This window comes from Dictyobacter alpinus (assembly GCF_003967575.1).
Taxonomy (GTDB): domain Bacteria; phylum Chloroflexota; class Ktedonobacteria; order Ktedonobacterales; family Ktedonobacteraceae; genus Dictyobacter; species Dictyobacter alpinus.
Genome location: NZ_BIFT01000002.1, coordinates 1037485 through 1095155, shown reverse-complemented (window position 1 = coordinate 1095155; position 57671 = coordinate 1037485). Strand labels below are relative to the sequence as shown.

Genomic DNA, 57671 nt, shown 5'->3' with positions numbered 1-57671 from the left:
GTGCGTCCAATCCATATTCCTTCGGTCTGGTCAAGTGTTGGTAAGGTCATGTGATTCCTCATTTCTGTTGAAGCTGTTTTATTTGAATGCTTCTATCTTTCCAGCTCTATGTGCTGGCCTTTCTCTGGCACAGTATGCCTATGGAGTTTACCAGAAGAGATAGGAACGAAAATTTGCATATGGTGCGCTTTGTGCTAGAAAGATTGATCTTTAGAAGTACACAGAGGGACATCACTTTTTTAGGAGGACGTGCTTTATCAAAATGTATGATATCTATATTGATACAAAATCACAAGATGAGAGAGCATACATGTGTATTTCTTTAAGGTATAGTAATTATACACGATTTATTTGATAAATACAAAGTATAGAGATGCAAAAGAAGAAATGCTTGAAAAAAGCATAATCTTTTGATTATGTGGCTCTCCGTCCTTCGGGGAAGGTGGTGGGGGAGGATTGCGAGGACACCCCGCTTTCCCCCTCAAAGACATAGAGCCGATTATGTCACTTCAATTTTCCATGTTTTCGCGAATGTCCATCAGGAGTAGTTGTGTAATGCCTTCCTGGTAGGCGCGCTGTTTTCTCTCTTGCATGATTGTTGTTAATGGTGTAAAGATTTCAGGGAGTGTCTGGAGGGCTGCAATGTCGCTGGCGTCAAGCTCTGCTGCTTGCATATGGAGGGCGCTGATATAGGAGGCTGGATCAAAGCGCCAGAGATAGCTGCGTCCAGGATAGCGTGTGAGGATATGGGAAGCGATGCGTAATCCTTGAAGATCGAAATCGCCACTATAATACAGGTTTGTGTCTGGTGAGGAAGCAGTAAGGAGACTGAGCAGGCGTATAACCGCGATACTGGGCCAGCCAGAGGTACAGATCAAGGTTGGGACCGGTGGGCTGTGATCCGCGAACAAGCTCACATTGGTGGGTGCTAAACTCTCTACAATCTCTTCAAATACCTGTGGATTTTCAAACAGATAAATCTTTTTCGTGGTTGCGTGCAGCCTTCTCCAATCGAGTAGCTGATGGAGGGAGAGGGTCAGGAGACGTTTACCTGCATATTGGACCAGGGCATCCGCATGCCCTGTATGATCCTCTGCATAGGCCAGATTGAAGACAGTGACAGTGGATGAAATGGTGTCTAATAGTAAGCCCGCTTCATAATAGACAAGCAGGCGTTGCTGTTGTTGCTCCGAAATTTCTCTTCCCATACGATGAGTGGTAAGATCATCATTTTCTAAGCTTGCATCAGCACGGTTGGACGCCTCACTTCTCTGTGTCAGATCCAGTAATGCCCGAAAAAAGATCCGTCCGGCGGCTGTATTGCTATCAAAATAATGGGGATTTCCGGTGATACGTTGCGCAAACAGAGCCAACCGCTCGACGTTTGGGGGTACTGGAAGATGATTGAGGGCCTGCGCAATTGTGCGTACCTGAATAAGGAGCCCTTCCTGCACGACTGCTGTTTCGTTTTTATAGCGCCTGAAAAGTTCATCTCGACCATATACACCCTGGAATAGCCAGGCATATCCACGGGACGCCACTGGAAGGGTAGCTCCAATCGCTGATAGGCTGTCATAGAACTGTTGCTGGGAATGCGCCTGTTGCTCGCGTTGCTGTGGGCGTGTGGTATGTGAGCGGCTGGGAAAAAGGGATATCAATAGCGTGGGGAGGTCGCAGGCAAATCCACTTTCGTCAAGTGCTTGCTGAAAATCGCGCAGACGGATAGTGAACGTGCCATCGCTCGGCAACTTCTTCTTGAGAAACCTGGCTATCTCTCGCTGCTCATCATTGCTACAGTCGCGTAGCACAATCTGGCCTGCAATACGTCCTTGTGTTATGTACTTCGTATATAACGCTTCAACAAGACGAGACCAGACAGGTTGTGCGAAGAAAGCCACGGCTTTTTGTACGAATGGATTGTCCGAGTTTTGTGGCTGCTGCTTCATGACTTACTGATCTCATCCAGCGATGTATCGGTACTCCAGAAGGAAGCAAATCCTGTGGCTAACTCTTGTTCTTTCTGACAGAACATGGTGTATTTGACACAGGCTGGTATCTCAGTTGCTTCGCCCGTCACACGAGGTCCGGTCATGATCCATTGGAAGTTTTGTGAGCCAAGGAACTTAAGTAATTTCCTGGTATTCTCGACACTTACCTTGTCGAATGCTTCATCTAGTGCGATCAAGCGTGGAGCGCCTTTGCCGGCGCTCTCATAGAGTGCCGAGAGCGCCGCGAAGAACGGCACATACAGAGTGACATATTGTTCTGCGCCACTGCCTTTTTTGAAGAAGCGGTTGGTCAGGTGTTGTTGTGAGCCATCATTCCTGGTGATATAGATCTCAAATTGAAACCAGGTACGATAATCAAAAATTTGCGCCAGCGCTTCCGCAAACGTGGCTTCAGTGGTCACATGTTTTTGTGCCTGTAATGCATTGATCTCCTGGCGGAAAGCATACACCAGGGCATCAATCTCCTCTTGCTTAAACGTTTGTGCCTGTCGACGCAAAAGATCATGATAATGGGCCAGTGCATTGCCTGGCTGGTCGCGTTCTTGCGCTTTATAGACCCACTTCAAATGATAATATTCTCCTACCAGAGGACTCTGGCCGAGGACTGCATTCATTCTTTCAACCCATTTTTCTGCATCGGTGATATGTTTGCCGACCGTGTCAGCCATCTCTTCTAGCAGAAAGTTTTGGAACAGCTCTCGCTCTCTGACCGCCAGCAACTGGTCCTGGTAACGTATCTCTTCACCCAGCCGGCTAAGTAGCTCATAGGCATTGGCCTGATCTGCATTGGCAAAGCGAATGATACCCTGGTCATCGACCTGAGGACTATATTCATGGAGCCGATTAATAACTTCACTATAGACCCGGTATAGCTCGCTCTGAACCGTATGCTCATGTTTCTGTAGCTCGTTTCTACGAGCCAGATAGACCTCTTCCTGTGATCCTAGTGGCTCGATAAGAAACTCCTGGGCTGCCTCGAAACCAGTGGTTGCCTCTATTTGTTGGTCTGTATGGGCCAGCATCTCGACCGGATATGCATGGAGCAGATAGAGGAAGTGTTCATATGCATCATTACAGCGTTGCTGGTTAATTGTGCGCACTTCCTGTGCTTTGGTGTATTCCGCGCTGCTATTTTCCAGATTACTTTCGGCCCGGGTGCGCTGTTCGCGTAGCTTTTGTAGTTCGTCTGGCAGTTCGCTATGGCGAGTTTGGAGCTCATGAAGCTGTGAGAGCAAGCCATCCAGGCCCCCCTGCTCGGTTTCGCGTAACATCCTCTCCAGCATCTCTAACTCGGCTTTGGATTGGGTAAGGACCTGTTCAGCCTTGCGTCTGGCGACTTCGGCCCGCATCTCGGCGTTTTTCACCTGGCCAAGTTGCTGCGCGGCCCGCTTATAGCCCTGCCATGTCGCAATCAGTCGTTCGCCATAGCTGTTCAGCGTTTTGTGTTCACTGGCCAGTTTGTTGGTCGCCTCATAGGCTCTTTCAACCTTGTCCGCCTCATAGGCAAAGACAAACACCTCGGCTGTCTCGCGCTGCAAGCGTGTCTTGAGGGTCGTTATCTGTTGACGAATATCCTGAGATTCATTGTGTACTTGTTGATAGCGAGCCTCAGCTTTTTGCAGCGCAACCAGGATACCCTGGAGGGTTGTGGCATGAAATTCAATCTTACTTTCTTTGAAAATAGTTCCTAACTGCTCATGTAAATCTGCCTGGCGCAGCTGTTGTTGTTCTAATACTTCAATCTGACTGCTGATCTTTTGCAGTTCGTTCTCAAATACTTCAACCTGCTGAGCAAGTAATAATTGTTGGGTTTGCTGTTCACGTAGACGTGTTGCCTTGCCAATACAACGGGCCGAACCGGCGCCCGCTATTCCTGTGAGCAGACCATGGCGCCAGGAAACGGATTGTTCGGAGGATGGATTCTGGGCCAACGCTGGATAGATATGCTGTTCAAGGAGAGACAGTAACGGACCAATGATCTCTTGCCAGTTATTGTTACGTGTGGCCGGGTCTTCTTGCAGCGCTGGATCAAGTTGTAGCAGTCTGGTTGTTGTGTGTGCTGAATTTTGCTGTTGATCATGTGTGATGCGCTGAATATCCAGGTAACAATCGCTGAGGCCTTCGGCGGCCAGGATAGCATCTGCGGCTGTGGCATCATCGGTGGGTACAACCAGTGCATCCAGGAGTCCCGCGTCCTCAAGCAGATATTCAATACTTCCGGCCTGTGCTGATTGGCTATCAATTGCTGCTGTGAAGTCGATCAGCATATAGAGCGGGAACGCAGTAATATTCTGTGCAGCCAGAGACGCCCGCGCTTTTTGACGATGTTCTGAACGATATGGGGTATACTCTGGTTCCTGCAACTTCAGCTCATAGGCTATACGTGCCTGTCTGAGTTCCTGGTTCTTTTCACCCTGGCGTTGCCGTGTCGTGTCAAGTTCCTGTTGAATCTGCCGTCGCGATTTTTTTAGTGCCTCGATAATTGATGTAATAATGCTCTCATATTCGCGCAACACTTCACCTAGCCGATCAACCATTTCCTGTGGTGGCAGGGCCGCATTCCAATCTTCAGCGGCTCTTTCATGGAGCTGAGTAAAATGTTGATCGTACGCACTATCCTCGAGGAGACCATCGAGCCTATCGGCCAGTTCCTGTTGCACCGCGACCAAGGTGTCGCGCTCAGCATCGAACTGTCTGTTCGCCTGATCGAGCGTATCATATGCCTGTGATTCTTGCTGTTGTGCCGCTTGTAGTCTGGTTTGTGTCTGCTCTATCGTACGATGCAGTTGTCGCAATCTCCCCAACCAGTCCAGGCGTTCTTGAAGTGAAACAGCGAGCAGGGACGAGATATGCGTCTGGATGTCAGGAGTTGATGCTTCCAGCGAGAAACTCTTTAATTGATTGATTGTTGCACTCAACTGTTCGCTTGCTAACTGCCAGTGTGCTTCTTGATCTGCCATGGTACGCATGGTGACCAATAATTGCTCCGTCTGCTGCTGCATTCGAGCAAACGCTGTGCCCTGGGTTTTGATATCTTGCTCGACCTGTTCTCTATTGGTTGTTGCATCGGTAAGGATCAGACCTTTCTCCTCAAAATCTTTGGTATAGGCAATGGTCTGTTCCTGTAAATGACCAAGTTGTTGCGCCGCCTGTAGACCTTCACTACCCTCTAACGCCGAGATTTTTCCAGCTACCTCGACCTGTGTGCGCTCTAAGTCGTGGAGTTGTCTCTGATAACGCTCCAACTCATTTTCGGCGCGTGTAATATTGCGTTTAAGCCGTGTCACATCATTATTGGCCGCGTTTGCGAGCAACTGCGTATGCACATACTCACAGGCTGCAATGCGGGTTCTGGCTACGGCCACCACCTGTTGCGCCAGGTGGAGTTTTTCAACGGCGTTATAGGCTTTCTTACGCTGCTCAATTTCCTCCTGTAAGGATTCCATTAATTCCAGGGTTGTCGCTGCATGTTGAACGAGATCGGCAGGTATCGACGGGAGTGATTGATCAAGGAACGTACGCACGGATTCCAATGAGAGGACGCTATTGAGATTGGGTTGGCGTAAGTACAGGAGTTGTCTGATCAGACGCCGGAAATCGTTGACGCTGGCAAAGTTGAATAGATATTGAGAGACCTTCTGTTCATATTCATGCTGTGATTCAAAGACCTGTCCATGTTCGGCCAGGGTCTTCTTAAATGTCTTGAGGTCACAGGCGCGCTGGCTATCTTTGCCTGTGATGATGGTAGGAATATCATATTCCAGTCGCTTGCCATCGGTAATTATGAAGCGCAGGGCGCTGATCGGATTGGCGTTGTTTCTATTGCCGTGGAAGGCGATACCAATGGTCAGAAAATTGGCCTGCTGGTACTCGCCACGTTCCCAAAGGGCCCGTAGCTCTGACGCAAAGGGTGGTTGAGTCATGTCGCACCATTCAAATTCCAGGCCAATATAGGTGGTGCGTGAATCGCGTGTAAAGGGTGTATTTGATTCGTTGCTGCCCAGAATATAATAGTCGATGCGCTTCTCACGTTTGCCAAAGGTATCAATACGCTCAGGATGGTAGTCGCCGTCAAGGGCAAGGGTAATCGCGGCGGTGAGCACCGTAGATTTACCCGAGCGATTATCGCCAGCCAGGAAGAGTCGTCCATGTGGGATCTCAAATTCTTGATGGTCATAAAGCCAGAAATTGGTTAAAATAATACGTCTGAGCCGATAGCCAGGTGGGCCGCCAGCAACCTGTTGGAGCAGTTCAGTCTGGGTATGTGCTGCTGAAGTACCTGACTCATCCCATAACGTTGGTGCCTCGATGCGATAGGTCATTGTTGCTCCTTCTGTGCGTGCTGGCCATTCCCTGTTTCATACTGATCAATAGACTCAAGCGATAATTGTGGGGCCGGCGTTGTTTTGCGGCTGCGTGTGCGTGTGCTCTTACGCACCTCCGGCGGTTCTTGCGTGTAACTGACATTATATCTTGCCGCCGTTGGCATGATCAACATATTTCCTTCTTCATCTGGACCACGCAGGAGCCCTAACTGGCGCATCCGCTGGTACATTTCTGTCAGTAATTCTTTTGCCTCGATATTCTGGATGGTGGCACCCCAATAGTTGCCGAAACGTTGACGCAGATCACTGAAGAGCGGATTAATATCCCAGTGTGTTACATGTAGGCAACCATACGCGTCCGGTGTCCAGTTATGCTGTTCAACCTGATTGCGAAACAGGCTACAGAGAAGCAAGATCATCTGATCATAGGCTCCATTGACGGTAAGGCCGGGTCCGGCGCCGATTGAGAGACTACCCCCGCGCACAATACAGGCATAGTCACTATTGAGTTCTAAGAGCCATCCCAGCGCATCGGCCAATTCATTACTGACCTGTTCGGAGTTGGTCTTGAGTGCGTGAAAAGCGTCTGGATCATCATAGCGAAAGAGGGCAGGACCCAGCAAGAGGGTGCGCCAGGCACGAAAGAGTGGAGGGATCGCCTGTGCCAATGCTGGTACGCGACCAGCCGTCGTCAGTTGACGGTTCTCCCTGAGGAGTTCTGTAATGGCCGCTACCCGTTCTTCATGAAGTGCCTCGACCAATGAATGGGTGATCGGCGTAAACTCATAGAGCGCTTCATTTTCCGCTTGCTCGCTATCTTCCAACCATTTCTTCACCTCGCCCTCCAGTATGCGCAATCCTCCCAGGTTCGTTAGATAGTCAAGGGCACGCCACATACTATAGCGATCCTGCTGATTACGAAAATCCAGCGCCGTTCCTTCTACTGTCTCGGACTGTTTCTGGAGCTCGTCTGCCAGTTGGGATAGAAGAAACTGCTGATTTCTGCCACCACCAGCGAGATAGCGTTTTTCTGCGAACCACAGGAGCCAGGTTAAGCACACAAAATCACGCGCCTTTTTTAGTTTATCATCCAGGAAGACCGGTGTCACCGTATGGAGATGACGTTCAAGGCGAAAGAAGGTCGCACCACGCTGGATACGCCAGCCAGTATGCTGTTCATGCCATTGTTCCAGGAAAGCAATATGTGTCCTTACCAGGCGAAAAATCTCAACATTTGCCTGGAGTGAGACCACTACATTGTCTAAAAGCGCGGCATGTGCTCTGGACACATTGCGGGCGGTATACGAGGGTAAGGAAGCACTGGCGAAGTTGTGTGAACTGTCTTCATCTTCCCAGAGCGGATAATCTTGCTCTTCAAACATACTCTGTGGATTTTCCATAACATCATCCCGATCCTCTCCAGATATTAAGATAGGCGACTGGCCGGTAACTGGCGTCGCAAGCGATAACGAGGGACAAGCAGGACGCCATCTTGCGAATGTAGCGAAATATAGGCTTGCTCATCGCGGTTAAGCAGGGTTACCAGTGAACCGTCCGGTAACGAATACTCTAGTGCTGGACTACACAGGCAACCGTCGATCACCTCCGTAATGGCGGCCCTTTCCTCAGGGGCTATTGTCTTGATCGTACCCAGATCAAGGAGCTCCGTCTGGAAGATATGAGCAAAGCGCTGTTGCTGAAGCTTATTTTGCGTATCATGTGTCAATTTCAGGTGATAGAGCGCCTCTGTATTAGAGCGCATTGGCTGCTCCGCAACACGTTCAACGTTCCCCTTGTAGATTGGACGCAACGAACGAGTTACCGCTGCTGTTTCATTCCATGGCTTGCGTTCATTGCGTCTATCGGTCACTTCAGGAGAACCAGTCAATCCTTCAGGAAGATGGATTGGTGTACTACTGGCGAAGGCGCTCGCATACAATTGTTGCGCTACCTGCAGGTCGTCAGTCTGCATAAACTGGCCGGCCAGGCCATGGAGCATCGTCACATAATCAGTATGAGGGCGCATCGATGAAGCCAGGGCATGGGCCCGTTGAACGACTTTTTCCACCGCATCTCGGGCCGCTTTAAGAAACATGGCCACATTGCTCTCGCGGATAAACCATTCTTCAAAGGCTTCAATCTGTTGCTGCACATCTTCTCGCCATCTGTCAGGATTCTCCGCCAGACTCTGTATTGGTGGAGGCGTTGAGGTGATAATCGCCAGAAGACGTTCTTTTTTCTCTGTATCTACCCATGTCAGGAGCAAGCTACGCACTGCATTACTATGTTGCACGAGCTGTTGGGCAAAGCTCTGAATATAATTGACAACAATATTCTTATAGGACAGGTAAGAGGCCATATTCACAGCCTGTTGGGCGCTTTGATTCATACTACCCAGATATTGTGCCGCATCGTTCACGACTTTTTCCCAGGCCGTAAATGCCTGTCGCCACTGCTCTGCAATCTCCTGACGGCGTTCAGGTGTATAAGAACTTTGATCATCATTCAACCAGCGGTCAACGGTCTGCAGTGCCTGCCAGAGCAAAGGTAGATCGCCCTGATATAAACCACCTTCACTGGCACCCACATGGGCATGGCTGGCCAGAAATCCTTCAATCTCCAATGCCTCGGGGCTGGCCTGATAGCGTAAAATCGGTGAGCGAAAATCCGCAATCGTCGTCACCCGGCTCGTATCATAGAGCGTGGTGAGATTTCCCCATTTCACCAGACGATCAAGATCCCCTTTGCATGCATCCAGATGATACTCCATCTTTGTATCATCCCGAACCGCCTCCACGACATCCTCAGCGGTAAGCTGGTAACGATATTTACGGCTACTCTGAAAAAAGGTGCGCATGATGGAGCGGTACCAATCTGTCCGGTCTGAGATTGGCGTGAGGTAGTTGAAGAGCAGAATTGTACCAAATGGCTGAAACGTTGTCACGGATGCAGCTACATTACCTTGGTGCGGGTTAGCACTCTCCACATACTCCTCCCGGGTAAGAAGAGCTTCATGGGCATCTAACGAGGTCAATAAAATCTTCCTTTGTAGCTCAAACTCAACGATATATAAAGAGTAGCCAAAGATACGTCTGGGCTCGATTATGTACAGTATTATAGCATATCGAAGAAGAATAGTCTTTTTGCGTACTGTAACCACAGGGCTTTTTCATGTTCTCCTAGAGATCGCAGGGAGATCACTAGCAAGCGATCAGATGGACATTATTTCAGGTGTGGTGTATGGTGCGCGGCTGCAGTCGCGCACCATACACCACACCCCCAACCCGGCGACGCAGGCGCAAAAAAGGAATATGAAAAAGCCCTGCTGTAAACAGGTGAATTGAGCTTAAACAAAGGTGTTCAAATTGAGTCCGACTGAAAAAATTTGTAGCCCGGAAAAATATTCAGAGTCAACTACTTAATACAATCTTACCTCTGCCGATTAACTAATATTGGGAACTGAAGTAGAGCTAACTGGAATACGAATTCTTTTTCAATTCCTGGATCTGCTTATAACTCATTTCCTCTATGAAGAATAGTCATAGAAATTGCTTTACATCTCATGTAGAAGAAAGAGGAAAATTTCAATGAACCAGACCAATGAAAAAAATCAGAAATCGAAGTTTCTGTCAATTGGGAAAAATCAGACTGCTATTGCTGCCTTGATCCTTGGTGGTGCACTGGCTATTGGCGTCCCTGGTCCAATTACCCATGCCCATGGACAGCCAAATCGCCATAATAATAGAACCACTATCCACAATAATAATAATAATAATAATAGCAATGCCAATGCTAATATTGATGATGAGAATGGCCACAACGGTAATCATTCCGATAGTGGTTGGAGTGGCTGGAATGGTGGAAGTGGCTTATGGGAACTGGGCCGTATTCGTCAGATTAATGTTAACAATAATACCAGCTGTGAGGGTCGTGATGGTAACGACGATAACAGCGATGACAACTGTGATGATAATGGTGATAACAATGGGGGCGGTTGGAATAGCGGCTGGAACGGCCTGTTTAATAATGACAATAATGGTGGTCACCAGCGCAGCCAGATCAACATCAACAATAACCGTACCCATGAGCGGGAGAATAATGATAACGAAGGTGATAGCTCTGATAGTGGCAGTGGTAGCGGTAGCGACCATCACCACAACCAGAACCGCCATCGCATTCGCGTAAACAATAATAACAATAATAACAATGGCAATGCTAACGCTAATGTCGAGGACGATAATAATCACCACAACAACGATAACTAAGCTGTGTTCTTTCAGGGCTTCGATAGTATTGCATGGAACGTTCCTATAAAACGCGACACTATTGAAGCCCTGAGTATGTCTGGCACAGAGAACCATTCACCAATTCGTGAAATATTCCTCATTCCTGATATCGTCGTCAGGAATGAGGAGAAGGATGTAGCTATGGCTGTAATTCCGGACAAATATAAAGATATCCTGAAGTCAAAGTCTGGTGCTCATGTGGCCACAATTGGACCACAGGGTGAGCCACAGAGTTCACCAGTCTGGTTCGAGTGGGATGGCCAACATATTCTCTTTAGCCTGACCAAAAAGCGCCAGAAACATCACAATCTGAAGCGTGATCCACGGATTGCACTGTCAATTACTGACCCTAAGCAGTTGGAACGCTATCTTGAGATTCGCGGTTCCGTTGAGCGTATTGATGAGGACCCTAAGCTGGATTTCATTAATTCTATGTCCAAGAAATATCTTGGCATAGATAAATATCCTTACCATCAGCCTGGCGATGAGCGTGTGGTGGTCGTCGTGAAGCCAGAGCATGCCACATATCAAGGGTAACATGCACTTGCTGGTAGCTGTCATTTTTTTCTGATGGCCAATGAACCTCTGCGCAATTGATTCTAGTATGCTTGCTGAAAGCGCTGTTTTGGACTTACAATAGAAGCAACCTTTTTTAAAGGACGAGTATTAACTTGCTCGTCCTTTTTCGACGCGTTTCTCCATGCAGAACGCAGAGAGGATGCCGTGACCAGACTCCGTGCAGCGCTTCTTACTCCTTTGACTGGCTCGTTGTCGCCATTTGGACAGGCCTGTGCCACTGGACTCACCCTGTGGGCTGAACATGCTGCACAGTTACCACCGCCATGGACGGGTGTAGATCTTGCAGTCTACGATATGGGACGTGACATCAATGCCAGTATGTATACAGTGCTTGCGACTGCTCCTGATGTCTTATTTGGTCCCTATGGGAGTAACACGATGCTTGCGACTGCGCGTGCTACCAGTCGTGTGATCTGGAATCATAGTGGCGCTACCTCTAAAATATCTCGTCCCGTGTTTCCGCACATCATCAATGTTCTCTCGCCCGCTTCAAGCTATTTTTCGACTGTTTTGCAAGCCATACGTGCCTCTGATCCTCAGGTAAGCACGATTTCTCTTCTGTATGCCAATACTGGTTTTGCTCGCGATGTTGCCAATGGAGCGATACGCGCTGCCATGGCCCTCAATTTTAAGCTGCACCTTGTATCCTTCGAGAGCTCCCAGGCAGCACCTGTCGCACCTTTAGTGCCCTCCGCGGATATTTTGTTGGTGGTGGGAAACTTTGCGGATGAACTGGCTGTGGCGCCAATTTTATTGCGACGCCTATGGCGGGCCGCCGCATTTGTTGGCGCGGGAGTTGAGGACGTACTTGCTCCACTTGGGGAACAGCGTGAAGGACTGCTTGGACCTGCGCAATGGCTAGCACGTGTGGCTCCAGAACCTGATGAGGGCCCCGATGCCACATGGTTTGTACACCACTATAAGGCCATGGCAGGTGTTGAACCACCGTATCCTGCGGCACAAGCATTTGCCGCAGGACTCCTCTATGCGCGTTGTCTGCGGGATAGCAATCATCATGATGATGTGACCCAACTGGCTGCCGCTAATCAACTTATGTGTAATACTCTCTATGGAGCCTTCAAGATTGATCCAGCCAGTGGTTTACAGATTGGTCATCAAGTGCTCGTCGTCCAATGGCAGCAGGGGGTGCGCCGGGTTGTATGGCCACCTGAACAAGCCGAGCGCCCGTTGATCTGATTATTGCCGCTTATTTGCATGTGCACCCCCTGAATGTGATACAGTTTAGATCTAATGTACTGTTCAGACGCCCCTATGCTCAGTTTGAAGGCGTAGTGGCTACCTGGCTTTTCAACAAAACGTAATTTACCTGATAGGAGATAAATGTATGAATGATTGGCAGAAACGCAACCAGCAGGTGATTGAAGACTTTCGTGCACATGCTGGCCATGTAGAAGGATGGTCTCCACTGGTCTTGATCACAATGAAAGGTGCAAAAACCGGACAGGAGCGTATTGTTCCATTGATGCGTGTGCAGGATGGCGATCGGGTACTGGCCGTTGCTTCTAAAGGGGGCAGTCCAAAGCATCCTGAATGGTATAACAATCTGGTGGCCAATCCTGACGTCACCGTTGAAAATGGTCACGATACATATCCTGCTACCGCCAGAATATTGACGGGTACTGAGCGTGAGAAAGCTTTTGAACTGGCGGCGAAAGTATTCCCGCCTTATGCCGAGTATCAGCAGAAAACATCACGTGAAATTCCTGTTTTCGCTATTGAGCGGACTGCTAAATAATAGCGCATAGTGTCTTGTTTTGGGGGAAGACCGGTACAGGTATCTGCCTTCCCCCAATGTTATTTAGCGCTATGTTCCTCCTCAAAAGAGTGGGTATGTGGAAAAATTGCACATGGCGTTATTTAAGCTAATATATACGTTGACACTTGCTTTGTCCGATTCAATAAACCCTTTGTGCTCTAATAGTTTTGCATGTGGTGTGGAATTGTGCGCAATGCGCACAATTCCACACCACATGCAAAAGAAGCATGCGCCCTTCAGGGCGCGAGTGCGGTTGACTGTACTCTCCACGCTGAGAGTGAGGAATCGGGCACTATTTCATATACTTATGATGTAAAGAAAATGTGCTTACAGATTCATAATGATGTGCTTGCATTGTTTTAAACCTGCGGGCCTTTTCTCCAATGCTTGTTGTGGCTTTGCTCTTTTTAGAGAAAATTGCGCGCTGTTTGACTAGACAGAAGTGACCTTTCTTAGCTATAATACAAGAACGATACATAAAAAAGGGAAATGTATCACATACTACCTGAATCTGAAGACCCCAAGCTAAGCGTAAATCGTATTATACTAGCATTTGCTTATGGCGTTGTCGAAGAAACTCAGACATAAAAATAGTCGATAGTGTCTCGATAATTTGCTAGTAAATCACTCATGTAGTAATGCAAGTAAAGCGTTCAGGGTAGTGAAGTATAAAATTGTTAGATGTAAATGTAGCTAACGTATGCAATTTCTGGAGGATTACGATGAACTCTGTTACAACAAACACCTTAACGAAAACCCTCAATGCCCTGGGTCCATTATACACACTCCGTTTTCTACTTGCTCTAACCGGAAAAGACGCAGCCCCGCTTTTTTGGGCATAACGATGATACCCGAATCGCAACCGCATATGTCTAAATTTGACACTATCGAAGGAGCCCAACGCTTTCTTCGAGAGATGCTGGAGGATCTGCTACATGCAGATCCTCTTTATGCTGATGCACGCGTGGCATTAAGCCAGCCAGGCAAACTTCTCTGTCTTCAGGTTGAAACGCATAATGGTTTATGGCCTTTACTGGTCTGGTTTATTGCACGTGTGTATGCGCCGACCTTTGATGTTCAAACTGTTGGCCGTGGGGCACTGGCCATGGAGTGTCTGGTCTGCTCGTTTGATTTATATGATGATATTGAGGATGAGGAGACTACCTCCATTGTGGCTGAACTTGGCCATAAACGTGTGACCATGGCCGCAACCGCCTTGTGGTCGCTGGGACAGAGCCTCCTGCTTTCCCTGCATACTCATATGGCTGATGAACTGTTTCTATCAATGTTTACTGGCAGTTTACTGAAAATCCAGCACAGTATTGAAGGACAACATCTGGATATCCTTGCCAGTCGTCTGCCATGGACAAAGATGAGTGAGGAACAGATTCTTGAGATTTCACGCAAGAAATCTGGTTCACTTGCCAGTCTGGCGTGTCTGTTGGGGTCCACCCTTGGTGGGGCAGGGGTTGCTGAAATCGAGCTCTGGAGTGAGTTAGGATTGCGACTTGGAGCTGCCAAGCAGATTCACAATGACTGTTTTGATATGGATGAAGATTGGCAGCAAGGGAAAAAGACCCTGCCTATTCTACTCTCAGTTCTGCTTTCATCCGCTCCTGAATCTTCTGAGAATACAGTCGATGCAGAGGGAGACGATGTGTCGATTGAAGCACCTGCCGTCCTGGCATCGCTTTACGGACGCTGGGGCGCTTTGCTTCGTTATAATGAAGAGATGGAAGGTATTAAAGGGCTCTTCCAGCGTATTGAAGCGCTTGAAGCGCGTCCTTTTTTTCCTCTTCTTGCTCTTTTGATCGGTCTTGATCAAATTACTGATGTTTCTGAAGGCGAGTGAGTAGAAAGAATCTTTGTATGGTTGTGGGAAGAACTGCAAAGAGAATAGTTATAGCGCTTGGCTTTGTTGTTAATATGGGACTATTCCTTCTCAACTTGTCTTTTTTTATGTCACAGATGTCATCATCTTCCTGGGTCCTGTGGTTGCGCCTTGGGTTATCTGAGTTTACTGCCTTAAGTTTCCTGGCCGTTGGCTCGCTCGTCTGGTATTATGCGAACAATCGTCTGGTGGCTGTTCTGCTCTTTGGTTTCTGCTTTAGTCTGATGGGCGTGTTTACCGTCGAGATGGGGGCGGCGCTCGATATTTTCCTTTTTAGTCTGATCACATCTCTTCTATCTATACTTGCGGCCAGTTTCCTTGCCTCCATGTTGCTGGTTTTTCCTGATCGCGAAAAGAATGCAGCTTTTGCGCTGCGCTATCTACGTATTGTGGTTGGCATTAGCATCGTTGGTGGCCTCGCCATTGTCTATTATTATCTCGCAGGTTTGCCGGCCATTTTTCGTATTGTTTACGCTGGATCGATGTTTTGTTTGCTAAGTCTGTGTATCTTTCGCATTGTAATCATGTATATGCAAGCACCGTCGGATCAGCGCCAACGCTACTTGATTCTCTTTGGCGGAACGATTTTGCCGATTGCCTTGACCTTGATTGTCACCATTGTTCCAGTCCTATTTGGTTTAAAAGGTGTTCCAGGAGAAGTATCGAGTGTAGGCTTTGTGCTTATCCCACTCTCACTAGCCTATGTGATTCTGCGTTACCAGATTTTGATCATGGACTCTTATTTGTTTCAGCAGATCAGTCGATTGACCTGGATGTTCACCCTTGTTTCGCTGATGTACCTCATTCTTGTGCTGACACAGATCTGGCCCGAGCTTATCTCGTTTTCATCTTTCGCGCCGCTCACTTTCCTGTACTGTCTGTGTGGTATTGCCATGCGGCCAGTTGCCAATATCCTTACCGAGCGTATTTTCTATCCCAGACAACAGTACGTATCTAAGCACCTTGGCAGTGATTCATCCTGGGGCGAGCTATTTGAAGTTGAGGAGGTGTCGCAGGTCATTATGCATGAACTGGCAAGAAAGCTGGAAACGTTACAGATCGTGCTCTTTATTCTGGACGAAAAGCAGGGCCGTTATGTCGTTTCTCCTGCCCAGTTGTCGGATCATCAGCGTTATCTATTAGATATTCTCCATCGGCAAGTTGTTGATATAGAGCAGGCAATTCCCATTGAGCATAAGATTATACGTGCATTTCAACAAAAGCAAACGCCACAATTTCTCTCACAAATGTTGAGCCAGGAACAAAATCCACCATTGAGTCACTATCTTTCCTCACCCCATGATCCGCAAGAAATTTTGCTGGCACCTTTTGTTGTCTATCAAAAGATGCTGGGTCTGCTGGTACTTGGGAGTCGGGATCAACCATATGCAGGCACTGACTTCGAGATGATTATGGGGCTGTTGCAAACCTATGCCGCGCAACTCCATATCGCATTACATATGAAAAAATCGAATCAGCTCAATAGCCTGCTCAATCAATTATATAGTGTCACCTCTTCCCTGGCATTATCCTCAACTGATCAGGCAAGTGCCTCGATGAATATGGCGGTCGATGAAATTCTCGACCTCTATGCCAGTATCGCCGCGCAAGCGATTGCCGGGCGTGCTGAGATCTGGCTTATGGATCAGGATCACCAGTATTTATCCCGACAGGCACAGGCAGGTATTGGCCTGGGAATTCCCGTTGATCGCCTGCCTATGTCTGATGTGGATTGGATGCCACTCTACACATCCCCATCGCTCAAAGAAGCGCAACCCGTGTTGTCAGCCTTACCAGAGACTATTTCTCCCCATTCGTTTGTGCGCCTGCCCCTGACACGACGCCAGAAAAGTCAGCGCTTTGGGATTTTGTTTTTATTTTATACGTTCCCCTATATCATCTCCCCGCAAGAGGAGCGTATCTTTGCCGTTTATGCTAACCAATGTGCGGCCGCGGTTGAACTGGCAGAGCATATGCAAGAGATTCAGAGCATGTATGCCAGACAACATATGCTTGGTGAGTTGAAAGATCGCTTCTTAGCTATGGCTGGCTATGAACTCATCGCGCCATTACAGCAAATGCAACGCTATATAGATCTATTAGCCGATCCCGCTTTGAGCATGGAGCAACGTTCCAGCCTGCTCGCCAATAGCCTGGCCGCCTCTGACCTCTTTCTATGGAAGATCGAACAACTCTTAGATGCCGCACGCGACCGTTCCGCGCTGGTTATGCAGCCTATTTTACTAGCACCCTGTGTCGAACAGATTGTCAAGCGCTATCTGCAAGCCTATCCTGAAGCCGTTCCACCCCACATTGAAATTACTGCCAACGCAACCATCCTGGTCGATGAACTTCGTTTTTCGCATATTCTTTCGCGTTTGCTCATCGACATGTTTTCTCCCCAATGGTCGATCACACTCTCCTCCTATCCAAAGGAAGCGGAACAAAAGCTGGAACTGGTACTCCATTTTCATCCTGGCGAATACTCCTCCCATTTTCCTTTGTTTGAGAAGCTTTTAGACGAAATGGAATGTACATTTCAAGTACAGATCTCCCATGGTATCGCTATTATGCAGATTCCTCTAGCGGGAGCGTATACAAAAAAACGCCACATCAGCTAACAGGGCTTTTTCATGTTCGCAGGGAGATCACTAGCAAGCGATCAGATGTACATTATTTCAGGTGTGGAGTGTGTGGCGCGCGGCTGCAGCCGCGCGCCACACCCCGACCCGGCGCCTCAGGCGCCAAAAAGGAATATGAAAAGTCCCGATCAGCTGAATGCATTGTTCTTTTTGTGATTGATTGTCTGTTATACTATATGATCGTGCGTTGAGCGTTTGTAAGCTTTGAGCAAGAAGAAAGTTGGTTGAAATGAATAACGGCTATGAGCTAGCGTATCTCGATAACGAAACTGCTATACGCGCAAACCAGATTGCTGGTGAGAGTGGAGCGGTACGGGATATGAATGGGCTTGGATCAGCGATGGTTGCCCCACGGAACGCTGCCCTTTATCAACAGTCCAATATTGTGGAACAGGCGGCTATTCTTATCCAAAGGATTGCCCTCAATCATCCTTTTTTTGATGGCAATAAACGTGCGGCTTTTATTCTGGGAAGTACCTTGCTGATGCGCAATGGCTACCAACTGGCCTATCAAAATGAGCACGAGGAAATGGAACTGGCCTATACAATTGAGTCTATGATCGCCGAAAAAAAATTTGAAAATCTGGTACAATGGATTGAAAAGCATCTTATTGCCTCTGAAGATAAAGAAAGCTCTGATATAGAACAGGTTATGCAGTTCATTGCTAAAAGTCATCCACGAATTATTAAATATCTTGGTGAGAATTAAAGCAAGAAACTACAAAGAGCGGATATGTCAATAAGGAGATCCTGTGGATAAGCAGCCAGATCTGTCAATGCATGTGAATGCTTCTGCTGAGAGAACGGTAGCTACGACGCTACCGTCACAAAAACCGCTATCGCGCCAGAAAAAAGATGTCGATTACGTTTTCCTTGAATTAACTAGAAGCATTTGTCCCACTTGTCGCCGTGTTATTGATGCGCATATTCTGTTGCGTGACCAGAAAGTGTATATGCGTAAGCGCTGTCCTGACCATGGCGTGTTTGAAGGACTGGTCTATGGTGATGCACAGGCCTATGTTTCATCCACCCGGTTTAACAAGCCCGGTACCGTCCCCCTGGCCTATTCCACTGACATAGTGCATGGTTGCCCTCATGATTGTGGACTCTGTCCAGATCACCAGCAGCATGCCTGCCTGGGTATTATCGAGGTGAATAGTGCCTGTAACATGGATTGTCCATTGTGCTTTGCCAATGCTGGCGCAGGCTTTAACCTGACCTTAGAGGAGGTAGAAGGTATCCTCGATCATCTGGTGGAGACCGAAGGAAATCCTGAGGTTGTCCAGTTCTCGGGCGGCGAGCCTTCAATTCATCCGCAGATTATTGACATGATCAAGGCTGCGAAAGCGCGTAATATCCGACATGTAATGCTGAATACAAATGGGAAACGTATCGCGGATGATGATGAATTTCTGCGTCAATTAGGTGAGCTGCGCCCCTCAATCTACTTTCAGTTTGATGGTTTTGAAGCTGAGACCTATCGACAACTCCGTGGTGAGCCAGATATCTTACCACAGAAGTTACGGGCATTGGACCGTCTGGCAGAGATTGGAGCGCATGTGGTGCTGGTGCCGGCGGTCGATCGCCTGATCAACCTGCATGAAGTTGGCGCGATTGTCTCCTTTGGGCTGCAACATCCAGCGGTACGTGGCATCAACTTTCAGCCAGCGTTCCAATCTGGTCGCCATGGAGAGCATGATCCGATGCAACGCCTGACGATTCCAGACATCTTGCAAGCGTTGCAAGAACAAACCGGCGACATGTTGACCGTCTCGGACTTTGTCCCCGTTCCTTGCTGTTTCCCTACCTGTAACTCGGTTACCTATATCCTCAATGACGGCGATACCGTTCTGCCTATGACTCGTCTCCTCAATGTAGAAGATTATCTGGACTACATTACCAATCGTGCCGTGCCCGATATCTCAGAAGATATCAAGCAAGCACTGGAAGGACTCTGGTCCTCGTCTGCGGTGGCTGGCTCGGATAAAGCTGCGCAGCAATTCGCGCTGTCATGTGCCGCCTGTGGCTTGCCCGATGGATTGGATGTGACTGCCTTTGCCAAGAATATCTTTATGGTGATGCTACAGGATTTCATGGATCCCTGGACCTTTAATCAGAAGAACCTGATGAAGTGTTGTAAAGAGATTCTCTTGCCCGATGGGAAGCAGATTCCTTTCTGTGCTTACAATAATGTTGGCTATCGTGAGCAGGCACGCACGCAATTACAGGCGCGTGAACGCCAGCGCAATCAGGCCAGACGTGCCGGTGTGCCTTTTGAGCCGGAGCCACTGACCTTCTCTTTTGCACCTGAGGCTCAGAGCAATGTGATCCAGGTCACTCCAATGACCAAAGGATCTGCGCATGAATAGTAAGCCTGAGACCGTGACCGGCAATGATGATCAGGATCTGAAGTCCTGTTGCGCAAACGTCTATCAGAGCGATCTGGCCAGATTTTTGCTGGGAGACTCCTTTCATCCAGGTGGCATCGCGCTCACTGAATATCTTGGCACGCTCCTGCAACTTGGACCAGATAAGCAGTTGTTGGATGTGGCTGCTGGACAAGGCACAAGTGCTATCCATCTGGCACAGCGCTTTGGCTGTAATGTCCTGGGAATCGAGTATAGTGCGGTCTCAGTGGAGCGTGCTAACGAGGCGGCACAGGCCAGTGACGTAGCCCATCTTGTGACCTTTAAACAAGGTGATGCAGAACATTTACCTGTGTCTGCGGAGAGCTATGATGCGTTAATTTGTGAGTGCGCCTTTTGTACCTTTCCTAATAAAGCACTGGCCGCAACGGAGTTCCTACGCGTCTTGAAGCCGGGTGGAATGGTAGGATTAAGCGATCTCACGCGCAAGACAGCCGAAGTGCCAGCGGACTTACAGGGTCTGCTGGCCTGGATCGCTTGTATCGCGGATGCTCAGCCGCTTGAACGTTATGTACAGTATCTGGTAACGGCCGGATTCAGCATGCAAACGCTCGAGCAACATGATCAAGCGCTATCAGACATGGTGAGAGAGATCCACGGAAAATTGCTGGGCGCCGAACTCCTGGTAAAACTGAATAAGCTTCAATTACCTGGCACGATTGATTTTGGACAGGCTAAAACAATGGCCAGGGCGGCAGCGACCGCCATCAAGGCGCAACAGTTCGGCTATGCAGTGATGACGGCCTCAAAGGTGTAAGGCTATTTTTATTCTGGATGCGTGATAGTGTTCGTTGTCGTCGTATGTGCTTGCATATTCACAACGACCTGGGCTATCGGTGCGGCGATCAGCAAGCAAATAGTGATACAGAGTAACGGTGTCCCCAGAATGCTGGTAAATGTTACCAGGGAAGGCGGGGCCAGCAAAACAAGGAAATAAAGGCATTGTGCCAATCCTGCATACTTTCCTGGCCATGTTGAGCCGAAGCGCAGGGGATGGGCAAAGGCCAGATAGCTTAATAAGGCGGCTACCAAAGGAAGCAAGAAGCGTAGCAGCATGACTATCCCAACCCAGAGTGGTAAGATCCCATTTTGAAGAAAGATGATTATCAGGGATAAAGAGAGGCAGAAATCTGTCTCGGCGTCAGCGATCTGGCCCAGTCTGCTCTGTGTTTTTGTGCGCCGGGCAATTGAGCCGTCGAGGATATCCGTCGCGATAGCAAAAAGGAAAATCGCCAGCGCCAATCCTGATGTGACCACTAAGCCGCCAATCAGTCTGCCAACCAGATAGGATGCTGCCAATCCACGTAGCCAGGTGAGGTTATTGGCTATCCCGAGCGTGGGAAATAGCGTATTGTTGTGTATAGAGCGATTAAGGCCAAGATGCCAGAACAGGTCGCACTGTTGCCAGACTACGCAGAAGATAAGTCCTGGCAGTAAGCGCAGCGTATCGGGCAGACCTATACATAGACTGTTGGCGATCAAGATGGCCAGGGCCAGGAATGTTATGAAGGCAGTTGTACGTAGCCAGGAACGTTTGAGTGTTGAATTCTCAGTAGCGGTCTGGCAAGCCATGAGCCATGAACGCCATAAGAAAATTCCCCAGGCACGCGCCCTGAAGCGATCCTGGCGTAGTGTGAGTAATAGATCTACCACAAATGGTGAAGTCATATTCTCAGGCATAAAAAACGTTTCTGTATAGCATGGTAAGCTGGAAAACAGCTTTATTTTCTCTTGTTATTTTCGCACAATCGAGATGCGAACGCCATTTATGGTAGAATTTATCCATAGTCATCATATAAAGGGAGACCTATCTTGGAAACACATGAGTCCGATGTCGCACAAGCAGCGCTGCCAGAACTGCCTGCTCCGCAAGGAATTGGTATGGCGGTTGCCTTTGACTGGGGATTGGCCGCGCAGACCGCGTTTGTCCCGATTTATACTCTTTTCAGCCCATCGAGCACGATGAAGCTTCCCGGCCTTAATCCTATCCTTTTATTTGTCATTGCCTGGCCTGTGGCCTGTGTCTTTGCCTATTTTGGTGAGATGATACGCAGTGGACGCAATTGGGCACTCAGAATTCAGATCGTCGCCAATGCAGTATTATCCATTGCGGGCATTATCTCTCTATTTAATCTGTATCAGAACATCAGGATAGGTAACTTCTGGCCGCTCGTCACAACGATTATTCTGGTTATTTTCTCGCCGTTAATCGTCTGGCGTCTGACACGGCCTGCAACTGCGCAATGGTTTCAGCGGGTTACGCCTGCGCAGGCACGTCAACGCCATGGTGGTATCTGGGTGCTGTTCATTGTGCTATGGGGTATCGTTGGTGGTGTATTACAGACATTTGCTTCCATGAAATAAAACTACTGGGAGGAAGCTATGGGAAAAGAGCTTTTCGCGACCCCTGGTCGTCAGCATCGCCAGGCCTATGCACTGCTCCTGTTTGGTCTGATCTGTTTGTTAGGAGCCTGGTTGCTCCATCTTAATCCTTATCGTTTTCCGGTTGGCGTCTTTCTCCTTGGACTGGGGATGTTGCTTTCGACCTTATTTTATCCTGGCCGTTTAATCATCGCGGGTAGTCTGACTACAGCAGTAGGACTGGCCGTCTATCTGGGATTTAGCGGGTCGATCCCTGGTGGTCAGATCTTTCCCGCGTATATTCTGGCGCTTGGTGTTGGATTACTGGCTATCGCATTGGCTGCTCGTAGAGGATATGTGGGGAAGGGCGCACTATCACCGGCCTTGATTGTGATAGCTGTCGGTCTGATTGAGGTATTGCTGGTTGCCCATATGACGCCGCCCAACCTTATTCCTTTTGCGCTCTCTCTCTGGCTACCAGGCCTGGCCCTGCTGGTATTGGGCCTGCTCTATTTTTTCCTGAGTAGAAAACCTGGCAATGATCGTTAAAGGATAGGGTACCATATGCAATCATATTATAGTGGAAAGCGAGCAAGCGCTTACAATCGAAGCTGGAAAACCTTCTCCGAGAAGACACTGGCCGCGACTATCTCCACTATCGATCTCTCATCCCTAAAGCGTGTCGCCAGGTTACAGAGTCGCTCTTCTCATATCCTGGATGTCGCCTGCGGAACAGGACTATTATTGGAACGCCTTGGCCGCCTTGTGCCAGAGGCTGAATTGTATGGCCTCGATGTGAGTCCTGACATGCTTTCGCAGGCGCGCCAACTGCTTGAGCACCATCCACATACACATTTTGTGCAGGTAGCTTTGAATGCTACCGGAATGTCGAGCTTACCATATGCGCCAGCCACGTTTGATCTGATTACCTGTACCAACGCACTGCATTATCTGGATGATCCTGTTGCCGTATTGCAGGGTTTAAAATTGCTATTGGTTCCCCATGGACAGTTAGTGCTTGAAGATTATGCCAGACGCACCTTCCCATTACCCTGGCGCCTCTTCGAGTGGCTGATTAAACGTGTAGACCCTCAACATATTCGCGCCTATACTTTATCCGAAGCCATGCATCTTTGCCAGAAGGCGGGATTACAGGTCGTGGAGGCTAAAAATATTTCTATTGATGCGCTCTGGCAGGGTTGGGTTATGCGCATGGTATCAATATAAGATCTTGATGTCTGGGATTGTCGCGAGAGACAAAAAACAGGTGGTGGCAGTATTCTTTTACAGTAACACTGACGCCACCTGTTCTGGCTGGTAGCAACTTGTAGTAGTGACCTGAATGTTAAGAGGAATGGGTTGCTTTATTTAATTTCCCCAGCGCCACAACTGGTCCTGCCGGCCCATTTTTGCTTGCTGCTGGACCTGGTTCAAGGGTTACTGCGGTCGCATCATAATCCTGAGGGGATCCCTGAAAATCGACGGTAGCTATGCCATTTTTTATCTGAAGCAGTCCAACGCTGGTAGGTTGCTTGCCATGCAGTAGCCAGCCCTGATAGACTTGATTTCCTGTCGGGGTAGGGAGACCACGCATGGTTAAGGTACAGATCTGTGGTTTGTTATAGCAGGTCAGCTCTCCAGTTGTCGTTGCTTGATTCGTTGTACCCTGGATAGCATAGGTAGCACTTTGTACGGCAGGCGTTGAGAGTTTGGCCACCTGTTGTTGTAAAGAGTAATTCCATGTCGCCATACCTGCGAGGGCGGCAACCAGGATAATGGCAGCCACCGCCAGTAGTGCTGTACGCCAGGGTAAGCGGCGCTTTGCAGACGCTTGCCTGATATGCGCAACTGGTCGTTGGGGCAACTGCTCTGGTTCTGATGCTGACTGTGCTGTTTCTTTTTCCAGGCGCGCAAAAAACCGCTCTTTATGGCCGCTGATGGGCTCTACTTCTGGCACCGTGAGTGGCAGAAGATTCACTACAGGTTGTAACTGTTGGAGCAACAGAGTGCATTCGGGACAATTTGCCAGATGTTCCTCCGCCGCTTGCTTTTCCTCGGGTGTAAGAGCGTCCAGGATATATGCTCCCGAAAGTTCTTCAAAATCTTGGCATGTCATACGAATTTACTCCATCTTCCTTAGTAGCAGGTCAAAAATGCTGGACGGGTTAGATCTTTGTTTGATGCCGGACAATGTCTTCACGCTTCATTCACTCCCATCTGTTCCAGGCTCCGTTTTAAATGCATCAAGCCTAACCTCATCCTGGCTTTGACTGTCCCCAATGGGATGTGGCAACCTTCAGCGATTTCAGTATGTGTCCAGCCCTGAAAATACGCCAGTTCAATTACCATGCGTTGCTCTGTTGATAGCTTCATTAACGCTGCCCGCACCTGATCGCTTTGAACTGAGCGCCATACCTCATCCCAGGTATCGGAGAGGGCAACTGGATCATTGCTATCTGCCTCATCAAGTGTTACTTCCTGTAATACTGCGCGCCTTTGAATCGAGCGTAGGTAGTCAATGGCTCGATGATGTGTAATAGAAAAGAGCCAGCCACGTACCGGGCCCGATTGCTGGGAATAGGTGACTGAGCGTTTCCAGACGGCCATAAATGCTTCTTGCAGAAGATCTTCTGCAACCTGATGATCCGCGACTATCCGATAAGCAAAAGAGTAAAGTAGACGATAATAGCGATCATAGAGGAGCTCCAGCGCCCACTTGGCTCCGTAAGCGATGGCCTGTATTAACGTCTCATCGTTAATTTCATCTCCGTGGAGAGCCAGATATTCTGCCTTTGGTGCCTGTAAACGTGCAGCATTTGTTCGCTTCGAACTCCACATAACTATCCTTTTTTCATGTATTCTGCCGTCGGCGCCGTCCGAAGATCCTGCGGATTTTTTTGTATTTTGGCTGTAGCTAGAGAGCGCATCCGCCACCCGCCAGCTCCGACACATACCATAAGTAGCGCTAACAACGCGAACATCCAGGAAGGAGGCGTTGTCGTCCTGACCGTAGGATCACTGCCAGTTTGTGGCATACCTGGCAGACCTTGTTGTTCAGAGGTTACCAGTTGTAATTTAGGCTGTCCCTGGGCGACTCCAATCACGAAGATACTGGTTACCGTCCATGGTTTTAGTGTTACTGTAGATGAAAGGATCTCTTTTCCAGTATCCGCAGAAAGTTTGAAGTCATATGTTCCACTTGCCAGTGTTGTATAGGTACTTGCTTGTTGATACGATATAGCGTTGACTATTGTCTGTTCAGGAGTTTGTACCTCAGACGTGCCTGTTCCCGGTGATAGATGATACACACGTAGCTTGGTTCCATTATCCACAATACTATTATTATCCGCAAAGACTGTGAACGAAAAGCCACTTTGTTTGACACCAAGGGTTGCCACAGTATAAGACGTGCCAGATTTAACCTCCAGTGATTGGGTCACAATGGCCGCATTTATTCCTTTGCCAATTAGCGCCAGTTGCACTTTATGTGAACCTGCAGGAATGGGTATATAGTCTGTGACCGTGGCAAACTGGAAATTGCTTAAGAGCTTTTTCTCATCCACAAATACATCTACAATGCCAATATCTGGGGACGCGTGGATAATTCGTATATATGCACCGCTCTCGTCATCAGTTGTTGCCGCATGCGAAATTTTCGGCGTAGACAATACAACGATGACGATGCATATGCCAATCAAGAGCAAAAGACGGCGAGCTATATGCGCATTTAGCGATCCTGCCTTCATGCTGAAAGCCCCTCTCTCGTTAGTAAGCCATAGCAATTTTTTTTCTACACTCCATAGTTCAATAGCAAAGCAGTATTCCTTAATTTATGCTATAGAGGCGGCAAACCAAATTTTTACCATTATTGGAATGGGATAAAATAACCAGGCCCCTCTTTAGTAGTAGCTGTAAAGCAATACGTTATCCAGTGCCATCTGGATCTCTTTTCCCCCACCATTTTTTTTCAACGTGTATGCAAAAGCAGAGGGCAGTGGATGGTACAGCAAAATATTGTTGATTTTGAACATTGCCAGAATCAATGTGATCCAATTTTTACAAGCTGGCGTAGTATTTGATGAGTGAGCGATATACATAATTTCCGGTATAGATGCTAGCTCTTACAAAGAATATATATTCCTCTTTTTAATGAAACGTCACATGGTCTGTATCTTTTATTCCGGTAGTGGAAAGAGATACGTTTGTAATGTCATCATGATGGCAGGTCTCTGCTGCAGCAGCCGCTAGCTTTTCTGATGATGCGCAATCAGTTACAGGAGAAAATAGCATGACACAGATTCGTTTTTGCCCACAGTGCGGTACATCTGTAGTGCCTACAGATGCACATTGTAAGAACTGCCAGGCAGTGTTAGATGATAGATTTATGCTCAATGGCAAACCTGAAATCAAGGCTGCGACTGATAATTTGATCGCTTCATTTGCTGAGCAGCGCTCACGGCGTGCCTTCTTTAAAAAAGGTGCTGTTGTCGCCGCATCGGCCGTCGCCGCTACAGCGGTTGGCGCGGCAATCATGCCTGAGCTATCCAGTGCAGCCGCCCGGCAGACACGCGCACAGACCGCAGCGCAGATCCAAGATGGCTTCAAACAACAGAATAAATCACTGGCTGGTTATAACAAGAGTGCCCAAAGTCCAATTGTGACTATTCTGACAATTGCACGGACTGCGGAGCAACTTGCGGTGACCTTCTATAGTAATGGCCTGGCCAATGCTGATAAATTGGGTATCAAAGGCGATAATCTGGAATACATCAAAGCCGCCCTGGTCGAAGAGCAGATCCACCAAAAGTTCTTTGCCGCGAATGGCGGTCAGTCTTTAGCACAGACCTTCAGTTTTCCAAATGGTCCTCAAACATTTACTGACCTTAAGACGTTTATTGAGACGCAGCAGCAGCTTGAGGGTGTTTTTGACTCAGCATTCCTGGCGGCAATCAAAGAGTTCGCACAGCTCGGACGCCCGGATCTGGCCCAGATTTCAGGACAGGTTGCCTGTATTGAGGCAGAACACCGTGCCCTGGGCCGTGCTATTGGCGGACTTGTTCCCGCTGATAACTGGGCCTTCACACCTGTGTTACTCGGATCAGTTTCTGATGCGCCCGCCCTGGTCACAAAAGCTGGCTATCTCAGCCCTAAAAATGGTAATAGCTATACCTACAAGGAAGTTGACACCAATCTTGCAGGTGTTGAGCAGACCAAGCCATATTCCGTTAGTTCTTCAGTCGTCGGTAATGGCTAAAATCACAAACGTATTCGTATCACATTGAAACATATCTAGTGGCAACCATAGTGACTTTATGCTTGCCACTAGATATGTCTTATTGAATGAAACAAACAAATATTCTATTTATGAAGGCATTCGCTATTTTATAAAGGTAATGAACATGGCAAGGAGCGCTTCTTCACACGTAATGAATTCTCCAGCTTCTAAGTTACATATGCAGGAACAACACCATTCTTCTCATACTGATGCGCCAATGCAGAGTAAAGCAAACGATCAGTTTGATCCAGTTGTTAACGAGGAGTCCGATGAAACCGTGCGCCTCTCTCCAATAGATCCTGATCGAACCATTCGCGTCAGTAGAAAGCGACCTCTAAAAGCGCGGAAGGTGGCTGGAGAGCATGCTGAAGTCACGTTACCAAAGGATGGGCTTTTGAGCGCTAACCTCTATTTACGTGCGAGCGAAATTGCCAGGAAACAGATTGCATCAATTGAGCTCTATGGCAACTCCACCCATCCTCTACAAAAAGAGGTGGTTGCTCACCCGGCCGCGAAGAAACCAGGCATCGTGTCGCTGACCACTGCCATTTGTCTGTCACTGATCCTTTTGCTGCTTGGCTATGGAGCATATACAAATGTACATGATCCCAGGTACACCATCCAGGTAGACCAGAAAAGACTTGATGTAGAAAAGCGTCTCGCCCACGCCCATGATATTGGGGTGCCTGCATCAGCCCTGCAACCTGTAGTAGAAGAGAAGCAACAGATAGATCAATCCTTGCCCTGGTTCTCACCAGCCTTTTATGTAAGTCCTGGCAGTGCCTATACCACGCAAGCCAGCCAGTATGCTCGTTTGCCTGGAAAAATACAGAATGTCATCAATACGTCCAATCAACAATTGCAGGAGCAGGCTCAGCAGAGTCTGCAGCAATTTCAGATCGCGCTCAGCCGCAGAAATATGCAGCCATTAGGGAATAGCCAGGATTTTCAGCAGCGCTTTAGTACTGATCAACTTCTGATGGGATCAGCCCATGAGCCCAGGAATTATACGGCTATTATTCAGGATGCCAATAATTCGGCACATGCGTTAAACCAACTGGAACCGATGTCCCAACAGTTAACCTCAATGAAGACGCTGTCCGACAGCTTCCAGCAAAACAATCCAAAGATACAGACACTCCAGCAGCACTATCAGGAAGATATGCATACGTTTCAAACCAGTAGTGATCCAGCTGAGTTACTACGTCTGCAGGGCCGTATACAAACACATTATCATCAGCTAATGCTGGTGGCGACACAGAATTTTCCTATAGTATATAAGGCCAGAATCGCAGAATTTCAAAAGCAGATTAACCTGCTGAAAAGCTATGGAAAAAATACAGGACAGTATGTACAGCTATTGAAAAATGACCAGAATAGTGGTCCACAAGCCCATACAGATAACGCGAAATTCAAGGTGCTGCAACAGATTGACACAGACATTGCATCCATGCACGTTGATCTGGTGCAGGGGCAGGCGAAACATCAGGTTTTACAATTTCACCAGGAAGTTGATAGCTGGGCCAAAGCGCATCCTTACCACGATGCCTATGACGACCAGGATTATCCATTGAATGCAGGGTACATGAAGCAGGGCATTGGAACCTTTCTGGACGATGATCTGCGCAATGCCTCCTCTGAAGATGATTTTAAGATGGTCTCCACTGAAGCTGAAAATGCCCTCTTTAATTTGCATATGTTGGAGAAGGACGGTAGCGATACCACCGCATACAACAAAGTTCATGCCACCGATACGCAACTCTTACAACATTACAATTTGCAGCATAAACAGGTACTGATGGTTTCTTTGGCGGGACAATCGCTGCGTTTCTACCAAAATGGTCAGCTGCAGCAGGCCTATCAGGTGGTGACTGGTCGGCAGCAACTGCCATCGCTACCCGGTATCTGGCAAGTATTGGATCGTAAATCGCCAGCGATATTTACTTCGCGGGAACCCAAAGGATCGCGCTACTGGTTTGCTCCGACGCCCATTAAGTATGCCATCCTGTATCACTATGGCGGCTACTTCGTACATGATGTCTTCTGGCGTCAAACATTTGGACCAGGTTCCCAGTTTCCTCACCAGGATGCAGGAGGAACTACCGCTGATAACTTTGATGGTAGCCATGGCTGTATCAATCTGACAGAAAAGGACATGGCCTGGATTTATGCGCATACCGATTGGAATACCACGATTGTTGTTTATTAGACAGGGAGGTGAGACACGTGCAACGCCATTCTTCGTATCCACTGGGAACGATTATACGTGACCGTTATATCGTAGAAGATGTTTTGGGAAGTGGGGGGTTTAGTGTTGTGTATCTGGTACGTGATCTGACGCAGATAACCACCGCTGAGACCTCTAATGAAGCCCTTTTTGCCTTGAAGGAACTCAGTAATCAGGAACAACATGAACGTGCACGCCTGGCTTTTGAAGCCGATGTGTTAAAGCGTCTTCAACACGACTCGTTGCCTCGTATTTACGATATACAAGAAGCAGATAGTGCTAACCCGGCCTTCCTGGTGCTGGAGTATATCCAGGGATCGAACCTGGAGACTCTGCGTAGACGGCAGATTGAGCAACGTTTTTCCGTCGCTGAAGCCATGAAACTGATGGCGCCAATTATTGATGCTATGAGCTACCTTCATAGACAGCAACCACCAGTACTGCACCGGGATATTAAACCAGCCAATATCATGGTCCAGGAAGAGGACCAGCACACGTTCCTGGTGGATTTTGGTATCGCCAAAGAATATGACGTTGATGCTACTACAACAGCCGTCCGTCACTGTACTCCAGGCTATAGTGCTCCTGAGCAATATAGCAATCTTGGCACTGACGTACGTACAGATATCTATGCTTTAGGTGCAACCTTTTATTGTTTGCTGACAGGAAAGCTTCCAGCAGACTCCTTGCAACGTACGACTATGCTGGTCAGCAGTCAGATGGATCCCATCAAAACGGCTGACCAGGTTGTGCCGGGCATTCCCCAGCATATCGCACGTGCACTTGAGCGTGCCATGGCCATTGGTTATGAGCAACGGTTTGCCAGCGTTGAGGATTTCTGGCAGGCTATGCAGACGCCGTCCGCGCCGCCCGCCTCTGTTGTAGCGACCAGACCCCCATTTGTTCTGACCGTCAACGGTGAGCTTGCGAACCGGAGCCGAAAAGCTAAAAAATCGCATGCCTTAGGACCATTAGTGCCAAGGGTGCTCGTCTTTGCCATGGCTGTCATTTTGCTACTGCCTCTTTCTACCTCTGGAAACATGTATGTGTTACCGGATCAGACAGAAGCAAAGGGAAACATCCAGCATATCTCTCCTCGTCCAACTGCCGTAGTGAAACCATCAAGTACTCCTACTGAAGTTCCTACTGTGCAACTGGCAAGAGCCTATCAGGGCACCGCCTATAATTTTTCTCAGAAAAGTACCATGAATATTCAGTTGATCGACATCAAACAGAAGCAACAAAGCTTCAACGGTCACTTTATCAGCAAACAGGGCACAGGAAATTTTAGTGGCGTGATAGATAGATCGAACCATCTTTTATTCACCATTGCTCAGGATAGCAAGCAACCCTTCCTCTTCTTTGAAGGTGCTGCTCGTGCTGATGGTAATCTGGTCGGAAATTATTGTACCCAGAATGAGTCTGGTCAATGTTTGAGCAACTATGGTTTATGGAGCCTTGAACCAATCGCCAAACCTTGAAGCGCTTACAGTTTATAGCACTTATAGCACAAAATTATGCTAATAAATGTCCACTTAACTGGAGAAGCCTATACCGCCTGGAAAATTATTTTTTCCAGGCGGTATAGGCTTTCTATAGATTATCCCTGTATTTGTGGAAGAGTAATTTCAGCCAGCGCTTGCTCGATCCGCTGAGGTAAACGATTTGGATGTGGTCCGACGATATGGGTAACAGGTTTGCCCGCGTTGAAGAGTATTAGCGTTGGTAGCCCCTGTACGCCGAAGCGGGCAGGCGCAAGTGGATTTTCATCAGCATTCATGGTAGCAAAGCCTACTTTGCCTGCATAAATTGTACTTAACCGCTCATAGCCAGGTCTCAGCGCATGACAGTGTGGGCACCACTCAGCCCAGAAATCTACGATAACTGGTAGCGCCGATTGTAATACCAGCGACTCGAAATTTTGATCCGTCACTGCAAACAAATGGTTTTGTTCAGATGTCATATTGCTCATTGTTCCTCTACCTCTTCTGTTATACGTTCCAATTTATTGGACTGAATTGGTAAATATCAGCTTATCAAGGAGTGTACATGTTAAAGTCAGCTTGAAGTCAAGGGATCCAGAGCAGTATCTTTTGTATTGCTCCCATGATGAGCGTATGATTATATAAAATATGAAAGATGTCGTATCAGTTGATACTTGTAGTTTTGAAAGAGATAGATCATGCCTGATCGCTGGTTTCCTTATTATCGCCCCAATCCACAAGCGCGTTTACGACTTTTCTGTTTTCATTATGCTGGTGGGAGTGCGGCTATATTTCGCTCCTGGTCAGAGTTATTGCCTGCCCAGATTGATATTTGTGCGCTACAACTGCCTGGACGAGAAAATCGCTTGATGGAAGCTCCAATCATCCAATTTCCTCAACTTATCGAGCAGTTGATCCCTGTTTTTTTGCCATATCTGGATATGCCCTATGCCTTCTTTGGACATAGTATGGGTGCCAGTATTGGTTTTGAATTGGCACGGGCACTGAAGCCGCTTGCAGTTCGTCCACTTACCCATCTTTTTGTCTCCGGGCGACGTGCACCCCGTATTGAGCGTAGAGAACCCTTCAGTTACAACTTACCAGATCCTGAGTTCATTGAGATGTTACGGAAATTAGAAGGGACTCCGGAAGAGGTATTGCAACACAAGGAATTGCTAGAACTAGTGTTACCAACCCTTCGCGCTGATTTTACCCTTACTGAAACATACGCATACCAGCCTCAAGAGCTCCTAAGTTGTCCTATCTCGGCTTATACCGGATTACAGGATAAAGAAGTGGAGCAGGACGATAATGCTGCATGGCAGGTAGAGACAAGCGGTCCATTTGTCCAACGGGTTTTTCCGGGCAACCATTTTTTTCTGAATTCAGCCAGAACACAATTGCTCCACTTCCTCTCACGTGAACTGCTTGCTTCGCTGTAAAGTTTAAAGTGCTATTTGTGCTCTTCACGCCATAGTTTGCGCGCAGAAGACGCACAAGAAAAATCGTTGGAGGGGAAATGGAGCATCCGCGCCATTTCCCCTCCAACCAATAAAACATGAATGGAACCCCTGCGTTTTTCTGGCTGGCATAAAGCTTACCGCTCCCATTCCGATGAACGGATGTGTCATAATAAGAAAATTTGAAACAGGTTGAGATGCTTTAATGGATGAGGTACTTTCCTCCTAAAAATACCTAATAAATAATCTTATACATATATACCCTAGTATACTAATTACTAGGAATACGCAGCGTAATCTATCAAAAAGAGACTGGGAGGAAAAAGCTACAATTTATTTTTCGGATGTTTTGAAAGATATATATGGGCAATGCCTCTCAGAAATATGCATTAAGGATTTGAAAAAATCCTGGATTATTTTTCCCACAGTGTACCTGTGACCGTAATTAGTAATGCAAATGGTATTACTAAGGCATCCCATTCAGGAAACATTGAGGTTTCCTCTCCATGAAATAAGGAGTTTAGTCATATGATTATGTCGTCTGCTCAAGCGGTTCGCCGAACGTATTTCTGGGTTGCTCTCTTGTGCATTGTTGTACTTCCTTTTGTCCTCTCTGCTTGTGGCGATTCTGGTACCTCAGCATCAGGAAACGCTACTACGGTTACGATTACAGAACAAACTGGTGGAAACGACGTATACAGCTTTAGTCCCGCTACTGTCACGATTAAAGCGGGTGATACAGTGAAATGGGTCAATAATTCAGATGAAAATCACCTCCTGAAGAGCAATCCATCTACCGATGCCGTTACTGCTTCTAGCAAAGTTGCTCGCAGTGGCTCGAATGATAATACCTACAGCATCACCTTTCCCAAGGCAGGAACCTATACCATCACCAGTCAACTTGTCGATCGTCTAACAGATGGCAAACACACTCCCGACCCTGATGACAGCAAAGCTACCATTACGATTACTGTTAATTAACAGGTAGGCTTTGCTCCAGTGAGCTTATTTGAAAGCTATGGAGGGCTTAGCAAGGTCGATATAGCTACCTTTTTAATACTGTGGCTATATCGATCCTGATGTATTTCATGTCATGTGTAGAAGTACTGAAATCTTGCTAAGACTTGAAGGAAGGAGTAGAACTGGATGAAAAAATTTAGTGCTGATGAGTGTATTGGAAGGGTGATTGAGGATTGTAGAGTAGAGCGGCGCTTGATGTGTGGCCCTACCAGTGCGGTCTACGCTGCACAACAGCAGCAGCCCAGGCGACTTGTGGCTCTGACTTTATTTTTACTTCCGGAGGCTTTGTCCGATGCTGTCTATCAGCAGTTTCGCATACGCTTTCTACATGCGGCTGCGAATTTGCTGCCGCTGAGCCATCCGTGCGTCTTACCAGTTTACAATTATGGTGAATGGGAGGGCTGGCCCTATCTGATTACGCCTTACAAAACGGAGGGATCGTTGGCGACCCTTATCAAGCAGCAGGTTTCTTTCTCTCCTCCTCGCATCCTCTCTCTCTTAGAACAGGTCGTTGAAGGTCTCGAGTATGCTCATCGCCGTGGGCAGGTTCATGGTATCCTTACGCCGGCAAATGTGCTTCGAAACAATGAGGAATCCTTCCAGGTGGCTGGCTTTGGACTGAGACAGATACTAGAACGGCGTGGCATCTTGCCGTATACGCAGCCCTCAGATAATTTTTCAACACTCTCAGATACGCCACTATGTGTCCCAAAGTATTTGGCCCCAGAATATCGGCAAGGGCAAGCCGCTCAAATTCGCTCGGATGTTTATTCGCTTGGCGTGATGTTGGTAGAACTCTATTGTGGGCAGTTCCTGGCGAACACACTCACCGCTTCGGAGATCCTGGATCTCTTGCAACAACAAAAAGAGTGGTCTCTCCCCACCTCTCTACAGAAGATAGTGATGCAGGCTCTGGCAGAAGATCCAGAAAAGCGCTTTCCGCGAGTTCATGATCTTCTTACGGCCTATGCTGAGTATGTAAAGTCGAATGAGACTCAGGTGCAGGCACGTCAATTTGATGATCAATTGAATTCTCTAGTCTGGTCATCCTCTGCTGATCGTCCCATTCAAGATCTTCACGACCATCAACGGTCTGAGGCAGCCCCGAACGTTTTATCATTTGTGAAACGCTGGTCTATTCCTTCTTTTTCGTCATTCCCACTTTCTCTGCCAGAAATAAAGAGCAATGTTGCGTCTATGCGACAACCTGGTAGTAAAAGCCGTCGCCAGGTCACTGCGTTGCTCGCAGGTGGTTTGGTGACCGGGATAGTTGGAGTGGGTGGCTTTAACCTCATTCAAAGGCTAACGACAGTCAAGCCCGGGGCGACTATAAAAGCAACAAATGAGATTGGACAAACCACACAAGCCCTCAATAGCGAGCAAACGTTTTTAGACACGCGGGTTGCGGACCATCGCCAGCGTCTGCTCATTCACCTCCCCAATGGAAATTTTGTTGCTTACAAACAGGGATGCACACACTCTGGTGTGCTGGTAAACTATGATCCCAAAACACATCTCCTTGTCTGTCCTGCCCATGGAGCTATATTTGATCCTGCTCAGAATGGTCGTGTGATCCAGGGACCTGCTACTACTCCTCTTCCACAGGTGGCCATTCAGGTTAATGGTGCAGGCATCATTACGCTGCACTGAAAAATTGGAGCATCTTGACAAATTCGTTTTTTTTCGTTATGTTTATTGAGTGGTTACCCAATCAAATATACTTCATTGTCAATGGTTCATGAAAGGAACGATAAAGATTTGTCTATAGAGCAAAAGCCAACCCAACGCCAGCAGCAGGCTCAACAGCGCCGGGAACAAATCATGGAAGTGGGGCTAGACTTATTTTCCAGCCAGGGATTTGCGGCAACGTCCACCAGGCAAATTTCGCAGCAAGTTGGTATCACAGAAGGATTACTTTACCATTATTATCCTACCAAAGCTGGCTTGTTGATGGAAATCGTGAAACGCCGTCATTTATTGGAAGGGGGACTGATTGCGTTACTTGAGACCGCTAAAGGGCGTCCTCTTCGATCTTTTATGGAAGATCTTATTGCCCGGATTGTTTTGCTTGCACATGAGCATGCAGCATTGTTACGTATTCTTTTAGGAGAATCACAGACCAATGAAGAGCTGTATGGTGCGCTATGCGACACCATCGAGACCATGATTCAACTCCTGGTAGACTATCTTGCGTCACGTGTACGTGTGGGAGAGGTAAGAGGCGATATATCTCTTCAAGCAAGCACGCAAGGTTTCCTTGGTGGCATGTTCTTGTTCTTTATGACGCACCATCGTTTAGATGCTGCTCAATGGCAACAGCAGTCTGGTGCATTTATGCAAGAGTGGCTTGATAGCTGGCTGCTTGGTGTGCAGATACCGTAACCAGACTACTTGTGTTGTTTGTATAAAGGGTTACATTTTTTTGTTTCTTTCATTGAGTGGGTGACCAGTTAAATATTATCAGGACTATAAAGGAGCTTTCAGCATGCAATCATTTTTCGGACCAGATTTTATTCGCAATCCCTACCCGATATATGATGTCATTCGTCAACATGGACCTGTCTATAAAGGTCCAGATGGACGCTGGCTGGTTACTGGCTATAATGAGGCCAACACCATCCTCCGCGCCAGGCATTTTGGTGTGAAGCATGTATGGTCGGCTGAGGATCTCCAGCAACTGAAAGATAGTGCATTTGCGATTACAGAAGCTTTAATGTTTCTACATCTTGATCCACCAGATCATACACGTCTGCGTGCTCTGGTAAGCAAGGCTTTTACGCCTAAACGGGTGGCAGAATTGCAACCAGCAATTTTGCAGATTGTCCAGCAGCTCTTAGATGATATTCAAGCAAAGCATCGTTTATCTGAACGCAGCTTTGATTTTATCCAGGAATTTGCTTTTCCATTGCCAATCATCGTTATTGCTGAACTACTCGGCGTACCTGTTGAAGATCGGGGGCAATTTCGTCAATGGTCACGTGATATTGTACGCGTCGAAAATGCTGTACGTTTTGCACCATCTGTGGATCAGATTCCACCAGAGAGTCTGGCGGAAGCCAATCAGGTTGCACACGATATGCGTAGTTACTTCAGACATCTGGCCAGTCTTCGTCGTGAGCAGCCACAGGATGATTTGATCAGTGCCATGGTTAAAGCTGAAGAAAGCGCAGGAACCCTGAGCGAAGATGAGTTTCTGTCGGCATGTATTATCATGATTGTGGCAGGACACGAGACGACGATGAATCTCTTAGGCAACGGTATATTCGCACTCCTTAACACGCCTGAGCAGTTGGCACTCCTCAAGGAGCACCCAGAAATAACTGCAAGTGCGATTGAAGAATTTCTACGGTTCAATAGTCCCGTACAGATGACACTACGGGTGGCAAAATCAGCTACAACCCTTGGAACAGCTGATATACATGTTGGCGACGAACTGATTATCTTGCTTGGTGCAGCCAATCACGATCCCGAGCGTTTTCCACAACCAGACCAATTAAATATTCAACGAGACAATATTCAACCACTATCATTTGGCGCTGGTATGCACTACTGTATCGGAGCACCCCTGGCAAGATTGGAAGGTCAGCTGGCCTTTCCAGAATTACTCAAGCAATTACCCGACCTCGCATTTGCTGCAGGAGTTGTTCCGGACGAATTAGCCTGGAACGAAAACTTTGCCCTCCATGGATTAAAAACTTTACCACTGCAATTCTCATAAAGATGTGTATCTTGTGCTGTGGCGGAAAATTGGTCGGCACAGCACAAGATACATTTTTGCTCTGCGCAGCAGAGCAAGGAATGAGCAATGGCTACTCGCTTTTTATGCTATACTATAGATGTATTCATGATGAGTGAAGCTAACATGTGCTTTGAAATAGGTCTTAGGGATGGGAGATCTGCATCATCAAGAGGCAGTGATATTCCTCTCGCATGATTTGCATCATCAATTCCTCTCTACATAAATCTGTAAGCCAGCGTCGTAGCCTATAAACTGACAGTAAAGGATGCCACCATTTCTCCTTTTAGGGCTGGTTCTTGTGATCTTTATTGGCGCTTTTGACTTTATGATCTATCGAAATATGGAGAGAGGCGAACAATTGTGAAAAGATTGCATCAATTGTAGATGCGTGTCTTCTCGTTGTCATTTGTGTGTTTGGCTGCGATAAGATGAATAAAGAATACTTGAGGAAAAAAATGAGCATGCAATCCTTTGAGACCAGAGAAGAGAGTTCACATCGTAAAATGCACGATGCCAGTGTCTATTCAGCTCGTATCCAGGAGGCCATGCGTTACGATAAGCTCTCCTCCGCTAATTATTCTCTGGCTATGACCCTTATGAACGCTGTACTACAGGGATATTCTGAAGAACGCTGGAAGACAGAGCGTGAGTCAATGATCAAAGCTCTCACCCTTAAATCCCCGGACAAGAACGTTGCCCATGCTGATGCAGCTAACCTCTATGAGCAAATGGTGGGTTGTATGAAAGATCTAGACCTCTGGCCCTGGCAATAACTCCTTTCAGATAAAATCTACTGAAGTTCGACATAACATTATACGTAAAAAAACAAGGCTATTCCTGCAGGAATAGCCTTGTTTTTTTACACCCGATCATGGAATTGATTTCTTCTCTTTTCTTTTGCCCTTTTCTCTGCATTGTTTCGGTACCATGTGTAGCCAAGGCCGCATGCAAAGACTAAAAGAAGGAGCAATATGAGGAGCAATGGTGACATAGTAATACCCTTTGCGTTAAGATGAATATTCCTACGGCGGAGATTTTCATATAATAGTGGATGGGTATAAGTGGCATTGAATTTATCGGTTATGTATGAAGCATTTTAAGTATACACTATTTTCTGTTGCTTCACAAGAAAAAAATTTTAGCGCGTGTCTATAAAGATGAGGAAATTTGATAAATGTTGTAATTTTATGATAAATAGTATATACTTTCAGTATCTTGTAGGTTTTACTACAAGTCCTTCTTTTTAATTCATGTCTCCTGTATGAATGAGCACTCAAAATACTGCTCGGAATCAGTGCCTGCTCTCTGTATCGAACCTATACGCTTTCTCCACCCGAGACTTCCTATTCGTAAGCTTAACCTCATAGAGCTATTCATCATACATTATTAATCAAGCGTACGATCCAGACCGTAGTACCAGGCTTTTTTTATGGGCACTTTTGGAAGGATATACATGGCACCTAATACCCGCCCGCTTGCTTCCCGAGAACGTGATTCTCTTACAATGATGGCTATCTGGGTTCGTCGTTGTGGTCTTCCGCTCGCAATCCTTGCCTGGACCGGAGTTGTACTTCTGGTTCTCTGGCTTGTGGGGCACGTCATCCAGGCCGTACTTTTACTCACTATTGCTGCTCTGCTCGCGTATGCGCTCCTGCCTGCTGTTAAAATACTGGAACGTTTTATGCCACGCTTCCTGGCGATTCTTATTGTCTACTTGCTCCTACTTGGTGCATTAGGTGTGTTACTCTACCTGATTATCAGTGCCGCGATTGTACAGGTAACTTCTCTCTCTGCCTATATCCAATTTTTACTGACCCCAGCCAAAAATGGTCAATTGACCCCGTTGGAACAGACGGTGCGTTCATTGGGTATTTCTGAGAGCCAGATCTCTTCTATACGTGATCAACTTGTGACTGGCATTGAAGGATTCTCAGGCAGCATTGTCCCACTTCTTACTGGTTTTGGAAACGCTATCCTGGATATTATTGTGGTTGCAGTACTGAGTATCTATCTGCTGGCTGATGGCTCGCGTGTGTCAGACTGGCTGCGCCAGAATATGCCGCAGCGCCAGCAAGGTCGCATGAAATTTTTGCTCGATACCCTTCAACGTGTGGTGGGAGGGTATATTCGCGGCCAGATATTGCTTTGTTCTATCGTTGGTGTTGCCGTAGGAGCTGGCATGCAGATCCTGCATGTGCCATTTGCACTCCTCCTGGGCGTGTTGGCCTTCCTGCTCGAATTTATTCCTGTACTGGGGACGCTAATCTCAGGGGCCATCTGCGTACTCCTTGCCCTTACACAGGGATGGGTTATCGCGGTTATCGTACTGGTCTACTTTGTGGTGGTGCATATCCTCGAGGGCGATATCCTAGGACCACGTATTGTTGGGAAGACCATTGGCTTGCATCCTGTTGTTTCTCTGGCTGCCCTTATTGCCGGATCCGAACTCTTTGGTATTGTTGGCGCTCTTCTTGCCTCTCCCATTGCGGGTGTCTTGCAGGCGCTTTTTGTCGCCATCTGGGTAGAATGGCGAGCAATGCATCCCCATGAGTTTCAAAAAGCCAAGGAGGAACTTCTAGATGCGGGAGACCAATTGCATGAGGAGCAAGTACTTGACCCAGAGGCTAGCCCAAAGTTGCTGTCATAGATTTTTTTGCTGAGGTATGTCTGATTTGCCCTTCACGATGCCCTATCCAGAGCAAGAGATTCGATAAATATTGTAATTTTGCAATAAATAGTGTATACTTGTGATAGCTTATAAATCTTTTTATGAGCTATCATCCTCAAGACATGTTCCTTTTATAGGCTAGCGCCTGGGATACTCCCCTCTTTATAGATATACATTGTTTGGGATACCTCCTATGTCCGCAAATGTTATAAGACCAATCCCCTGATGACGTTTAGAGCGTGCCTGATTGAAGCAGGAAAGGCAACACCGATGACCATTATCCAACCAACTCCCCCGATAGTGTCCCAGATCCGAGACGTACGTGTGAATGACCACGAGGCAGAAATAAAGGACATTCGGAGTATTATCATAGATGATAAAGAGAGCACGAAAGAAGTTCACACTGAGCCGCTTCAGCCATCAAAGACAGTTGTTATGCCTCATTATTCCATCTGGCCTACATCTCAGCCAGGTCCAGAGGCCATTTTACCGCCTCCAGGACAACATCCCCATCCAGTGCGTACCGATCAGATGATATATGAACACTATGACCAGGAGCAAGGCAGGCCTTCCACACCAGTAGTGGCAAAGCCGATAGTTGCGGAACACAGAGGTAAGTTATATTCTCATGTGACCGATGCACCGGATGAGATTTTCGCGTCGAAAGAGATTGTTCCAGAGCATATATAAATGAGCAAATTGGCATTTTTTAGTGCAGTATGGCGACAATCGTGTAGATTATTCCTAGAATGCTAATCATGGCATTTAAAATGACCCAGAGGCTCCAGAGCCGCCAGTGTCGCACAATAGGAAAGTCTGCTTGTTGTTCTTTACGTGTACTATCTAGCAATGCCTGTAATTGCGTATCCGGATATAATTCTTCAAGTCTTTGACGAACGAAAAATTTCAGGCGGATATGGCGTCTGGCGCGTTCGTATAATTTGATACTTGCGACCATTCCGAATGCTCCAATCACGATCAACATAATAGTGAGTGGAAGCGCATTTTTTGTGAGTCCCGTTTGCGTCAATGCTCCTTGAATCGCCGAAGCCACTACAACGACCAGGCCAGTAATATTGGCGCGTTGATCTTCCGATTGTTTGGCCTGCGCGAATTCTTGATCTGCCACATTGATCAGGATATCTGTAGTTTCTGACATATGAATTTCTTCTCGCATTTTTCAATATATTTTCAAGTATATAAACGCAAGACGCATACGTTTCTACAATCTTATGCGAACCTTGGATTTCTGAAAGCAGATGCAGTGTATTACATTATTGTGGCCTTAACTGGCATAGGCAGAGTGGAATGGTCTACACACACCATTCCACTCTGCATGTGTCAGTTCTGTTGTTTTTTTTAGTCGCGTAATCCTTTGAAGTCTACTGGAAGGTGGCGTGGTCCGCGCAGGGCTGCGTTATCTCTATACGTAGGAGGATCAACGGCCAGTTTGGGGTCTATCAGTCGTCGGCTGATCTCACTCAAGGCGATGTGGGCCTCAATGCGTGCCAGTGGAGCGCCTACGCAGTAGTGGATGCCGCTCCCAAAGCCGAGGTGTTCGTTGTCCTGGCGGTCGGGAATAAACTCTTCTGATTGCTTGAAGCGCTTTTCGTCATGGCTACCTGAGGCCAATACGAGGATGATGGTGGCTCCTTTCGGAATGGTGGTGCCAGCAACCTCAATATCAGCAAGCGCTGTACGGGTGCGAAAATGGACAGGTGGATCATAGCGTAGCAACTCTTCGACATAGGTAATGACCAGCTCAGGATCCTGACGCAATTGTTCCATAAGTTCTGGTGAGCGTAACATGGCCAGGGTACCATTGGTAATCAGGTTGACGGTTGTCTCATGGCCAGCGATCAGGAGTAAAATTGCCGTACTAATCAATTCGCGTGGCGACATAGGACCATCAATATCGTTAGTTGTCAGCATGCCAGAGAGCATGTTATCGCCTGGATTTGCCTTTAATTTCTGGAGTAATTCATCCATATACTCGTGAATCTGCCGACTGAACTCCATGATCTGTTTCTGCTGAGCCTCAGTCTGGACCTGTCCTGGATCAAGGACGCTGGCCAGAGGTTCGGCCCAGGCATGGAAGCGTGGTTCATCTTCGCGTGGTACTCCCAGCAACTGGCAGATGACTGTGACAGGGAGTGGATAGGCCAGATCATCTACGATATCGATCTGTCCTCCCTGAGCATGCTTGTCCAGATGTTCTTTGACGATTTGCTCGACATGGCTACCCATGCTTTCAATGCGCTCAGGCGTAAACTGTCTCATCACGATTCTGCGTAGGCGATCATGATTGGGGGGATCTTGAAAGATGAAGGGTGGAACAACCTCTTCGGGCTCTTCTACGGGCTGACCTTGTGCGGCCAACTGGGCCCGCTTTTGTTTGGCCTGTTGTAGGGCCTGCTTCTGGGCATCTGACTTGCGCATATCTGAGCTCAAGCGAGGATCATGCAAGAGAGAAACGATCTCATTATACGTACTGACAATATAGCTGCCATCTTCTTGCAATGCCACAGGCGTCTCACGAAACTGCTCGTAAAGTGGATAGGGATTTGCGATATGTGAATGATCTAGAATCTGTTTAAAATCTACCTTTGCTTGTTGTGCCATGATGTATCTATCCTTTCATTTATCTACACTGAACCATTTATTTGCCAGATGTTCCCTAATTGCTGAGCATCATCTCGATCAAGGATCAAAAAGACACCATCCAGTTTACCACCCAATTCCTCGGGCCATTGTCGAGCATGTGTACCGGTGGCGATCAATAATTGATCAAAGCCTAATTGTTCACCGTTGCTCAAAGAAAGCTGCTGTTGCTTATTATCGACCGCGGTAGCCGCAACTCCCAGCATCCATTTTGCCTCCCACTAATCACAAAAACAACGTGTCCAGACATCAGCCTTTCTGATCCCATCCTGGTTGAAATGGGTCATGCTGAGCTTATCTTTCTCCCTTGACAAACGTATTTTCCTCATGTATATATATGAGTGTAATATATAAGTCATATATATGGAGTCACTAACATGGCTAAAGAGAACAAGAGTCGTTACGCGTTATTGGGGATGCTCAGTTTGATGTCAGGTTCAGGGTACGATATCAAGAAAGCTATCGAATATAGTGTGGGCAATTTCTGGAATGAAAGCTATCCACAGATTTATCCCATGCTTAAGCAATTGGAGCAAGAGGGCTTGACGAGTAGCTCAGTTGAGAAGCAGGCTGGTCGTCCTGATCGGCATGTTTATGCTCTGACAGAAAAGGGTTGGGATGTCCTTAAGCACTGGTTAGGCGAACCGTTTGAGTATCAACATGAGCGCAACGAATTGTTGCTCAAACTTTTCTTTGGTGTACTTAATCCCGCCACCATCAGCATTGAACATGTGCGACGTCACCGGGCTTTTCAGGAGGAATTGCTGGCACGCTATGAACTTACTGAGTCCGAGGTTCGTTCCAGGCAAGAAGCAAATCCTAATTTTCCTTACTGGCGGATAACCCTGAGCTATGGACAGCATATTTCCAGAGCATTGCTGGCCTGGTGTGACGAGACATTGGACGTGTTAGAGCAGCTGTCAGCAGCATCAGCATCAGGTGAATAAGAGCGATTGCGGGTTGAAATGTGATGATCCATCTTCAGAGATCCTATTGATTAATAAGGCTATATACTTGCAGAGAAGGAGCCTATAATGACAGATAGTGTTGCACCAGAACAATCTGGTCTGCCTGCTAATGCGTCTCCCAAAGGCGCGCTTAAGGGATTATTACTGAGCCTGGTTATTAATGTAGGTATCCCACTCTTGATTATGTACCTGTTGATGACGTATGGCCATGTCAGTCAGGTGGTCGCACTGAGTATTGCCTCTCTGGTGCCTGTCTTGAATAGTATTGTCGATTTTACGCGTCACCGTAGCCTGGATCTCATCGCCATTTTCTTTCTACTGGGTTCGTTGACAAATATCCTGGCCATCGTGTTTGGCGGGCCAGTACAACTCCTGATCATTCGTGAGTCCTTCTTCTCAGGAGCACTGGGACTGATCTGTTTGCTCTCACTCATCTTTTTTCCGCGCCCGCTGATGTTCTATGTCGGCCGGCAGATGCTGGCTGGTACTGATCCCGCACGCATCAAGCGTTTTAACGACAGCTGGCAGAATCCCTCTGTGCGTGCCAGTCATCGCTTGATCACCTCTGTCTGGGGAGGCGCACTGCTGGGTGAGTTCGTGTTTCGGGTCGTCATTGCCCTGACACTTCCTACATTGCTAGCATATTCTCTTGGTGGTACTATCTTTACCATCACCCTTACCGTTACCTTTTTGTGGACCTTTGTCTATATTGCTCGGGTACGCCGTAGGGAGGCCTCAAGCCAGGCTGGACAAGCTTGATGAGGCACGGTACAGGTCATTATAGAGTCGCACCTGCATATGCTTTACCAGCAGTCTTCCTGTTCTTTGCGCTTTTAGAAAGGTAGGATACAAAAAATGGCCCATTCCACACAAGACCATCAGACAGGTTCTACTATCGCACTGGGTTACTCATCTCTGGATCAGGAAGTTGTACTTGACCGCTTACCTGTAAGCGGAAACATTCCATCCTGGTTGCAGGGGTCATTGCTACGTAACGGTCCTGGTAAATTTGAAGCAGGTCAGCAGAGTTATCGTCACTGGTTCGATGGCTTCAGTATGCTGCATCGCTTTACTTTCCAGCAGGGACAGGTTGCGTATGCCAACCGCTTTCTGCATAGCGATGCCTACGAGCAGTCTATGCGTGAGCAGCGCATTATCGGCTCGGCCTTTGCTACCGATCCATGCAAAGCTGTGTTTAAGAAAACGCAAAGTGCCTTGATAATTAATGCCAACGTAAGCGTTGATCAGATGGTGAACGATTTCGTCGCCATGACAGAAGCCCCTGTGCCGGTTCGCTTTGATCCTCATACCCTGGATACACTCGGAGTAGTTGAGTATGATGAACGGCTCACCGGACACCACGGCTGCGCGCACCCTCATCATGACAGTAGCGGTGAAATAGTAAGTTTTATGACCGAATTTGGACCTCAGAGTGAGTTCAAAGTTTTCGCTATTGGCAATGTTGAACCCCCGCAGCGTCGCTTGATCGGATCTTACCGCGTAGCCACACCTTCATATATCCATAGCTTTAGCATCAGTGAACACTATATTATTATTGCTGAGTATCCCTACCAGGTGCATCCACTTGACCTTATGAGCGCGGGTAAGCCTTTTATTGAGAATTTTAAGTGGTTCCCTGAGCATGGAACACGCTTTGTGGTGATGGATAAGCAAGATGGACATGTGGTGCGTACCTTTCAGAGCGAGGCGTTTTTCTGCTTTCACCATATTAATGCTTTTGAGCGGGATGGTGATATCTTTGTTGATCTGGCCGCACATCCGGATCCGACTATTGTACGTGGTCTCTACCTGGATCAGTTGCGTGGTGATTTGCAAAATGTCGAGATACCTGCCCCCAGTGAGTTCAGACGTTATCATTTACCGTTGGGTAGCTCTGCGACCAGCGCCAGCTATGAGCGTATCACCGAGGTGAGCATTGAATTGCCGACGATCAACTATCGGCGCTACAATGCGCGTGAGTATGGGGTCGCCTATGGTGTATGCACTGATCGGCAAAATCCTGAAGTGGTCTCCGATCAACTGGTCAGAGTGGATGTTCGCAACAAGAGCGCGCTTATCTGGTCAGAAGAGAACTGCTATCCTGGCGAACCCGTCTTTGTTGAAGCACCAGCTGCGAAGCATGAAGATGATGGTGTGGTCCTCTCTGTAGTCCTCAATGGACAGCGGGGTAATTCATTCCTGCTTGTACTGGATGCCCATACCTTTCAGGAAATTGGACGTGCCGAAGTCCCACATCATATTCCCTTTGGTTTCCATGGACTCTTCTTTCCTGGAGTCAAGTAAGTAGTGTTCTCAGATAAAGTGTGTCGGACTCCCATCCCAATGGGAGTGGTGAAGCTCACGCCAACCTGGGGAGCGCAGGCGCCCCCATTCTTCTTTTATTGGTTGGTGCTGCAATGGCGCATCCGCGCTATTGCAGCATCAAAGGTTTTAAGTGTGTTGTAAAATCGTGCGCAATGCGCACGATTTTACAACACACTTAAAAGAAGTACGGGCACTCTCGCCTTCTGTATCTTTGGACAACTAGCGATCTTTTTTAGCGGCTGACAGAATGATTTTGAATACTTCATAGGGGTGTGAGACGGGAGGTGCATGGCTGGATGGAACTTCGCGGGTTTGTGGCACCAATTCTTTTTGCCATGAAGCGTTCGGCCTCTGGCTGAATCGTACGGTCATTGGCGGAAACCAGGTACCAGGATGGAATGGTTTTCCAGGCAGGTGCAATTGATGGCATCTCAAAGCAGGCGAGTGCCGTAGGATTCTGGCCAACGGAGAGCAGTGGTGGCAGCTACGGCTGCGATGCTTTTAAGCAGTGTGCGACGGTTTGCGTATATGCTAATCGACCTTGTAGGTGGAACTCATGGTTGATTAACATACTCGAGATAAGATGAAGTATATCGATCGTGCTGATCGTGAACATTTCTTTCATCCCAATCATACTCGCAAACAAGGACATATCCACAGATCGTTTGTTATCGTCCTGCTATCGTTTGACCCATCGTCTGGAAACACACAGATTTATGGAAGGATTTTTTGTATGAGGAACGTGGAAGAGGTGAATACTCTTTGATGCTCGTTTGTCTGGCTCTTTGGTCCCATGATGTGCTCTGACTGTTAAGAGCACACATAGCTCTTTATTTGCTTGAAGAGCTATGTGTGCTTTCTGTGTTCTCGCTTTGCTTAGTGCCAGAAGGAGAGTTTGCGCTTTTTGTGGCCGACTCCACGAGCGGCATGGAGAGATGGCAGTTTTCCCTGACAATGAATAGTGAAGACTGGTTTTTCGAGCGATAGTTCTGGAATATAAATGTCAGTCTCATTGCTATCAATATTCATTTGAGCCATTTTTTTCAAGATATCTGGTGCTATCTTCTCGAAAAGCTCAATGAGCTGCAATGAGTTCCAGCCTTCTGCCTCAACCTCAGGAATATTGAGTATCTCTACATTAATATCTATCACATGCCCGGGAAAGCGACTGTTCAATCCTTGCAGACAGACCCCGAGAATATCTTGTAAATACATCTTGCACCAACTTTCTACGTTAGTCTGACTGCATCGTTCGTGTTAAGACCCGTTTGAACGATACAGCCAGGTGAACAAAGCCTTTGCCAGACCATACAAGGCATGTGAATATGTTAAAGGGTAGGTAGTGATGTTTGGGCTTTGTGTGGGAAGCGTTCTTCAGGCTCTTTTCGTACTGTTGGAACGGATAAAATTGGTATATGTGTTTCTTGCATAATCTGATTGATCACGCTACCAAAACACCATTCAGGACATTCCTGATCTCCAAGACTGGAAGAGACAACAATGACATCAAAGCGACCGGTGGTTCCACTGCCCTGGATTGGTTCTTTTCCTTCGGCGAGATCGATCAAGGTACGTACAGGATCTGGTGTTCTGGTAATTGACCAGTTAAGATCAACCTCCATGGCCTGTCCTGCCGAGGGTTTGCCACCAGTATTTTGCCTATCATCTGGTATATAGAGCTCTTCTTTGATCATGAGTTGTATGGCTTCTCGCTCCTGGTTACATCCACTGTCATCCATCTCAGGGGAGAACACTCCGGCTACATGGATGGATCCCTGCAATGGTCCTTTTTCATCTACAAGCAAGGATACGGCTGCATTGAAGATAGGGAGCGGTTCACATGAGCCATCCCAACCTACCAGAATGCGTTGTGGCTGCAGTGGATCAAGATGATGGAAAAGTGGTTGTGGACCTTCCTCGTGTAATAGAAAAACGGGCACTGATGAATGTAATACTAATTGCTCTGTGACGTTTCTTGTGAGCGGATGCGCGGATCCGTCGCGCTTCTTATGGCACATCATCATCAGGTTACATTGATGAGATGTGATCGCATCCATTATAGATGTAATGACCGGTCCCCAGCGAACATCGATTTCAACTGGAATATTAGTTAGCGCCGCACCGCTGGCTTTTTTCATCAAATAGTGCCATGCAGCCTGCCTCTCATCCTCAATGATACCGCCAACAATATCGGAAGATGCAGATGGGGCGGGCCAATACTCGGTGCCAGCCGTGATCACGCGCACAAGAACAATTGATCCTTTCACCGCGCGGGCTAATTTTGCCGCCAGTGGCAGTGCCTTTTCCGCTCGTAGAGATCCATCAAGTGGGACAAGAATACGAGTAAACATAGTGTGCTCCTCTATAGATATGCTGTTTGTTGTCGATAGATGGCTAGTACGAACTTTTTGAGAGACACTACAGGGAACTTGGAAGCCACTCTTCTCTTTTTTATACAATACTTTTGGCTCGTCACAAATTTGTCACAAGGCAAGCGTGTATCTCTCGTAGATATCACAATCCGGTCTAAAGAGAATACTGATACAACCAGATAGCTCTGTAGTATGCATTTGCTTATTAATAGCTAGACAAGAGATCTTAATACTATTAGCATAGCATATGCATGATAATATTGAATAAAATTATTTGTAGTGCACTAATGAATAAACCTGGATTGCGGTGGATGTACTACTAAAAGGGGAAGATGCGCTTCGTGTAGAACGCGTTCGGCGATACTCCCAACCATCCAGGCTTGGAGCGCATTGTGCCCATGGGTTGTCAGTGCCAGGAGATTATAGCCTCGACTGTCTCCGTGCTCGGCCATGTGCAGTAGCGTACCCGCTATATCCTGGCACTCCTCCGTTGTCCAGGTAACATGAACATCGCGTTGAGCCGCGATCCCATGTTGGAGTTGCTCTACAACTTTCTGGAGGTATTGTCCAGCTGCCAGTACGGCACTTTTTCTGAGTGCGGCTAGATCGATGCCAGCTTGCTTATATACAAACTCATCTTCGTTGGTGGGCAACTGAAGCAGCTGGGTCAGGTGTAATGTACCCTGGGATGGACCGGCAAGCGTGGCGACTAGATTGATGGCCGGTTCTAGAATGGCTTCGGCGAATGATGAGCCATCTAAGGCGACGAGAACTCGCAATTTTGCTGCTGTATCTCGGCTGAGTGCCTGCTCTGCTCTCACTATCAGGACTGGTACCGTACAGTGCTTGCCGACCTGGGAGGCAACACTCCCAAGTAGCCAGCGTTTTAACCCTGAGAAGCCATGGCTACACATAATAACCAGATCAATAGGATGAGCATCAACATAGGACAAAATGGAGGCTGGCGCTATCCCTGGTAGCGCTTCGCTCTGTGTGGCGATTCCAGCCAGGAGTGGTGATTGTGCCAGCGTCTGTAAGTATGTCCGTGCATGGGCTAATTCTTCCTCAATAATTGCCTCTCGCACCATGCCTGCCTGTGAAAAATAAGGTCCATACTCAATGCTCATGCTTGATATTTGCAGCAAGGTGATTGGAATCTTCATCTGGCGGGCGATATGTGCCGCGACTGGAAGGGCCTGTTCCGCTAGAGGTGATCCATCTAGTGGAACCAGGATGTGCTGAAACATGATTACTCACCTGTTTTCTAGCGCGTTCCAGAGAACGCTGGCAATGCTATTTTTATTGGACTGGAACCTGTTTCTGCGCGACGTCCTGGCGCTTTTCCAGTTCTTGTTCTTGCTGGCTGGATGTATGTACAATCAGTAAAGGTTGTTTGGTGGCATCCAGGACGTCTTCGGTATAGCTCCCTATGAGCATTTGCTGGAAGCTTGGACGTTTATGGGTTGCCATGGCAATGAAGTCGCAGCCAGAATAGCCTGTAACATCGCCAATGCAATTGCTTTCCTCGACGATCCTTTTGACGATGTCCATAATATCTGTATAGACGACGACCGATGTGGTGACATGTAGATGTAGTGGCGCCAGATCACCATATGCGAAGCGTTGTTCGAGGCCACTGAGATAGGTATTGGCCTTTTCGCGCGCTGCTTGATCCAGACGCTTCTCCTTCTCCTTGCTCTCGCCTCTGGCGGCGGCGTTGCGTACGGCGGTAGTCAAATGGATCGAGCCTTGTTCAGGCAGGGCCAGTGTCGCGCAGAGTTGGGCCGCAGGAACGATGGCTGTTTCGGCAGAGGCTGTTCCATCAAGTGCGACCAGAATGCGGGGATTATGCATGGGGTGTTTGATGGTGCTGTATTTCTCGCGCACGACCAGAACTGGAATGGGACTATGGCGTAATACCTGTTGCGCCACACTACCAAGGAACCAGCGTATGAAGCCAGTATGGCCGTGGCTCCGCATGACAATGAGATCAACCTGTTGTGATTGCGCAAAGTCAACAATAGTTCCTGGTGCGCCTCCCATTCTGGCTGCTATTTGTACTTGCAGGGTGTCCAGATGTTCAGTAGTTATCACACGATGTATATATTCTTCTGCCCTTCTCAGGGCCGCTTCCTCAAGTAACCTCACCGTGTCGAGGGGTTCCATTGGTTGGAGTGGAACACAACTGGAGGGTAGCACGACATGCAGCAGAATCAGGGTTGCTCCTGAACTGTGTGCAATATGAGCCGCCAGGGGAATTGCCTCCTCTGCCAGAGGGGAGCCATCGAGCGGAACAAGAATTTTCTGAAATGTGACGGTCACATTGTTCTGGGTAGTCATGAAGCATCTCCTTCCGAATAAGACAATGATGAAATAAGAAATAGAGCTCATGATTTAAAGTACCATGTGGGTATCACAGGGCAATCACAGCGAGAACGTAGGTGTTCACTTTATTGTCACAGGATGCCGGGTGTATATCTCATCACGTGAGATATACACCCGGCATCCTGTGATCGTTTTGAGAGCTTCTTTGTGTATACTTGGAGTGAGGTAATCAGAGCCTTATATTAGAGTGGCGCATTCTCTGTTCGTCCGCATAAGAAATGTATCAGTGAAGGAGATCGATATGCTGTATCAAGATACCAGTAGAAATGTTGATGTGGCTATGCAGAGATTGGCCTCGTTGAGCGAAGTTTGCAGCATTGGATCAAGTGAAGGCAGTCCATCCCGTCATCCTCTTCCCCAGTATGCAGAACGTGTTGCTGTAGTTGGTGCGGGTCCAGCGGGATTAAGTGCCTCAATACAACTGGTGGGGCTGGGATATACGGTCACCCTCATTGAGGAACTTCCTGTGCTGGGTGGGATGATGGCAGTCGGTATTCCAGATTTTCGCCTGGCACATCTGCGTCTCAAAGAGTGTATTGAGACGCTTCACCATCCCTGTCTGAAGATACAATGCAACACACGGCTAGGACGAGACCTTCCCTTTACTGCGCTGCGTCATAACCATGCGGCTATTTTATTGGCGATTGGTTTACAGCGGAGTCAATTTTTGGATGTTTCCGGTGAGAGCGTTTTACGAGGTGTGTTCCCTGCTCTCACTTTTCTCAAGGAATATCATCTTAATGGACGAACCAGACTGCAGGGAGATGTCATCGTTATTGGTGGAGGTATCGCAACGATAGATGTCGCGCGGGTAGCTCTGCACGCGGGCGCAACTTCTGTACGTGTCTGTTATCCAGGTCTGCTGGCGGATATCGTTGATGTCCATGCCGCGCGACAGGAAGGTGTCGTCTTTCTTGAGCAGGTCTTGCCAGTTGGCTTATTGGGAAGTGAAGACGTGACCGTGTATGGCATGCACTGTGTGCGTGTTCATTCCTTTGGACGAGACTCATTTGGCCGCCATTGTCTGGCGCGTGTGCCCGGCTCAGATTTCAAGCTGCATACCGATATTGTCATTGACGCCTTTGGGGAATGCGCGGATTTTTCTGGATGTCTGGATGATGCCTCCCTTAATCGGATGATGCTGATTGCCTATCCAGACACTCTGGACACCAACCTGCAAGGAGTATTCGCCGCAGGAGATGTGACCGGTGGATACCGCAGCATCCAGTCCGCGCTTGAGCAGGGGCAGAGAGCGGCAATCTCTATACACAACTATCTGCGCCTGCATACGATGCCATCATTTTTATAGGGAGTGTCAGTGCCCGTAGCATACGGTTATTCTTCGCCCTTTGGATGGGCCGCGAACTGATAGCCAATACCAATCTTTGTCAGGATGTAGCGTGGATGCGCAGGATCTGGCTCAATTTTGCGGCGCAAACGATTGATGTTGACCTGTAGCATATGGCTCTCCCCTAGATATTCTTGTCCCCAGATACGCTCAAGGAGGAGGTCCAGGGTCACAATACGTCCGGCATTTTGTAACAGATATGCCAGCAGGCGATATTCGGTAGGGCTCAAGACGATTTCCTGCCCATCAAATGTGACGAGGTGCTGGCTGAAGTCAACCTTAAGGCGGCCAATCGTCGTAACCGTGCGTACCGCATGTGCCTGTTCAGGTGGCATGAATTGTGAGCGGCGCAAGACAGCACGTACGCGTGCGATCAGCTCATCGACATTGAATGGTTTCGTCAAATAATCATCCGCGCCCAGATTGAAGCCCTTGATCTTGTCATTATCTTGTCCACGTGCTGTTACCATGATAATTGGCATGGCAGAAAACTCACGTACCTTCTGGCAGACGGTAAAACCATCTATTTTGGGCATCATCACATCCAGCAGGGCCAGATCAATGTGATCAGCTTCAATGCACGCCAGCGCCTCTTCACCGTCCTTCGCGGTCAAAACATGATAATCTTCTAATTCAAGTGTGCGCGCAACTAAGCGGAGTATCTGGGGATCATCGTCAGCAGTCAGGATGGTTATTTTTCTGGCAGTCATTGCAACGTATCCTTTTTAGTATTGTGAGTGTCTTGGGAGCAATACATGGAATGTGCTGTTGGCTCCAAGCGTGCTCTCCGCCCAGATCAGACCATGGTGAAGAGCGACAATATATTTGCAGAGTGTGAGACCCAGACCCAGGCCATTGACCTCTCGTATCAGGGTGAGATTGACGCGTTGAAAGCGTTCAAAGATGCGTTCCAGATCCTCCTCTGGAATGCCAATACCACTATCCTGAATCCGTAATTCCAACAATGGTTGTTGTAGGACTTCCTTGTCAGCGTGAAGGTGTTCTGGCAGCGGATTGGATGGTGCTGGCAAAAAATACGTAATCGTAATCTGGATCGGACTCGGGTCAGGCGAAAATTTATGGGCATTCTCGATCAAATGAAAGAGTAAGCGACGTAAGAGCCCCTGATCAGCTAAAATCAAACGTTTTTCAGGCTCGTTCGCGAGCTCTGATACCGTGATCTGGATCGCCCGGTCTGCGATTGCCCTTGGTTGATCGTCACGCTGCATTTCCATTACGACATCATGGACAAGCATGCTGGCATCGATAGGATGAGGACGAAATGGAACCAGATTAGCCTCAAATTCCGCGATCTCTTGCAGCATGTTAATCACATAGGAAAGCTGCTCGCTTCCACTGGCAATGGATTGAAGAAGCTCATATTGCTCTTCAGAAGAGAGTTGCCCATGGTGGCGCATAAGTAAGGTTGTATAACCCTTAATGGTTGCCAGTGGATTGCGTAACTCATGACTGAGTGATGCTAACCATTCAGCATTCAAAAAATCAGTATCATGCGATATTTGTGTTATTGCTGGTTTCCCTGGTGGTTTATGCATTTCATCCATTAACCTATCCATTTGATCGCACACATATATTGTATCCCTCAGTATAGAAGATAGAGCTGCAAGTGTCCAGCGAGGAGTCAATAGAAGCAGGAATTTCTTGTGCGTACCTGTGTTGTTTAAAAGCAAGCATCATATTGTGATTATATTGTGACGCTGACAATTTATCCTGAGAGGCGCTGGTAATACACTTCTTCTATGATGCGGAGTAGGGCTTGCTCTATCTCTCATTTGTGTTGTTCTACGTTGAACAAGGAGAATACCATGATATCGCTGTATACTGATCCAAGGATGATTCAGGAAAAGGATTTTCCACATGAGGCCCCGCCACATGAGAAATGGCGTTTTCTGCTTAATTATGCTCTATTGGCGCCCTCTGAATATAATGTGCAGCCATGGCTTTTCCAAATACATGGAAAAGTGGTTGAGTTGTATGCCGATGCGGATCGGCACTTGTCGGTTGTCGATAGTGATCAGCGAGAGATGGTTATCGCATGTAGCGCGGCCTTTTTGAATTTGCGCATTGCGTTACGGCATTTTGGATATCGCGAAGAAACCTATGTGCCATCCGCATTGGGCCCACCTCCTCATCAGCTTATTGCGAAGATACGGATGGCTGAACCTTTTCAATGTAGTGAGTATGATCATCTGCTGTTTTCTGCCATTACCAGGCGCACAACGAACCGTCACATATTTGATGAACGTCCGATACCAGCTGAGATATTGGAGCAAATTGAGCAACGGGCCGCTGTAGGGGGCTGCTGGGTGCGCTCTCTTCAGTCTGATGATCTGCGTACGGCCCTGGAAGAGCTTATCGTGGAGGGAGATCGCCAACAATGGGCAAGTCCAGCCTTTCGCGAGGAACTGGCCCGGTGGGTACGAGGCAGAGATGCTGGTTTTAGCGATGGTCTGCCAGCCGCTGCCCGTGGGAAGGGAAGCATCGCCGGCACAAACAATGCCTTTGTGGTACGTACCTTTGATCTCTGGCGCGCAGAGGCGTGGAAGACCCGCCGCCTGGCAACAGGCGCCCCCGTATTGGCCGTGCTGGGAACAATAAGTGATACGCCCGGTGATTGGTTTGCGGTAGGACAGACGATGGAGCGTCTGTTACTCTATGCCTACGCTTCTGGCCTGCAAGCCTCTTTTGTAAACCAGCCAATCGAACTGCCCGGGTTGCGCCAGCGCCTGAATTCGATCATTCATAGCACAGGTTATCCACAATTGATCCTCCGCGTGGGCTACGGTCCACCCGCGTCCCTTACTCCCCGTCGTACTCTGGCAGATGTCTTGCTAGAGATACAACCAGAACAAGAACATGGAGATTTTATCTAGCGTAATCCCCCTAGAGCTTTTTAGTATGCAGCATTTAGCACTGTCAACCATCCAATAAATTGGCCCTTTCCACTTCGCGTTATGTCAGAAGTGGAAAGGGCCAATTTATTGGATGGTAATTTTAGTTACACGTGCTCGATCGGTTTTTGGAGACGTTGGCGGAAGACCCAGTAGTTCCAGATCTGGTACGCCAGTACAATCGGTACAAATGTGATGGCGATCCAACTCATGATGGTGAGCGTGTATGGACTGGAGGAGGCATTATAAATTGTCAGGTTCCAGGCTGGATTCAGGCTTGAGATCATGACACGTGGGAACAAACCTTGAAAGATGGTCAGCGTTGAGAGCGCGATTGTGAGTCCTGTCATACAGAATGCCCAGCCGCTGTGTCCACGTTGTAGTAACCAGAGTACCAGTAGCAGTGCGACTCCCGCGCCCAGCGGTGCGATACCAGGATCTACTCCCAGACGTCCAAACACGTCTGTGGTAAAATATCCCAGTCCTACAAACAGGAAGACGCAGATGACTGCCGGTGCCCAGAGGCGTTTGGCCGCTTTCAGGGCTCGCTCACGCATCTCTCCCTCGGTTCTCAAGTTCAGGAAGATGGCTCCATGGAGTAAGAACAGGCTGACAAAGGTCAGTCCACCCAGCAAGGCATAGGGATTGAGCAGATTCCAGAAACCTCCCACATAGTTCATGTGGCTATCAATAGGCACACCTTCGATAATATTAGAGATTGCCACGCCCCAGAGGAAGCCTGGAAGCAGGCTACCAATAAAGATCATCCAATCCCAGAAGGTACGCCATACTGCTCGCTCGTCTTTATTGCGGAACTCGAAGGCTACCGCGCGCAAGATCAGCGCGACAAGCATCAGCATTAATGCTAGATAGAAGCCGCTGAAGAGTGTGGCGTACCAGTTAGGAAATGCCGCGAAGAGGGCGCCACCAGCCGTCAGTAGCCAGACCTCGTTGCCGTCCCAGAACGGTCCAATACTTTGTGTGATCAGTCGGCGTTCCACATCGTTCTTTCCCAGGAACGGCAAGAGCATGCCAACTCCGTAGTCGAAGCCTTCCAGGAAGAAAAAGCCAATAAAAAGGATCGTGATTAAAAGAAACCAGAAGATATTGAGATCCATGTACATTCCCCTATTCTTTCCTATCTGCCAGCTGTGTGCTGCTAGTAGGCTCCAATTAATGCATCCTTAGGCTGCTCAACTCCCTGGGTAGGCTCTTTCTGGGGTCGCGCATAGCGAACAAGCAGATAGACATCAGCCACTGCCAGCGCTCCATATAATGTTGCGAAGACCAGTAGCGAGGTCAGGACGCTACCAGCATTGACGGTAGGTGAAACACCCTGACTGGTCGCCATCAGACCAAAGACGATCCAGGGCTGTCGACCTACTTCCGTCATAATCCAGCCGGCCGAGTTTCCCAGATATGGCAGGGCAATAGTAAAGGGGAGAATCCACAGTAGCCAGCGTGTCCTGTTCAGTCGTCCTCGCATTAAGAACAAGAGTGTCAGTAGGGAAGCAGCGATCATCGCCATTCCCGCGCCAACCATCAGGCGAAAACTCCAGTAAGTGATGGCCACCGGAGGAACATAATTGCCCGGGCCGTACTGTTTCACATACTGTGCCTGTAGATCGTTGATGCCAGGGATCTTACCGCTGGGTTGGTTAAAGGCCAGAACACTTAAGAGGTCCGGTACCTTGATGGCGAAGACATCTTTACGGCTATTTTCATTGCCGACGGTGAATAAGGAAAATGCAGCCGGATCTTCGGAGTTCCAGAGTGCTTCAGCCGCTGCCATCTTCATCGGCTGGGTGCGAATCATATGCTGGGCCTGAGTATGGCCGACTATCGCGACCAGTATGCTGGCGATCACAGCGGTGACCGCACCAATGGTGGCAGATTTTTGGAAAAGCTCACTATCCTTGCTTTTCTTGAGCAGGTTATACGCACTGATGCCAAGCACAAAGAAGGCACCAGTCGCGATACCCGCTGTGATCACATGCGGAAACTGTACCCAGAGATTAGGATTGGTGATCAGGGCCAGAAAATTGACCATCTCCGCGCGTCCGTTACGCAGCGTAAAGCCTACCGGCTCCTGCATAAACGAGTTCGCGATCAAAATCCAGAAGGACGAGAGAAAGGATCCAAAGACGACCAGCCAGATCGCCGCCAGGTGGGCCGCTTTTGGCAGTTTATCCCATCCAAAGATCCAGATACCCAGGAAGGTGGATTCTAGAAAGAAGGCTAATAAAGCTTCGATGGCGAGCGGTGCGCCGAAAATATCGCCCACAAAACGTGAGTATGAAGCCCAGTTCATCCCAAACTGAAACTCTTGCACGATGCCCGTGGCTACGCCCATGGCAAAATTAATCAGGAAGAGGCGACCCCAGAACTGTGCCATCCTCTTGTAGGTATCATTCCCAGAACGAACGTAGATCGTTTCCATTATCGCTACCAGGAGCACAAGTCCTAGTGTCAGCGGCACAAAAAAGAAATGATAGATCGTCGTGATCGCAAATTGCCAGCGGGCAAGCAGA

The 57671-nt window shown here is 47.9% G+C and carries 49 protein-coding genes (2 of these 49 only partly in view); 28 read left to right on the top strand and 21 right to left on the bottom strand.

What is annotated here, in order from left to right; all coding sequences use genetic code 11:
• From EL633_RS26905 to EL633_RS26885, 5 genes are all read right to left on the bottom strand, one after another.
• Positions 1-50: the start of a hypothetical protein gene (locus EL633_RS26905; RefSeq protein WP_126630358.1), read on the bottom strand. 184 nt of this gene lie to the left of the window's left edge; 50 of the gene's 234 nt are visible here — the first part of the coding sequence; the start codon lies at positions 48-50; its stop codon lies beyond the left edge, outside the window.
• A 459-nt stretch (positions 51-509) separates the two neighbouring features.
• Entirely contained in the window at positions 510-1946 is a 1437-nt protein-coding gene (locus EL633_RS26900) for a TIGR02679 domain-containing protein (RefSeq protein ID WP_126630357.1), read from the bottom strand.
• Entirely contained in the window at positions 1943-6331 is a 4389-nt protein-coding gene (locus EL633_RS26895; protein WP_126630356.1) for an SbcC/MukB-like Walker B domain-containing protein, read from the bottom strand. Before EL633_RS26895 ends, EL633_RS26900 begins: the two co-directional genes overlap by 4 nt.
• A complete protein-coding gene (locus tag EL633_RS26890) occupies positions 6328-7734 on the bottom strand; it encodes a DUF2398 family protein (RefSeq protein ID WP_126630355.1) in 1407 nt (468 codons plus the stop codon). Before EL633_RS26890 ends, EL633_RS26895 begins: the two co-directional genes overlap by 4 nt.
• A 26-nt stretch (positions 7735-7760) precedes the next feature.
• Positions 7761-9368, bottom strand: a complete 1608-nt coding sequence (locus EL633_RS26885) for a TIGR02677 family protein (protein WP_161982476.1) — start codon at positions 9366-9368, stop codon at positions 7761-7763.
• A 553-nt stretch (positions 9369-9921) separates the two neighbouring features.
• On the opposite strand from EL633_RS26885, the gene EL633_RS26880 reads away from it, so the two are divergent.
• From EL633_RS26880 to EL633_RS26840, 9 genes are all read left to right on the top strand, one after another.
• Entirely contained in the window at positions 9922-10599 is a 678-nt protein-coding gene (locus EL633_RS26880; protein ID WP_126630353.1) for a hypothetical protein, read from the top strand.
• A 162-nt stretch (positions 10600-10761) separates the two neighbouring features.
• Entirely contained in the window at positions 10762-11157 is a 396-nt protein-coding gene (locus EL633_RS26875; protein WP_126630352.1) for a PPOX class F420-dependent oxidoreductase, read from the top strand.
• Positions 11158-11343: 186 nt separating this feature from the next.
• Positions 11344-12396 carry an ABC transporter substrate-binding protein gene (locus EL633_RS26870; protein WP_126630351.1) on the top strand — a complete coding sequence of 351 codons (1053 nt, stop codon included), beginning with the start codon at positions 11344-11346 and terminating at the stop codon, positions 12394-12396.
• A gap of 148 nt (positions 12397-12544) precedes the next feature.
• Entirely contained in the window at positions 12545-12955 is a 411-nt protein-coding gene (locus EL633_RS26865) for a nitroreductase family deazaflavin-dependent oxidoreductase (RefSeq protein WP_126630350.1), read from the top strand.
• 889 nt (positions 12956-13844) lie between these two features.
• On the top strand, positions 13845-14828 hold the full coding sequence (locus EL633_RS26860; RefSeq protein WP_161982475.1) for a polyprenyl synthetase family protein: 984 nt from the start codon (positions 13845-13847) through the stop codon (positions 14826-14828).
• Positions 14829-14935: 107 nt separating this feature from the next.
• Positions 14936-17488: an MFS transporter gene (locus EL633_RS26855; RefSeq protein ID WP_126630348.1), complete on the top strand. Its 2553-nt coding sequence runs from the start codon at positions 14936-14938 to the stop codon at positions 17486-17488.
• 250 nt (positions 17489-17738) lie between these two features.
• Positions 17739-18218 carry a type II toxin-antitoxin system death-on-curing family toxin gene (locus EL633_RS26850; protein ID WP_126630347.1) on the top strand — a complete coding sequence of 160 codons (480 nt, stop codon included), beginning with the start codon at positions 17739-17741 and terminating at the stop codon, positions 18216-18218.
• 43 nt (positions 18219-18261) lie between these two features.
• The gene (locus EL633_RS26845; RefSeq protein ID WP_246039264.1) at positions 18262-19878 is read left to right on the top strand and encodes a radical SAM protein; all 1617 of its coding nucleotides are present in this window, start codon (positions 18262-18264) and stop codon (positions 19876-19878) included.
• Complete coding sequence (locus EL633_RS26840; protein WP_126630346.1) at positions 19871-20692, top strand: class I SAM-dependent methyltransferase; 822 nt, start codon at positions 19871-19873, stop codon at positions 20690-20692. Before EL633_RS26845 ends, EL633_RS26840 begins: the two co-directional genes overlap by 8 nt.
• Positions 20693-20700: 8 nt before the next feature.
• On the opposite strand, the gene EL633_RS26835 is transcribed toward EL633_RS26840, so the two are convergent.
• Positions 20701-21615 carry a CDP-alcohol phosphatidyltransferase family protein gene (locus EL633_RS26835; RefSeq protein WP_126630345.1) on the bottom strand — a complete coding sequence of 305 codons (915 nt, stop codon included), beginning with the start codon at positions 21613-21615 and terminating at the stop codon, positions 20701-20703.
• A gap of 132 nt (positions 21616-21747) precedes the next feature.
• On the opposite strand from EL633_RS26835, the gene EL633_RS26830 reads away from it, so the two are divergent.
• The 3 genes from EL633_RS26830 to EL633_RS26820 are packed head-to-tail and all read left to right on the top strand — an operon-like array spanning position 21748 to position 23523.
• On the top strand, positions 21748-22299 hold the full coding sequence (locus EL633_RS26830) for a hypothetical protein (RefSeq protein WP_126630344.1): 552 nt from the start codon (positions 21748-21750) through the stop codon (positions 22297-22299).
• A gap of 18 nt (positions 22300-22317) precedes the next feature.
• Complete coding sequence (locus tag EL633_RS26825) at positions 22318-22845, top strand: hypothetical protein (RefSeq protein WP_126630343.1); 528 nt, start codon at positions 22318-22320, stop codon at positions 22843-22845.
• Between the two features lie 15 nt (positions 22846-22860).
• Positions 22861-23523, top strand: a complete 663-nt coding sequence (locus tag EL633_RS26820) for a class I SAM-dependent methyltransferase (RefSeq protein ID WP_126630342.1) — start codon at positions 22861-22863, stop codon at positions 23521-23523.
• 118 nt (positions 23524-23641) lie between these two features.
• Here EL633_RS26820 and EL633_RS26815 read toward each other — a convergent pair whose 3' ends face one another.
• The 3 genes from EL633_RS26815 to EL633_RS26805 form a co-directional block, all read right to left on the bottom strand.
• Complete coding sequence (locus tag EL633_RS26815) at positions 23642-24412, bottom strand: anti-sigma factor (RefSeq protein WP_126631898.1); 771 nt, start codon at positions 24410-24412, stop codon at positions 23642-23644.
• Between the two features lie 80 nt (positions 24413-24492).
• Positions 24493-25134 (bottom strand): RNA polymerase sigma factor, encoded by a 642-nt coding sequence (locus tag EL633_RS26810; RefSeq protein ID WP_161982474.1) that lies wholly within the window; start codon positions 25132-25134, stop codon positions 24493-24495.
• Between the two features lie 2 nt (positions 25135-25136).
• The gene (locus tag EL633_RS26805) at positions 25137-26042 is read right to left on the bottom strand and encodes a DUF4397 domain-containing protein (protein ID WP_126630340.1); all 906 of its coding nucleotides are present in this window, start codon (positions 26040-26042) and stop codon (positions 25137-25139) included.
• A 542-nt stretch (positions 26043-26584) separates the two neighbouring features.
• Between EL633_RS26805 and EL633_RS26800 the strand changes: the two genes are divergently transcribed.
• The 3 genes from EL633_RS26800 to EL633_RS26790 all read left to right on the top strand — a co-directional run bounded on the left by EL633_RS26800 (position 26585) and on the right by EL633_RS26790 (position 31279).
• A complete protein-coding gene (locus EL633_RS26800; RefSeq protein ID WP_126630339.1) occupies positions 26585-27550 on the top strand; it encodes a ferritin-like domain-containing protein in 966 nt (321 codons plus the stop codon).
• A 145-nt stretch (positions 27551-27695) separates the two neighbouring features.
• Entirely contained in the window at positions 27696-29780 is a 2085-nt protein-coding gene (locus tag EL633_RS26795) for a L,D-transpeptidase (RefSeq protein ID WP_161982473.1), read from the top strand.
• A 17-nt stretch (positions 29781-29797) separates the two neighbouring features.
• The gene (locus EL633_RS26790) at positions 29798-31279 is read left to right on the top strand and encodes a serine/threonine protein kinase (protein ID WP_161982472.1); all 1482 of its coding nucleotides are present in this window, start codon (positions 29798-29800) and stop codon (positions 31277-31279) included.
• A gap of 119 nt (positions 31280-31398) precedes the next feature.
• Here the strand turns inward: EL633_RS26790 and EL633_RS26785 are convergent, their stop codons facing one another.
• Positions 31399-31761, bottom strand: a complete 363-nt coding sequence (locus EL633_RS26785) for a thioredoxin family protein (RefSeq protein WP_126630336.1) — start codon at positions 31759-31761, stop codon at positions 31399-31401.
• 219 nt (positions 31762-31980) lie between these two features.
• On the opposite strand from EL633_RS26785, the gene EL633_RS26780 reads away from it, so the two are divergent.
• The 8 genes from EL633_RS26780 (at position 31981) to EL633_RS26745 (ending at position 40859) form a co-directional block, all read left to right on the top strand.
• The gene (locus EL633_RS26780) at positions 31981-32724 is read left to right on the top strand and encodes a thioesterase II family protein (RefSeq protein WP_126630335.1); all 744 of its coding nucleotides are present in this window, start codon (positions 31981-31983) and stop codon (positions 32722-32724) included.
• Between the two features lie 546 nt (positions 32725-33270).
• Positions 33271-33723, top strand: a complete 453-nt coding sequence (locus EL633_RS26775; protein ID WP_126630334.1) for a plastocyanin/azurin family copper-binding protein — start codon at positions 33271-33273, stop codon at positions 33721-33723.
• Positions 33724-33888: 165 nt separating this feature from the next.
• Positions 33889-35412 carry a protein kinase domain-containing protein gene (locus tag EL633_RS26770; protein ID WP_126630333.1) on the top strand — a complete coding sequence of 508 codons (1524 nt, stop codon included), beginning with the start codon at positions 33889-33891 and terminating at the stop codon, positions 35410-35412.
• 108 nt (positions 35413-35520) lie between these two features.
• Positions 35521-36144, top strand: coding sequence for a TetR/AcrR family transcriptional regulator (locus EL633_RS26765; RefSeq protein ID WP_161982471.1), 624 nt, complete (start codon positions 35521-35523; stop codon positions 36142-36144).
• A gap of 103 nt (positions 36145-36247) precedes the next feature.
• Positions 36248-37480 carry a cytochrome P450 gene (locus EL633_RS26760; RefSeq protein WP_126630331.1) on the top strand — a complete coding sequence of 411 codons (1233 nt, stop codon included), beginning with the start codon at positions 36248-36250 and terminating at the stop codon, positions 37478-37480.
• Between the two features lie 482 nt (positions 37481-37962).
• Entirely contained in the window at positions 37963-38274 is a 312-nt protein-coding gene (locus EL633_RS26755; protein ID WP_126630330.1) for a hypothetical protein, read from the top strand.
• A 680-nt stretch (positions 38275-38954) separates the two neighbouring features.
• Complete coding sequence (locus EL633_RS26750) at positions 38955-40148, top strand: AI-2E family transporter (protein ID WP_161982470.1); 1194 nt, start codon at positions 38955-38957, stop codon at positions 40146-40148.
• Between the two features lie 291 nt (positions 40149-40439).
• The gene (locus tag EL633_RS26745) at positions 40440-40859 is read left to right on the top strand and encodes a hypothetical protein (RefSeq protein ID WP_126630328.1); all 420 of its coding nucleotides are present in this window, start codon (positions 40440-40442) and stop codon (positions 40857-40859) included.
• Positions 40860-40878: 19 nt separating this feature from the next.
• Here EL633_RS26745 and EL633_RS26740 read toward each other — a convergent pair whose 3' ends face one another.
• From EL633_RS26740 to EL633_RS26730, 3 genes are all read right to left on the bottom strand, one after another.
• The gene (locus EL633_RS26740) at positions 40879-41328 is read right to left on the bottom strand and encodes a hypothetical protein (RefSeq protein ID WP_126630327.1); all 450 of its coding nucleotides are present in this window, start codon (positions 41326-41328) and stop codon (positions 40879-40881) included.
• Positions 41329-41528: 200 nt separating this feature from the next.
• A complete protein-coding gene (locus EL633_RS26735; protein ID WP_126630326.1) occupies positions 41529-42791 on the bottom strand; it encodes a cytochrome P450 in 1263 nt (420 codons plus the stop codon).
• A 23-nt stretch (positions 42792-42814) separates the two neighbouring features.
• The gene (locus tag EL633_RS26730; RefSeq protein WP_126630325.1) at positions 42815-43036 is read right to left on the bottom strand and encodes a hypothetical protein; all 222 of its coding nucleotides are present in this window, start codon (positions 43034-43036) and stop codon (positions 42815-42817) included.
• 171 nt (positions 43037-43207) lie between these two features.
• Between EL633_RS26730 and EL633_RS26725 the strand changes: the two genes are divergently transcribed.
• The 3 genes from EL633_RS26725 (at position 43208) to EL633_RS26715 (ending at position 46102) form a co-directional block, all read left to right on the top strand.
• Positions 43208-43777: a PadR family transcriptional regulator gene (locus EL633_RS26725; protein ID WP_126630324.1), complete on the top strand. Its 570-nt coding sequence runs from the start codon at positions 43208-43210 to the stop codon at positions 43775-43777.
• A gap of 87 nt (positions 43778-43864) precedes the next feature.
• Positions 43865-44557: a VC0807 family protein gene (locus tag EL633_RS26720; protein ID WP_126630323.1), complete on the top strand. Its 693-nt coding sequence runs from the start codon at positions 43865-43867 to the stop codon at positions 44555-44557.
• Between the two features lie 96 nt (positions 44558-44653).
• Positions 44654-46102, top strand: coding sequence for a carotenoid oxygenase family protein (locus EL633_RS26715; RefSeq protein ID WP_126630322.1), 1449 nt, complete (start codon positions 44654-44656; stop codon positions 46100-46102).
• Between the two features lie 897 nt (positions 46103-46999).
• Here EL633_RS26715 and EL633_RS26710 read toward each other — a convergent pair.
• The 4 genes from EL633_RS26710 to EL633_RS26695 form a co-directional block, all read right to left on the bottom strand.
• Complete coding sequence (locus EL633_RS26710) at positions 47000-47338, bottom strand: hypothetical protein (protein WP_126630321.1); 339 nt, start codon at positions 47336-47338, stop codon at positions 47000-47002.
• 113 nt (positions 47339-47451) lie between these two features.
• The gene (locus EL633_RS26705) at positions 47452-48474 is read right to left on the bottom strand and encodes a universal stress protein (RefSeq protein ID WP_126630320.1); all 1023 of its coding nucleotides are present in this window, start codon (positions 48472-48474) and stop codon (positions 47452-47454) included.
• Positions 48475-48779: 305 nt separating this feature from the next.
• Entirely contained in the window at positions 48780-49742 is a 963-nt protein-coding gene (locus tag EL633_RS26700; RefSeq protein ID WP_126630319.1) for a universal stress protein, read from the bottom strand.
• A 52-nt stretch (positions 49743-49794) separates the two neighbouring features.
• Positions 49795-50835: a universal stress protein gene (locus EL633_RS26695; RefSeq protein ID WP_161982469.1), complete on the bottom strand. Its 1041-nt coding sequence runs from the start codon at positions 50833-50835 to the stop codon at positions 49795-49797.
• A 286-nt stretch (positions 50836-51121) separates the two neighbouring features.
• Here EL633_RS26695 and EL633_RS26690 point away from each other — a divergent pair, with 286 nt between their 5' ends.
• Entirely contained in the window at positions 51122-52189 is a 1068-nt protein-coding gene (locus EL633_RS26690; protein ID WP_126630317.1) for an FAD-dependent oxidoreductase, read from the top strand.
• A 26-nt stretch (positions 52190-52215) separates the two neighbouring features.
• Here the strand turns inward: EL633_RS26690 and EL633_RS26685 are convergent, their stop codons facing one another.
• The gene (locus EL633_RS26685) at positions 52216-52938 is read right to left on the bottom strand and encodes a response regulator transcription factor (protein WP_126630316.1); all 723 of its coding nucleotides are present in this window, start codon (positions 52936-52938) and stop codon (positions 52216-52218) included.
• A gap of 15 nt (positions 52939-52953) precedes the next feature.
• Entirely contained in the window at positions 52954-53793 is an 840-nt protein-coding gene (locus tag EL633_RS26680) for a sensor histidine kinase (RefSeq protein ID WP_161982468.1), read from the bottom strand.
• Between the two features lie 261 nt (positions 53794-54054).
• On the opposite strand from EL633_RS26680, the gene EL633_RS26675 reads away from it, so the two are divergent.
• Positions 54055-55122, top strand: coding sequence for an Acg family FMN-binding oxidoreductase (locus EL633_RS26675; protein ID WP_161982467.1), 1068 nt, complete (start codon positions 54055-54057; stop codon positions 55120-55122).
• Between the two features lie 125 nt (positions 55123-55247).
• Here the strand turns inward: EL633_RS26675 and cydB are convergent, their stop codons facing one another.
• Both cydB and EL633_RS26665 read right to left on the bottom strand, forming a co-directional pair.
• Positions 55248-56258: a cytochrome d ubiquinol oxidase subunit II gene (gene cydB, locus EL633_RS26670; protein ID WP_126630313.1), complete on the bottom strand. Its 1011-nt coding sequence runs from the start codon at positions 56256-56258 to the stop codon at positions 55248-55250.
• 41 nt (positions 56259-56299) lie between these two features.
• Positions 56300-57671: the 3' portion of a cytochrome ubiquinol oxidase subunit I gene (locus EL633_RS26665; protein ID WP_126630312.1), read on the bottom strand. Its footprint extends 11 nt past the window's final position; the window shows 1372 of its 1383 coding nt (coding positions 12-1383); the start codon falls outside the window, past its right edge — the gene reads right to left on this strand; its stop codon occupies positions 56300-56302.

Coding starts and splice junctions, on each gene's coding strand:
- EL633_RS26900 (WP_126630357.1), bottom strand. CDS start 1,946: ATGAAGCAGCAGCCACAAAACTCGGACAATCCATTCGTACAAAAAGCC.
- EL633_RS26895 (WP_126630356.1), bottom strand. CDS start 6,331: ATGACCTATCGCATCGAGGCACCAACGTTATGGGATGAGTCAGGTACT.
- EL633_RS26890 (WP_126630355.1), bottom strand. CDS start 7,734: ATGGAAAATCCACAGAGTATGTTTGAAGAGCAAGATTATCCGCTCTGG.
- EL633_RS26880 (WP_126630353.1), top strand. CDS start 9,922: ATGAACCAGACCAATGAAAAAAATCAGAAATCGAAGTTTCTGTCAATT.
- EL633_RS26875 (WP_126630352.1), top strand. CDS start 10,762: ATGGCTGTAATTCCGGACAAATATAAAGATATCCTGAAGTCAAAGTCT.
- EL633_RS26865 (WP_126630350.1), top strand. CDS start 12,545: ATGAATGATTGGCAGAAACGCAACCAGCAGGTGATTGAAGACTTTCGT.
- EL633_RS26860 (WP_161982475.1), top strand. CDS start 13,845: ATGTCTAAATTTGACACTATCGAAGGAGCCCAACGCTTTCTTCGAGAG.
- EL633_RS26855 (WP_126630348.1), top strand. CDS start 14,936: ATGTCACAGATGTCATCATCTTCCTGGGTCCTGTGGTTGCGCCTTGGG.
- EL633_RS26850 (WP_126630347.1), top strand. CDS start 17,739: ATGAATAACGGCTATGAGCTAGCGTATCTCGATAACGAAACTGCTATA.
- EL633_RS26840 (WP_126630346.1), top strand. CDS start 19,871: ATGAATAGTAAGCCTGAGACCGTGACCGGCAATGATGATCAGGATCTG.
- EL633_RS26835 (WP_126630345.1), bottom strand. CDS start 21,615: ATGCCTGAGAATATGACTTCACCATTTGTGGTAGATCTATTACTCACA.
- EL633_RS26825 (WP_126630343.1), top strand. CDS start 22,318: ATGGGAAAAGAGCTTTTCGCGACCCCTGGTCGTCAGCATCGCCAGGCC.
- EL633_RS26820 (WP_126630342.1), top strand. CDS start 22,861: ATGCAATCATATTATAGTGGAAAGCGAGCAAGCGCTTACAATCGAAGC.
- EL633_RS26815 (WP_126631898.1), bottom strand. CDS start 24,412: ATGACATGCCAAGATTTTGAAGAACTTTCGGGAGCATATATCCTGGAC.
- EL633_RS26810 (WP_161982474.1), bottom strand. CDS start 25,134: ATGTGGAGTTCGAAGCGAACAAATGCTGCACGTTTACAGGCACCAAAG.
- EL633_RS26805 (WP_126630340.1), bottom strand. CDS start 26,042: ATGAAGGCAGGATCGCTAAATGCGCATATAGCTCGCCGTCTTTTGCTC.
- EL633_RS26800 (WP_126630339.1), top strand. CDS start 26,585: ATGACACAGATTCGTTTTTGCCCACAGTGCGGTACATCTGTAGTGCCT.
- EL633_RS26795 (WP_161982473.1), top strand. CDS start 27,696: ATGGCAAGGAGCGCTTCTTCACACGTAATGAATTCTCCAGCTTCTAAG.
- EL633_RS26785 (WP_126630336.1), bottom strand. CDS start 31,761: ATGACATCTGAACAAAACCATTTGTTTGCAGTGACGGATCAAAATTTC.
- EL633_RS26780 (WP_126630335.1), top strand. CDS start 31,981: ATGCCTGATCGCTGGTTTCCTTATTATCGCCCCAATCCACAAGCGCGT.
- EL633_RS26775 (WP_126630334.1), top strand. CDS start 33,271: ATGATTATGTCGTCTGCTCAAGCGGTTCGCCGAACGTATTTCTGGGTT.
- EL633_RS26770 (WP_126630333.1), top strand. CDS start 33,889: ATGAAAAAATTTAGTGCTGATGAGTGTATTGGAAGGGTGATTGAGGAT.
- EL633_RS26760 (WP_126630331.1), top strand. CDS start 36,248: ATGCAATCATTTTTCGGACCAGATTTTATTCGCAATCCCTACCCGATA.
- EL633_RS26755 (WP_126630330.1), top strand. CDS start 37,963: ATGCAATCCTTTGAGACCAGAGAAGAGAGTTCACATCGTAAAATGCAC.
- EL633_RS26750 (WP_161982470.1), top strand. CDS start 38,955: ATGGCACCTAATACCCGCCCGCTTGCTTCCCGAGAACGTGATTCTCTT.
- EL633_RS26745 (WP_126630328.1), top strand. CDS start 40,440: ATGACCATTATCCAACCAACTCCCCCGATAGTGTCCCAGATCCGAGAC.
- EL633_RS26740 (WP_126630327.1), bottom strand. CDS start 41,328: ATGTCAGAAACTACAGATATCCTGATCAATGTGGCAGATCAAGAATTC.
- EL633_RS26735 (WP_126630326.1), bottom strand. CDS start 42,791: ATGGCACAACAAGCAAAGGTAGATTTTAAACAGATTCTAGATCATTCA.
- EL633_RS26730 (WP_126630325.1), bottom strand. CDS start 43,036: ATGCTGGGAGTTGCGGCTACCGCGGTCGATAATAAGCAACAGCAGCTT.
- EL633_RS26725 (WP_126630324.1), top strand. CDS start 43,208: ATGGCTAAAGAGAACAAGAGTCGTTACGCGTTATTGGGGATGCTCAGT.
- EL633_RS26720 (WP_126630323.1), top strand. CDS start 43,865: ATGACAGATAGTGTTGCACCAGAACAATCTGGTCTGCCTGCTAATGCG.
- EL633_RS26715 (WP_126630322.1), top strand. CDS start 44,654: ATGGCCCATTCCACACAAGACCATCAGACAGGTTCTACTATCGCACTG.
- EL633_RS26710 (WP_126630321.1), bottom strand. CDS start 47,338: ATGTATTTACAAGATATTCTCGGGGTCTGTCTGCAAGGATTGAACAGT.
- EL633_RS26705 (WP_126630320.1), bottom strand. CDS start 48,474: ATGTTTACTCGTATTCTTGTCCCACTTGATGGATCTCTACGAGCGGAA.
- EL633_RS26700 (WP_126630319.1), bottom strand. CDS start 49,742: ATGTTTCAGCACATCCTGGTTCCACTAGATGGATCACCTCTAGCGGAA.
- EL633_RS26695 (WP_161982469.1), bottom strand. CDS start 50,835: ATGACTACCCAGAACAATGTGACCGTCACATTTCAGAAAATTCTTGTT.
- EL633_RS26690 (WP_126630317.1), top strand. CDS start 51,122: ATGCTGTATCAAGATACCAGTAGAAATGTTGATGTGGCTATGCAGAGA.
- EL633_RS26685 (WP_126630316.1), bottom strand. CDS start 52,938: ATGACTGCCAGAAAAATAACCATCCTGACTGCTGACGATGATCCCCAG.
- EL633_RS26680 (WP_161982468.1), bottom strand. CDS start 53,793: ATGGATGAAATGCATAAACCACCAGGGAAACCAGCAATAACACAAATA.
- EL633_RS26675 (WP_161982467.1), top strand. CDS start 54,055: ATGATATCGCTGTATACTGATCCAAGGATGATTCAGGAAAAGGATTTT.
- cydB (WP_126630313.1), bottom strand. CDS start 56,258: ATGGATCTCAATATCTTCTGGTTTCTTTTAATCACGATCCTTTTTATT.